The organism is uncultured Mailhella sp., from assembly GCF_963931295.1.
Classification (GTDB): Bacteria; Desulfobacterota; Desulfovibrionia; order Desulfovibrionales; family Desulfovibrionaceae; genus Mailhella.
Map to the genome: position 1 here is coordinate 2067956 of NZ_OZ007001.1, position 54545 is coordinate 2122500.

Genomic DNA, 54545 nt, shown 5'->3' on the forward strand with positions numbered 1-54545 from the left:
TTTGACCACGGACGTGTACGTTGAACAAGTTCCACAGGAACCGGAAGTCAACCGGTATCATCATATCTGATGAACACTTTGGGCAGTACATGACAGCTCCTTTCTAAAAGTGATTTTGGTATAGTCGTAAATAATATTTTTATATGTAATACCAGTGTTAATATACCTTAGGTTCAGGACTCATTAAATATAAAAGATGACAATGGCAGCGAGACAAATGGCCGAAAAGAACGTGTGTGCACAACGGTCATAACGCATGGCTATTCTGCGCCAATCCTTGAGTCGGCCGAACATGATTTCTATCTTGTGCCGCTGCTTATAAACCTCCTTGTCATAGACCACCGGAGTTTTTCGGCTGTGTCTGCCAGGAATACACGGCGTGATTCCTTTACGGGACAAGGCATGACGAAACCAGTCGGCATCATAGCCTCTATCCGCCAGAAGCTCCCTGGCCTGCGGCAGAGTATCAAGCAGGACAGCAGCGCCTTTGTAGTCGCTCACCTGACCGCCGGACAGATGGAAGGCCAACGGTTGACCGAAGGCATTGCAGACAGCGTGGAGTTTTGAATTCAGGCCGCCTTTTGTGCGTCCGATACATCGGGAAAGGCCCCTTTTTTCAGCAAACTTGCTGCTGTCCTGTGTGCCTTGAGATGTGTGGTATCAATCATCAAGCGTGTTGTGGAGCCGTTTTGTTCAACAAGCTCCGCAAAAATCCTGTTAAAGACACCCAATCGGCTCCAGCGGATAAAACGATTGTAGAGAGTTTTGTATGGTCCATACTCGCGCGGGGCATCTTTCCATTGCAGGCCATGCTTGATGACATAGATAATGCCGCTGACGACACGCCTGTCATCGACTCTCGGAATGCCGTGGGAACGAGGAAAGTAGCGTTTGATACGAGCAATCTGTTCATGAGAAAGATAAAAAAGTTCCTTCATGGCATCCTCCCTATACCGACAATAAGAACTTTTTATCCTTTTGGCAATTAATGAGTCCTGAGTCTAGGACAGCCCCTTTTATTTTCATGAGGACTGAGACTTCGTTACTGATCAGAACTTGGCAGAAATACTGTGCTTATGTTTTGAAAAAAATTTTTTGGAGATTTTTATCCGACCTTTCAAGGCATGGTGCAATGGTTTGACTTTATGATATGATGTTTGTTAAGCATGCTATAGTATCTCGGCACGCATCGGATTTGTTTATGTCTATGAATAAAAAAAGAGGTCGATATGAGTGAACTCATAACGGCCTCTTTTATGAAAATGGATAATGTTACAGGTTACCCTCTGTCACGCCAGGATGTTTTTATGGAACCGTCGTCCATCTTTGTCACGTCGATCATCTTGTCGGCAAGGAGCGGGTTGGTGAACGTGAAATCCGAGCGTTTGTGATTACCTCGGGTTTCCTTACGTTCCAGAGCGGAGCGCATGATGCATTCAGCGCAGTCGAACAAATCGAGTACTTCTGCCGCACGCATGAGAGTATGGGAACAGGATGCCTTCATGCCGGCGTTCGTTTCCTCACGCAGCTGAGCGAGATAGCCGAGACCGGCCTTGAGCAGCGATTCCGAGCGTACATGGTAAGGCCCCACATTGGCGTAGTCGCTCATGATCTGGGTAAGGGCGATGTTGGCTTCCTGCCAGTCGGCACCGATCTTTCTGTCCATAAAGGAGGAAAGAAGTTCCATCTTGGCCTGGATGGCAGGATTGGAGGCGAGATCCGCGCTGCCCTTGGCCGTGGCGGCGTCGGCAGCAGCGGCATGGCCGGCTCTCCAGCCCATCCAGGCGGCAAGACCGAGACCGCAGCCCGCGTTGCCTACCATGTCGCCGGCGGCGTAGAGGCCGGGAACGGTAGTCCGGCCGTTCTTGTCCACGTCAAGTCCGCGCCCGTGCAGAATGGGTTCGAAGCGGGTGAATTCCACGGCATGCTTGGCGGGATCTATGCCCTTATCGTCCATGTAGCCGATAAGCGCGGACAGTCCTTCGTCGAACATGGCCTTGCGCATGTAGGCCAGTGTTTCGGGCGTGTTTTCCGAACAGTCGAGATAGGCGGGGCCGCGACCGTTATGCATGACATCGAGGAAGGCGGAGTTCCAGATATCGGAGGTCACGTCGCCGTACTCAGGATCGGGTTTGGTCACGAAGGGACCGAGAGGTTTGCCGTCCGGATAGCGGTATACACCTATCCATGTGGCCTTGCCTGCACGCTGAATATACTTGGTACCGGCATGCGTGTAGGGGATTTCCATGTTCACCATGCTGGCGCCGATACGCCATCCGAGAGCCTGACCTCCGGCATTGTTGGGGCAATGGGCAGTGTTGAACATATAATTGGGCGTGGTGCCGTTCACATACAGGCGGTGAGTCAGACCGGTGGACAGAATGACGCACGGAGCACTGACCAGCACAAAGGAGGGGGCAGGTGTGCTGGTATCAATAGCGAGAGCACCGCATACCCGGCCGTTTTCCTTGGCGAGTTCCACAACAGGATGGTGATTGAGCACCGTAACGCCGTGTTTCTTCATCTGTTCGACGAGCACGGACTTCTGCTTGCGGCCGTCGAATTTCAGGAAGGCGCGGGGTTTGCCGGGCAGGGCGTGCCCCTGGAAGTTCCAGCGGCCGAGAGGACGCATGTTGATGCCCCATTCCTCCCACTTCTTCACGATGTCGAAGCTTTCCAGAAGATGCAGGCGCATAAGCTCCACGTCCTTGGCCTGGCCGACAAGGCTTCCCAAGAGTTCCTTAAGAACAGGTTCGACGTCATCACCATGAACTTCAGGGCAGTAGCAGGTGAAATGGTCGTTGCCCGTGGCTCCAGAGCCGGATCGCTTCACATTGCATTTTTCGAGAACCACGACTCTCTTGGCCCCGGCTTCCGCCGCAGCTATGGCCGCCATGGGGCCGCCAATGCCTCCGCCTACGATGACCACATCGGCTTCAATGGTTTTGGAAACAGGAATCATGATTTCGCCTCCTGGGGGTTAAGGGCGTCGGCATTGATGTGAAGGAGAGTGAAGGCAAGAGGGATGCGGAGCTGTATGGCCCCCTTGGGGCAGTCGATCACGCAGGAATCGCAGTGCCAGCATTCATCGGGGAACTTTACCTGAGGAGTTTTGTCCTTGGTGCGGTCGAAGACAAAAATATTTGAGTTGCATATGTCGGCACAGGTGCCGCAGCCTACGCATTTATCGGGATCAATGATGGGGGGCATGAGCGTACTCCTTTTGAGAAAAGGGGCTGCCTTGCGGCAGCTCCGATAAAATCAGTTCCAGCACTGACGCCATTCCTTGTGAACAACGCCGTTTTCCTGCCATACATCCAGGAATTTGTCGGAAAGCAGGGGGTTGGTGAACGTGTAATCGGAACGCATGTGCATGCCGCGTGTTTCCTTGCGTTCCAGTGCCGCGTGCATGATGATTTCGCCGTTGTCCATGAGATCGAGCGTTTCGATGGCCCGCATGAGACTGTGGGCGTCGGGCACGGATATTTCTTCAATGGCGTTCTTGCGCAGGTCGGCCATGTACTTCAGACCGGCGGCAAGAAGCGTTTCGGAGCGCAGACGGTGCGGGCCTGCGGCGGCGTAGGAGTCCATGATCTGCTGAACGGCAAGGTTGGCTTCCTTCCATGCGGCGCCGCCCTCGCGCTCCATAAAGCTGCTGTAGAGCGCAGCGCGTTCCGCAACCCAAGGAGACTTTTCAGCATCCTTAAGTTCGCTCGCGGCAGCAGTAGAACCGGCGTGGCGTCCGGCGATCCAGCCGTAAACGGCAGCACCTGCGATATCGGCACGGAAGTTACCAACCATATCACCGGCAGCATAAAGACCGGGAATAGAGGTCTGGCCGTCGATGTCGATTTCAAGGCCGCGGCCGATAATGTGAGGTTCGTACTGCATGAATTCCACGGCGTGCTTGGACACGTCGAGTCCGGTGCGGTCCATGTAGTCCACCAGCGTGGTCAGGCCTTCGCTGATCATGCCTTCGCGCATGAAGGCGAGGTCATCGGGCTTCGTCTGGGAACAGTCGATGTAGGCAGGGCCGCTGCCGTTCAGGAGCACATCGGTATATGCGGAGTTCCATACGTCGCAGGTGATGTCGCCGACATAGCGCGTAGCTCTGTCTACGAAGGGGCCAAGCAGTTTGCCGTTGGGATACTTGTATACACCGATCCAGGTGGACTTGCCGGCACGGGCGAAGAACTTGGGGCCGGCGTGTCTGTTGGGCATTTCCATGTTTACGAGCTTGGCACCGATACGCCAGGACTGAGCCTGGGCTGCACCTGCGCAGGCAGGGCAGAATGCCGTATTGAAGGGCCAGCCGGGAGTACCGGCAGCAGGATACAGACGGTTCGCGGTACCGGTGGCAAGAACAACCTTCTTGGCACGAATGACGGTGAAGCTGGGGATATCTCTGGAAACATCCAGCGCAAGAGCACCTGCTATTTCACCGTCGACTTTGATAAGCTCGACGACAGGCATGTGGTTGACAATGTCCACGCCTTCCTTCCTGGCCTGGCGGGTCAGAACCTGCTTCTGATTATGACCGTCGTACTTCAGCCAGATACGGGGACGATCGGGATAGGCGTGTCCCATAAACTCATAGTCGTCGCTGAAGGGCTTCATATTGATGCCCCATTCATACCAACGGTTCACCATGGGAAGGGATTCTTCCAGAAAACGCAAAGACAGCTTTTCATCATGGAAAGCACCCACCATGCTCTGACGCAGTTCCTTGAGAATGACTTTTATATCGTCGCCGTGCGCTTTCGGATAGTAGCAGGCAAAATGATCGTTACCAGTGGCGCCCGAACCGGAACGACGTGTATCGGCCTTTTCGGCCACCAGAGTTTTGGCGCCGGACTGCGCAGACGCTATGGCCGCGCAAAGTCCACCTATGCCGCCGCCGATAACCAGAACATCAGTAGAAATGGGAGCATTGAATTCAAGCATGGCGGTCTCCTAAGCGTGAAGGGTATCTGCATCAACATGCAGAACCATGTAGTTAAGGGGCAGACGCAGTTCAACGGCCTTGGACGGGCAGTCCAGCACGCAGGCGTTGCAGTGCCAGCATTCTTCCGGGTAAGCCACGCGGGGTACCTGCCCTTTTTCGTGCTTGAATATGTTCATGGGGCAGATGGTTGCGCACATGCCGCAGTGGGTGCAGCGGTCAGCATGGATGACGGGAGGCATAGGAAACTCCTTGATGCGGTTGGCCTACATGAGGCTGGGGATAAAGAGGGAAATCTGAGGGAAGGCGATAATGAGCGCGAGGCAGATGAACAGAGCAAGCACGAAGGGGATGGCCGCCTTGAAGATCAACCCGAGGGGAACGTCCGCCACGCCTTTCATGACGAACAGGTTAATGCCGGCCATCTGTCCGCGCAGTACGCAGGTTCTTTTATCAGCGTTATTTCATTTCGCTTACAGGAAATAAAACCTGAATTTTTTAAGACAGATAACGCAGTTGCAACAGTTACACGGTGCATTCCAAGAGCGTCAGCTATGGTTTGCTGTGACGTTTTTATACATTTTGTGTCATCTTTTTCTTTTATATGTTCTATTTGATCAATTATATAGTGTAGTACCCGCTCTTCCGGCTTATGTATCAATAATGAAACAAGCTCTCCTGTCATGCACCTGATTTTCTGAGCTTGAGCATTGATAAAAAGAGTACGAAATTCAGGCGAAGTATCGATAAGATTCCTCGCAGTACGCAGGGGAATTTTTATATATGTAGTTGGAACTTCTGCAACGACTCTGAATATTGTTGGAAAATTATCGTACAAATGCGCTTCACCATAAAACATATTTCTAATAATAAACATACATTTCTTTTCTTTACCATCGGAAGACATCGCATTTAATGATAGTTTGCCATTTATAATATAGTAAATACATTTAAGAATATCTCCGGTGTTTGCCAACTGATTCCCAGCCATAATGCTTTCCCGTTCTCCCATTTTTAAAATAAAATCAGGAAATACTATATCATCCTGATGTATAAAATAAGAGAAATTGAAATCTACCGGCATAGTGATCTCCGTATAGTTGAAAGACTCCGGACTTTATTATCATGCTAAATTAAAGTCCGGAGCCACGTCAATTATGCTAGGTATTTCATCGGTGCACCAAGCGTGGCAGGCAGAGGCAGCCTGAATGAAATGGCGCTGCTGGGGCAGTCAAGCATACAGGAGGAGCAGTGAATGCACTCGTCAGGATACTTGACATACGGCTTGCCATCCTTCATGGCAAGCACGTCGCCGGGGCAGATGTTGACGCAGGTACCGCAGCCTGTGCATTTACCGCAATGGTAGCATTCCATAGCCTGCTCTTCCAGAGAATCCAGAGGAGCCAGTCGATCTCTGAAGGTAAGCTGGTCATTGTAGAAGGTCTTATTCTTCAGATCTTCATAGTGAACGGTGGTGACAGGCTTGGCATCCTCAGGAAAATCCAAGGGCATACGCTTGCGCTCTACTCCATCAGCAAGGATACGAATCCATGCAATGTCCTTGAGCTGGCATCCATGCAGACGACAGTCCACTTCGCAGGCCGCGAGTCGGACTTCCTGAACCCAGGCCACGGTGTTGTTCTTCTTTTGAGGGATAACACAGACTTTCTGGCACGCAATAGATTCGGCTTCATTTTCCACCATAATGATATCGTACTGACACTCAATGGTCGATATCTCAGGAGTCTCGGGGCAAAAAGCTACACCGTGGTCGGCCAGGTACTGCTTTACGCCTCGTTCAGGCAATCCAGATCCGCCATCAACAGAAGCATCCCCCATAACCGTAATAGTATGTCCGAGACGATACAGGAAATACGCCATGGTAAGAGCTTCGACATTTGTACCTATGACGGCAACCGTATAGCCTGTAGGTTCTCCACAGGGAGGATTTGCATCGGGAAGACAGGAGGCTGCCAACTGAGCCAGACGGGCAATGGGAACAGGCTTGGAAGTATGCTGTCTTTTATTACAGGCCGATTCGCAGGGCTTTGCGCAGCTTTCACACATAGAACCGGGGAACGGGGTAATATCCAGAAGGACAGCCAGGGCTTCTTCCTTCCTGTCGTCAGCCAGAAGTTTATTCATCAGAGAAATAGGCGTTCCGGCAGGACAGGCTGCCTGACAGGGCGGACGACGAAGCGTCATCGCAGGGTGGATATACAGATATGCAGAGGTATCCTCATAGCTAAACTTGGGAGGCATGATATTTCTCCTTATGTAAAAAGTATTGGCAGCAAAGCCTAGTCGTCCAGCGTATGGGGAGCACGCCAGCGGAAGTTAGGCTTCCCGTCAGCAATGGAATAAAGAAGGAACTTGGCCATGTCCGGATTTTCAGTGTCATAATCTACACGCTTGAAGGGATCGTATCTATCCAAACGGGTTTCCTTTCTTTCCTTCGAGGTCCTGAGAGCTGCTTCAGCGATATCCATAAGGTTGAAGGCCTCAAGGCAACGACCAAGCTCATGCTGATTCGCCGCCGCCAGAGTGAGTTCAGCGCGACGACGTACACGGGCAAGCTGTTCGAGGCCAGCGTCGAGAAGGTCCTCATATTTATATTCGCAGCAGTAATGTGACATGATGTCCTGACATGCGCCGGAAGCCTCCTGCCAGCTTGCTCCCTGCGTTCTTTCTCTCATGCAGGTCAGTCTGTCCTTCTGGAATGCAATAAGATCACTGAATATGGACATGTCGGCATTGTCTTCATTCTTGGCAAGAATAGCAGCGTGTTCGCCGACGAGCTTACCAAAGACGTAAGAGCCGGGAGAAACGGAGCGCTTCATGCTGCCGACCACTTCACCGCCCGCAGCAAGCAGACCGGGAATATTAGTTTCGCCCTGAACGGTGGGAGCATAGCCGCCGGTGATTTCAGGCTCGTAGGCAGAGTACTCAATACGGGTCTTCATGGGGTCAAGGCCACATTCCTTGAACTGCTGGAGCAAAATCTGGTTTCCTTCATTGGAAAGAGCCCAGCACATGTAATCAAAGTCTTCCTTGGAAGTATTGAGACAGCTCATGTACATGGGGCCACGGCCTGCCCGGTATGCATTGATGATATCACCATAGGACTCAACGGCGGAGTCGATCTGCGTACGGGTACTGGTGGCTTTCTTGCCAGAGAGAGCGTTACCAGCGGAGTCTTCCACGACACCAATCCAAGTACCGCGGCCAGGCTTACAGAAGTGATGCAGACCGGCCCAGCGGGTGAAAAATTCCATACGTACGACTTCGGCACCCGCACGGATACCCATGGCAATGCCGTCACCCGTACCGAACGGATGCCGCTGACGGTTGAAGTCAAGACAAGTCGCCGCAGGGAATACTCTTGAAATGCCGCCGGTAGCAATGACGACAATCTTTGCCGAAATTACGTAGATAACCGGTTCGCGTAAACCTATGCCCCAGGCTCCGACAACCTTGCCGTTGTCTTTGAGCAGGTCAACGATCATGACTCGGTTGAGAATGTCGGTGCCGCATTCTCTGGCCTTCTTTTCAAACATGACCTTCTGATCCCGCCCGGCCCAGTGCATAAAGCTGGGAACACGGTGGATTTTCTTAACAAAGCGGTACGTTCCATCCGTTTTGAACGGGAATCCCCAGCTTTCAAGCTCCTTGATGCGGTCGCCGATATTTTCCGCAATGGTAAGGATCATATCCTGATCCTGCATAGGACCAAGTTTCGCAATATGATCTTCCACCAGCTGACGCGGAGTGAATCCCAGTGGATCATGAAATTCGGGCAGATAGCACCATGTATGGTCAACGCCTGATGTAGCATTACCACTACGTCGTACATGACCCTTATCAACAAGAATGACAGAAGGGCCGAGTTCTCGTGCCCTGATGGCAGCGGAACAACCGGCAAGCCCTCCACCAATCACAAGGACATCAGTGTGCATGCTTCTTGTACTGAACATAGAATTTTTCATTGTGACCTCCTAAGTTGAGGTTGAACATAAAACTACGCGCCCCATGCAGGAAGCAAAACAGGGCCGAGGTAATAGCAGAGAAGGAAGGAAATGATGGAAATCGAGATGGTGGTTATGAGGCCTGTGATAAGGAAGTCTCTGGAGTGGACATATTCTCCGCCGCCTACCATTGCAGCAGCCACTGTCAGAGAGGAGAAGGGGAAGCATGTAGCGATGTTGCAGGCAAAACCGACAGAAAGACAAGCGGCTATGGGATGGAATCCGTAACCGATGGCCAAGTTAGCCATGATGGGGATAAGAAGAGCAGCCAGAGCAAGGTTCGTCACAACCTGAGAAGCCAGCCCGGTAATGACAACAAAGATGAACCACACCCAAGCTCCGGACAGATCACCGGCAAGAACCTGTATTTGGTTTGCAGCCCATTTATCCAATCCGCCCATGAGAAGAACGTTACCAAAGGAAAGAGTACCGATCTGAATGACCAGAATACCCCAGCCGATGTGCTTCAGAGCCTGCTCCCAGTTCATGGAAAAGATAATCTTACCGCTTTTTTCATCCTTACGAAGCGGAATAAGAAAAGTCATCGCCCCCATAAACACGGCAACAACCGGGGCTGAAAGCATTTTGACGCCAGCCTTCCAGCCGATGAGATTGGCAAGCTGGGGGCCGAAGCACCAGAGGATGAAAGCGAATACCATAACGAAGATGGCGATATGCTCGTACCTAGTTATCGGACCGAGATCCTCAAGCTTCTTGCGCAGATATTCTTCAGGCACAGGAAGATTGGCCTCTTTACCTTTTAAAGGCAGTGCAAAACCGGAAATGAAGAAAATGACGAAAAGCGCGATCAGAACAAGTGGAATACCAAGAGCAGACCATTCCCAGAAGGTTATAGAATACTGCAAAGAGGTCGCGATGAGCGCGATAACAACCATGTTCGGAGCACCGCCGATAGGCGTTGCTGCGCCGCCGACCGCAGGCGCGATTGCGGAGAACACGCATAGGGAGCGCATTAGATTGGACTTTTTGTCCAGTTGGCAGGCACGTCCGATCATAACAGCGATGGAGACAAAGAGAATAGCCAAGGGTACGTTCGGAGCAATGGCTGACATAAGTCCGACGCCAAAAATGAAAACAAACAGAAGCCGTTTTGAACTCCCTTTGACAAATGGAAAATTAAAGCACCAGTAGGCATATCTCTCGATGAAGTTGCTCTCTTTCCACAGACCGACGATAATGGTCGCGCCGAAAATAAGCATCATCGAAGGGTCACCGAGAACAGAAAACACTTTGGCAGGAGTGAGGACTCCGAGGAAGCCAAAAATGGGGATACTCATGATGGATGTAACAGGCATGGAGAAAATGTCCGTCAGCCACCACAACATCAGCCATACGCAGCCGGCAAGACAGGTCATGCCCTGTGGAGCCATACCGTCCATCGGCGGAAGATCCTTGATAAACACACATGCGATAGGTCCTGACAGAAAACAGAGAAGCTGTTTGACAGAGGGAGAAATCCGTACGGCCATAAAAGTCCTCCTGGTGTGAGAGACGATTTTCGTGGTGCCTCATGCTTGGATCTTTGATCTAAAAAATACAAAAGGCTGAAATCGCCAACGATTAAGATCTGATTATCTGAAACGTACGTGAAAAATATATTTTTTTCTGTCAGATTAACTACATTCAGCTAAAAATTTCTCTTTTTTTGAGACAAAATGTCTTTCCCTGAAAATATTTTTAATTTTAATTAGGTTCAGGACTCATTAAATATAAAAGATGACAATGGCAGCGAGACAAATGGCCGAAAAGAACGTGTGTGCACAACGGTCATAACGCATGGCTATTCTGCGCCAATCCTTGAGTCGGCCGAACATGATTTCTATCTTGTGCCGCTGCTTATAAACCTCCTTGTCATAGACCACCGGAGTTTTTCGGCTGTGTCTGCCAGGAATACACGGCGTGATTCCTTTACGGGACAAGGCATGACGAAACCAGTCGGCATCATAGCCTCTATCCGCCAGAAGCTCCCTGGCCTGCGGCAGAGTATCAAGCAGGACAGCAGCGCCTTTGTAGTCGCTCACCTGACCGCCGGACAGATGGAAGGCCAACGGTTGACCGAAGGCATTGCAGACAGCGTGGAGTTTTGAATTCAGGCCGCCTTTTGTGCGTCCGATACATCGGGAAAGGCCCCTTTTTTCAGCAAACTTGCTGCTGTCCTGTGTGCCTTGAGATGTGTGGTATCAATCATCAAGCGTGTTGTGGAGCCGTTTTGTTCAACAAGCTCCGCAAAAATCCTGTTAAAGACACCCAATCGGCTCCAGCGGATAAAACGATTGTAGAGAGTTTTGTATGGTCCATACTCGCGCGGGGCATCTTTCCATTGCAGGCCGTGCTTGATGACATAGATAATGCCGCTGACGACACGCCTGTCATCGACTCTCGGAATGCCGTGGGAACGAGGAAAGTAGCGTTTGATACGAGCAATCTGTTCATGAGAAAGATAAAAAAGTTCCTTCACGGCATCCTCCCTATGCCGACAATAAGAACTTTTTACCCTTTTGGCAATTAATGAGTCCTGAGCCTAAGGTCATGATGGCACCGTCGGCAACATCAAGCCCCATATTTCCGCTGTTGTTGATGATATCACCGAAAATTTTAGCTTCATCACTGACGGAAATGGTAGCGGTACCTGCATCGGCAATGACGTTGCCGTTGATTGTTCCACCGTTCAGCTCGATCTTCAGGTTCTCCGTCGTTCCGCCGGTCGCTTCCTTGTAGATGGCATTCCCCTGGTATCCCGCAATATTACCACCGTTGATGAAGATGGTGGCGTTTTCTACCTGGGAATTATGAGAGCCATTGGTAATGATATTATGAACAGTGGCACCGTCTCCGACCGTAATGGTCACGTTCTCTACAGTGTCGTTGTCACCGCCCGCAAAGATGGTTTCAACCTCGCTGTTTCCCGAGACGGTGATGGTGGACGTTCCGACATGACCGCTGTCACTGCCGCCGTATACGGTAACGTCAGAAGCGTCTGTATTATTAATGGTGATGGTAGATTCATTTGTGATGGAGGTACCGTTAATCGTTCCATCTTCTTCGGCCACCGCCACACCTCCAGCCCAGATCAGCGTATTCCCTACCTTAGCTCCGTCAATGCTGATAGCGGATTTCTCTACAATGGATGTGCCACCGTTGGCAGCTATGCCGCCGCCACGGATGGGGCAGGGCTCTTCTTCTCCTTCTTCCATAAGACCGGTGAAGGAACCTCCATTAATGGAAATGGAGGCATCCTTAACCGTAGCTGTCACATCTTTACCGAAGGCAAGGCTGCCGGCATTGAGCTCGCCTGTAAAGGGTTTGTTAGTCAGGGAAATCGAGGTGGTATCAAGAGTGCTGTCGTCAGAAGTGACTTTGCTGCCCGCAGCATATTTTCCACTGTCAGGGTCTACTGTTGCGGCCCCGTCCTTAAAAATGACTCCATCCGTCAGGTCGCTTAAATCAACGGCATTCGCGCAGGACGTTCCTCCCATGACCAGCATGGACGCAACGGCCAGCGAACCAAATACATTGATCAGCGTGCATTTTTTCAAAACTGCCCTATACCTGTTGATAAGGTTTCCTATGGCACCTTTGGTAAGCATTCCGACTCCTCCTGAATACTTATAATACTTTGAAATCCTTTTAAGAAAAAGAAGAGCGTATTTCTCCGGTATTTGTTGGGAGAAGTACATCCGAAGTTTTTCAAAGGTTAAAAATGTATACTATCATATACTTTTCAGGTCAAGTTACCCACTACTTGTGAGGTATGGAAAGCAACCCTTCCCTTCAGGTAGCCACAGGCACCGTCATTCTTCGAGAACGGCGAAAGAGGCACTTAACTCAGCAGGCTCTCGCAGATCAGGCAGGTCTTCAGAGAGTCTACATTGTCGGGATTGAAGCGGGGAAAAGATCCGCTAGCCTCGCTGTTATTTTTGCTCTGGCTCAGGCTATGGGAATGACTGCCGCCGAACTCGTCAGGAAAATACAGGACGAGTTAGCAAAATACTAACCAGCTTATTTTTCAAAGAAAAATATTTCATCAAGCCCTGTATTTAATACAGGGCTTTTTCATATAGAAATAGTATCAGATAGGAGGTTTTATTATGATTACTGACTATCTGAAAGCCGGTTTTCCCGCCATCCTGTTACAGACTCAGGAACCGCATCGAGCGGATGAACTCATGAGGAAGATTCCCGAATGGCAGATATGCCGTTGGGATTGTGTCTCCGGTGTTCACGGCATGGCCCCGTCATCCTTCACTCTCAACGAAATCCAAAACCCTGTCGAAGCTGTCCAATGGCTTTCCACCGTGAAGGATACGGTGCTCATCGCCCATGGACTCCAGCACTTTCTTGATGATCCCGTCGTCTGCCAGTCCATCCTCAATGGAATTCTTCGCTGGAAGAGCGTCGGCAACTGTCTGGTCATGGTCTCTCCATTACCTGCGCTGCCGATTCAACTCCAACCATTCTTTCATCTCATCGAGATGAAGCTGCCCGATGAAGAGGCGTTGATGCGCCTGCAGGCCGAGATCGGCGAAACCACCAACATCAGGACAAACCGCAAAGCCTCAAGGCTCGCCACAGGTTTGACTGAATTTCAGGCAGAAACTGCCTTCAGCTTATCGCTGGTGAAGAAAGGCTATTTCAGTTCCAAGGTCATCACTGAAGCCAAAGCGCAGATGATTAAGAAGTCTGGTCTGCTGGAGCTTTATCCCTCTGTCGACATGCAGAACGTAGGGGGCCTGAAAAGACTGAAAAGCTACATCCAGAACCGCGCACAGGCCTACGCTCCTGATTCGTCGCTTCCCAAGCCCAAAGGAATCCTTCTTGTGGGTATTCCGGGAACAGGCAAATCACTGTCCGCCCGTGCCGTCGCTTCCATGCTGGATTTCCCTCTGCTTCGTCTGGATATAGGGCAGCTCAAAAATTCCCTTGTCGGCGAGTCGGAACGGAGAATTCGAGAAGCGACCAAGGTGATAGACGCCTTCGGCAACTGTGTCCTTTTCCTCGATGAACTCGAAAAAATGTTCGGAGGAGTCAAAGGCAACGGAAGCAGCGACGGCGGAACCACCAGCGGCATGTTCTCTCATTTCCTCACATGGATGAATGATCAGAACAAGGCGTTCATTGTGGCTACGGCAAACAACATCAGGGAATTGCCTGCGGAGTTTTTGCGCTCCGGCAGATTTGATTCCATCTGGTTTGTCGACCTTCCTGCTCTTGAGGAGCGCAGGGAGATTATTGCCATCATGAACAGAAAATACGGAACTGCCATGCCCCTTGAATGGGCGGAGCAGCTGAACGGATACACCGGTTCCGAACTGGAGCAGATTATCAGGGATTCCCTCTTTGACGGTCTGGAAGAAGCCAGAAAGAACCTGATTCCGCTTTCCCGAACCATGAAGGAAGAAATTGACGCCTTGCGTTCCTGGGCCATGTCCAGAGCAAGAATAGCCAATACTCCCGACGAGGCTCCACAGGAAGTGAGAAAAATCCGTTCCGTAGCCAGAAAAACTCTTACCCCAGCCAAGTGAGGCAACCATGTCACACATCGCTAAAATCAAACTTCAGATTAAGGACCTGAACATTCTCAAGAGAACCTGCGAACGGCTCAATCTTCGCTTCGTGGAAAACCAGAAAACCTATACGTGGTATGGGCGAGTGGTGCATCCCGAAGATTTGAAGATTCACACGGATATTACCGAGGAACAACTCGGCAAATGTGACCATGCCATACAGGTTCCCACGGCCAAACTCGGCTATGAGATCGGCGTCATCAGACGTGGAGATGAATACATCCTGCTCTTTGACGACTGGGATCAGGGACTCAGAAAGGCTGTCGGCCATCATGGCGAACTGCTCAAGCAGGCATACACGGCGGAAGTCGTGAAGGCCCAGGCAAAACGCCATAACTATTTCTACTCGGAAAAGAAGGTCGACAATACCCTGAAAATAACCCTGACCGCAGTGTAGGAGAACAGCATGAAGACCATCACCATTTCCATCGACGCCACAGGCGAAGTCACTTTGGAAACTTCCGGTTTCAAGGGCAAATCGTGCCTGGAAGCTTCGGAATTCATCAAGCAGGTTCTCGGGGAGGAAATCTCCCGTGAACTGACACCTCTTTCCTATATTAATAAGGAAGGGAAAGAAGTGACCCGTCATGTTCCCGTGTGCAGGAACGGCGGTTATTCCATCCATTAGGAGTCCGACGTGTCGTATTCTGATATCTTCAAGGATGCGGCGCTTCTTCAGCTCACGGCAACCTGCTGGAGCATTGACAGAAAACTGCCGCCCGCACTTCTGGCTGAGGTCGGGAACGTGGACTACCTGAAAGGACGAAAACTTCTCCTTGATCCGGAATCCACGGCTCCCATCAAACAAATAACCGGCAAGGCCCGAAACTACATCCGAAAGCTGGCCTTGCCATTTCCCATTCGAGGCTGTGTCCTCGTGCCACGGAAGCTGATCCCGACAATACAGGATCAGCTTTCAACATTTAAGAACGATTACGATTGTTCCGTGGAAAGTTTTCTCTACTGGTATCCTTCCGCCATCACGGAAGCAGCGGAGAAGCTGGGAGAGCTTTTTGATCAATTGGACTATCCTTCTGCCGATCAGCTGAAGGGCCGCTTTCGCTTTGAATGGCGTTACCTCACGGTCGGCCCGTCCACATCACGAATACTCCCTGCCTCTCTGTATCAGGAGGAAATGACCAAGTTCAAGGAACTCATGGCGCAGGCACGTCAGGAAGCCGAAGAGGCACTGAGAATGGAATTTGTCGATCTGGTATCCAATCTGACCGACAAGCTGAACGGAACCGACGGAATGCCAAAACGCCTCCGGTCTTCCGCTGTGGAAAACCTGCATGAGTTTTTGTCTCACTTCGATGACAGGAACATCTTTCAGGATGAATAGCTGGAGTCACTGGTGCAGCAATGCAAAAGCATTGTGGACGGTGTATCTCCCGCACGGCTTCGTACTGACGTTTCCTTCAAAACGGAAATGCACGGAAAAATGAGCGAGCTGCTTGCTGCCATTGATCAGTCGCTGGAGAATCTTCCCCGAAGAAAAATCCGCATGAGCGATTAAGGCACAGGCTTGTTCCCGTCACAATTCAAAAGGGTGGCGGGATCTCTCGCCGCCCTCCTTTTCGGAGGAATCATGACCACTCTGAGACTCTCCAAGTCCAAAATCGGCACATTTACCCTGTGCCCTCAGAAGTACCAGTATACATACGTCGATAAGATCATTCCTGAAAAAACGCCGAAGGCCATGCTGGAAGGCTCTGCCCTTCATCATGTCATCGAGAACACCATCGTGTACGGTGACAAGATTGCAGAAATTTCCAGAGTGGCATCCGACGAATTCTGGAAGGACATCGAGCTGACGGGCACAGAATATGAAAGCCCGGAAGCCATGAAAAAAGCTCAGGACAGCGTACTCAAAGAAGCTGAAACATTTCTTTCGCAGATTGACCCTCTCAATCCCGTGGATATGGAAACGTACTTTGAGTATCCGTTGTTCAATCCTGAGACAGGTGAGGTCCATGAGAACATACTGCTTCGCGGATACATGGATCTCATAGACTGCACAGATGACGGAATTTACCGAGTCATAGATATCAAGACTTCGGCACGAACTCCGTTTGACTGGCAGGCAGATCGTTCCCTGGAACTCAGTACCTATGCGTACCTTCTGGCCAGTCGTTTCGGCTGGAACAGCTGTATTCCGGTTTCTTATCTGTACCTTGTCAGAACTAAGAATCCCAAAGTCGTATGGCTCAACTCTGCACGGAGCCGAAAGGATTTCCAGCAGACATATTCCATGCTGCTGTCTATATCCCAAGCCATCCTGCAGGGTAATTTTTATAAAAATATCGGAATGCACTGCTCCTGGTGTCAACATCAGGACATATGCTTCCATTCAAATCCATAATGTGAGGTTGTCACATGGAATTTTCCTATGCATCAGATGATATACGTGAATTGGCAAAAGCGCTTCTGAATGTGCAGAGGCAGCTTCAGCCTGCTGTTAAAGATGCCGTCAATCCTTTTGTCAAAAACAAATACGCGACACTGAACAGTGTTATGGACTGCTGTCGTTCCGTACTGATTGAAAACGGCATTTTGCTGACTCAGTACCCGGTTCCAGCCGAGCCCGGATACTTCGGCCTTGTCACCAAGCTTGTTCATGCGGAGACTGGCCAGTATCAGGCAGGTCTGGCCATGATCCCGCTGGCAAAAAATGATGCTCAGGGGCTTGGTTCAGCCTGTACCTATGGACGACGCTATGCACTTTCCGCCATGCTCGGCATAGTCACGGGAGAAGATGATGACGGCAATGCCGCATCGTTTCGGCAGGAAAAGTGTCCGTCACGGCGGACTTCCCGGCCGCAGTCTTCGACCGCACAGAAGAAGATACCGCTGAGTCAGATGCTTTCCGCCTTGAATTTGGCCGATTACATTCCCCATTACCGGCAATACCTGGAGCAGACCTATGGCTGTCCGGTGGAGAGAATGAATAGTGAACAGTATCAAGAACAGGCTGAAATTCTTAGAGAATGCGAGTCAAACCCCATAGTTTTGCGGGGATTGCTCAAAACCCTCAACACCTACAGAAAACCACAACCCATCAGGCAATAGCTTCGACAGTCTAAAACAAAAGCCCTCTTTTGCATAAGAAGAGGGCTTCTTTTTTTGCATCATAATTTTTTTATATTTTTATATAGAAATAGTATGAGTAGATTATTTTTTTTGTTTAACATTTAACAATGGAGTTTATTATGGATTCTTTTAAAGATCAAATTAGTGAACTTAGCAATCAAGTTTTCGAAAATCTCAACATCAATACGTTCCCACTTGTTCCAGTGGATAAGAGCAGAAGGGAATATGAGGAGAATAAGGAATACGAAATTCCCGTTGACCTTATTTTCGACAACCCGTGTGAAATTCGCAAACACATGGATCAGGAAGATCTTGAGGCTCTGAAGAACAGCATCAGGGCTTCCGGTCAGAACAGCAGCATTATCCTCACGGAAGCGACAGTCGACGATGAAGCGAAGCCGGAGAAGCGGATATACCTCATTTCCGGTCAGCGTCGGTTGCGTGCCTGTCGGGAACTTGGCTTTCAAACCATCCGGGCCAGATTCATTTATTGTAATCTCAGGAATGTCTGCCTGGAAGATAATATCGTCAGATCTGACATTCATTACATCGACATGGCTGAGTATATAGATAAGTATAAACTGACGACAAAATATCTTATAGAAACGCTTAATATATCAAAGCAAACCGTATCAGATTATAGAACATTGATGAATATCGATGAAAAAATACGTAATGAAGTCAGAAAAAGAGACGATATTCCAAAGCGAGACATGTTGATTATCGCAAGAAAGAAAGCGGATAAGCAAATGGAAGCGTTCAGTAACTATATAAATAAAAAGGAGCATAAGCCCATGAAAAAGACTGTAGATCCGAAAAGTAAGTCCTATCGTGACATCTGTAATCTCCGCGATTATCTAAGGAAAAATCCGAATCTGGCGGATGAAGATCTGAGTGATGTGTATGAAGTGGCAGAAGAAATTATTGAATTGATAAAAATGTATAATGAAAACGAATATCAAACATTAGTATATAATAATGACAACTTTAATAAATAGTATAGTGTAATTCAAGAAAAAGGCGGCATACATTGCGCCGCCTTTTTATTTAAAAAATAAAATAAGTTAATTTGAAATTGTTTAGAAAAAACTATTAAGATTTTGTATTAAAATGCAAATAGAGGAAGATATGAGTTTTTTTATTCGTAGAAATAAAGAAAAGTTTGTTAATAGGCTGAAAAGAGGTTGCTTTGAAAGATATGAAAATGTATCAAATTGCTCATCACTTCTTTATGTTATTGAACATATAAACAAATTAACAGGTGAAACTTTAATAAAGCCATCTGGATTTTACAGATGTAAAGAATGCGTATGTCCAATATGCAATGATTTAAAAATGTATAATATGAGAAAAGAAGCAATAGGTATAGTAAAAAATATGGAAAAAATTAATGCTGTATTTATTACTTTGTCTCCTTGTAGAATTAAAGTAGAATATATTAAGGATATGATAAGATTTCTACGAGAACTTTTTACAAGAATAAAAAATAGTAAATTTTTCTCAAAAAGAATTAAAGGTTATATTACAAGTATAGAATTTGGAAGTGTAACTTCAGAAAAATATATACATGTTCATCTTCATGCCATTATATCAGTATCTGGAAGCGTGAAAGGTAGAAATTTTATCTCTAATAATGAGTTTAGTGAATTCGCTTGTGATATATTTTACAATATCCTTGAAGAAGAAAAATTCTTACCATATTCAATAGATAAATTACTAAGTAAAAATAGCGATTATAAGAAGGACTATGAAATACAAACTAATATACAATCAATAACAAACAAATCAACTCTTGAAAAAAAGATAAATTATATAACAAAATCTAAAAATCTAGAATACATTATTTTATCACTTGATATTCAATCACTAAAAACATTTATAAATAAAATTTCAAACATTAAGTATATTACACGTGGTGGAATATTCAGCAAGAAAAATTCCAAACAAAAATTATCTACTGCTGACTTCGCAGCAGAGGATAAAAATTGTTATCTTCTTTCTCGTGAAGAAACACAAAAATATATTAAAAATAATAAAGATCAATTTAGTTTATGGGGGCGTGCGGATACTTTTTATTCATAATATTATAGAAAAAATACATGATATATATGATGGACTAATGTCCATAAAAAGTCTCCGTCAATCCTTCGGTTACATGAAACGCATTGAATATATGCGATAATATATTGAAATTACAAGAATTTACTACACTTTATATAAAGTGTTTCTTTTCAAGAAGTTTCTATATTATTAAATATGTAAGACTTGGCTTTTGATATGTATTTCTTCCCCATGCCGTACGGTGTGGGGAATTTTTTAGCTCAAAGGTATGCAGCTGACTTTTAATTGGAGGTAAGGTATAAAGAGAACGCGCAGGGTATTGAGATTCGTCAGGGGGTATATTTGGGGGTATAGTAGTCCATTGACTTTGACGAAACTCAATTATACTAATGGGATAATATACAGTATCTAATCCCACCCTTTCCGCCAGGATAGATGCTGAAAAGTCCCATAAGGTACATAAACCCTTGTGGGACTTATTTTTTTAAAAATCATAGTCCCGCATAATTCAGCAAGCAACATGGACGTACCCCCAAAATTGGGGGTACATTTGGGGGTACGATATGCGATGTTTAACGGAGTGCGGCTGAAATTTTCGAGGGGGAGACGGCGGAGTGGGCTTATGATCCGGCAAGACGAGATGGTGCGTGCGGTTCTGATGTATGGATCGCTAGGCGGTGCAGGCTGCCCGGTCTGCACTGCCGCGGCTCGGCTCTTGCAGTCTTTGCGCGAGCGTTCAAAATGCCTCCGATCCGTCCGTTCCCGGAAGGCGTGCGTCTGGAAAATCACCTCGGAAACTTCCGGCGAAATCTGGAAGAAAAAAGGAATGTTCGGCGCTGCCCGGGGGGGGCGATCCGCCTGCCCTGACGGCGGAAAATCTTTGGGAGACAGGGAAACAGGGCATTGACAGCTCTTTGGCGGTGAGTAATCCTAGAACAAACCCCTTAGGAAGGAGTCGCCCCCATGAAAGTCACCACGAGGAATATCTTGGAAGGTGTGGTTACGTCTGTAAAAAGAGGCGTTGTCAACGATGAGGTCGATATCGACCTCAAGGGCGGTTTGAAGGTTGCCGCCGTCGTGACCTGCCAAAGCACCGAAACGCTCAAGCTGGAACCCGGCCGCGAAGTGCTGGCCATGGTGAAGGGCGTGAACGTTCTGCTTGTGCGCGAGAGCGACGGCTATATTCTTTCTTCGCGCAACATGCTGCCCGGCAAGGTCGTGAGCGTAAAAAAAGGGCAGATCATGGCCAGCGTGGCCGTGGAGCTGGAAAACGGAGAGCGTCTGACCTCCGTATGCACGGTGGACAGCGCGGATGACGCCGGCATTGCCGAAGGCGTGCATGTGCTGGCCGCCATCAAGGCTCCGCATGTGATTCTTGCCGCCAGGCAGTAGTCCCTTCGACAGGGGCGCTGCTCCTGCAAAACGAGTTGTCCGGAATATGGTCGGGTTCGACGATATTCCGGCTTTTTTTGCCCATCGACGTTCGGAGGCCTCAGGGCGATGCGGCGCGTGTCGATGCCGAAGGAGCGGCACGCCTGTCGCGATATCGCCGGTCGATATTCGTCTTCTGGTCGGATTCGACGTGTCTTCGCGGACTTTCCCGGCCAGGCTCGGAGACTGCCGCGCGTCTTTTTGCGCTTTGAAGCGGCCCGGTTGCCTGATCGGCGTGCGCGTCATATTTCTTTTTCGTTCGAAGCGGCGTTTTTTGCGAAAAATGCTTCCCGGGCTGGGGCGGTCGGTGCAGCTTTTCGGGCAATTGCAAGAATTTGTCACGAAAAAGGGGCGGAAAAATTATGGCGGAAAAACAAGGACTGTGCCACAGCTAGAAAGACGCCGCGGCGGGAAGCGGGCCGCGGACGCGTTGAGGACGGCACGGCGTTGTCATCGACGCCGAACGAACATCGCGCGGAAGCGCTGAACTGTTCCGGCCGACGGCCGGGTGAGCATACGAGGTGACTATGCGTTTTTTTAAATGGTGCGCCAACGTGGCGCTGGCGGTATGCCTGGCGCTGGGCGGCACGGGAGCGGCGCAGGCCGTTTCCGACATACAGATATTCCGTCTGGAAAACGGTCTGACCGTGCTTGTGCGGGAAGACAATCGTTTTCCGCTGGTTTCAGTGCGTCTTTTCGTGAAGGCCGGCTCGGCCTGGGAAAAGCCGGAAGAGGCGGGCATGAGCCATCTTCTGGAACACATGGTGTTCAAGGGCTCCAAGACCAGCGGCCCGGGAGTGGACAAGCGCGTGGAAAACGCCGGCGGTTCCATGAACGCCTACACGTCCTACGACATGACCACCTATCTGACCGACCTGCCTGCCGCAAAGTGGAAGGACGCCATGACCGCGGTGCGCGATCTGGCCTTTGATCCGCTGCTGCGTCAGGCTGATCTGGACGCGGAACGGGAAGTGGTCATTGCGGAAAAGAAGCAGCGCGGCGACAGCCCCATGACGAAGCTCTTCCAGACGGCGCTTGCGCACACGCTGAAGGGCACGCCCTACGAAACGCCGGTCATCGGCACGGAAAAGGCACTGCGCGGCGTGACGCCCGAGATGATGCGCGACTACATTCGGCGGCGCTACGATCCGCGGGACATGGTGCTCTCGGTGGCGGGCGACGTGAAGGCGTCCGACATTCTGGCCGAGGCGAAAACGCTGTTCGGCGGCTACCGGAACAACAACGTGCTCAAGGTGGAGCCGTCCTTTGATCCTGCCGATCTGGCGCAGGGGCTGGTGGTCGATGTGGAGGTCGGCCCCTGGGACAAGGCGTTCGTGTCGCTGTCCTTCCCGCTGCCGGGCATGAAGGATGAGCTTCTGCCTGCGGCCGACGTGCTGGCGCATCTTCTCTCCGGCGACGACACTGCGCTGCTGCCCGTGTCGTTCCGCATTCAGAAGCCCGTGGTGGACAGCATAAGCGCTTCGGCCATGAGCTTTGAGCGGGCGGGCGCTTTCATGATTCTGGCGCAGCTCGACGCCGACAACACGCCCGAATATCTGCGCGACTTGGGCAAAACGCTGGACTCGCTCAAGGCGACGGATTTCACCGACGAGCAGATTGCCCGTGCCCGTCTGAACCTTGAGGACAATTATCTGCGCGGCCTTGAGAACATTGCCGACGTCGCGGAGACCATGGGCTCGGAATATTTTTATGATCCGTCCAGCGTGGGCGGCGAGCGTTATCTTTCTGCGGTGCGCAGCGTGGGACGCACGCAGATTCAGGAAGTCATCGACCGCTGGCTGCGCCCCGACGCGCTGACCGTGGCCGCGTTGGTTCCGCAGGGTGAAAAGGGCGGAGCTGCGGCGCTGGACGGCGCCGCGGCAAAGGCTGCGCTCGTGCAGGGCTGGCCGGAAGCGGGCAAGGCCGCGCCCGCCGAAGCGAAGAAGGACAAGGCCGACACGGCGCTTCGCCCCGAAGTGATTTCCCTCGGCGAGGGCCGCACGCTCGTGCTTCTTCCCGACAGGTCGCTGCCGTACGTGTCCGCCGCGCTGAGCTTTTCCGGCGGCGAGCTTCTGGCAGGCGACAATGAGGAAGGTCTGGCCTCGCTCACTGCGGCCGCGCTGCCTACGGGCACGAAGAACCGCAGTCTGAGCGACATCAACGTGTACCTTTCCGGTCGCGCGGCGGGACTTTCCGCAGGCAGCGGTCTGCGTTCGTTCAGCGTGCAGATGGACGCCCCCGCAAAGTTTGCGCCCGAGGTGTTCGCGCTCATGAAGGAAGTGCTGGAACAGCCCGCCTTCCGCGACGAAGACGTGGAGCGCGTGAAGCGCGAACAGATAGCCTCCATCGTGAGCAGCGAGCAGAGCGCCATGGGCCTGCTCGGCAGGAATTTGCGTCATTTTCTCTTCGGCAAGGGTTCCTACGCGCACAGAAACGACGGCGATCCCGCCGTGGTGGCCAAGTACACGGCAAAGGACGTTGCGGCGTTCTGGAACCGGCAGAAGGCGCGTCCGTGGGTGCTTTCCGTGGCGGGCGACTTCGACCGCGCGCAGGTGGAAGCGTTTGTGAAGTCGCTGCCCGCGCCCTCGGAAAAGGCGCTTGAGAGCGAGGCCCCCGCGTGGACGAAGGAAAAGACGTGGAGCATGAAGCTGCCCGGACGCAATCAGGCCGTGTACCTCATGCTCTTCCCCACGGCGGGCGCTGAGGACTCCGACAGGCCGGCGCTGCGCCTGCTTTCGGAATCGCTCGGCGGATTCACCGGCAAGCTTTATCAGGATCTGCGGGAAAAGCAGAGCCTCGGCTACTCGGTGTTCCCTGTGGACTGGGCCGGAAAGGATACCGGTTTTCTTGCCTTCGGCATTATCGCCTCGCCGGAAAATCTGGACAAGGCCAGGGCGTCCTTTGAAGCCATCGTGCGCGATCTGCACGAAAATCTGCTCTCTGAAGAAACGCTGGAGCGGGCCAAGGCCGTGGCTGAGGCCAACTACTACCGCGCAAGGCAGAGCCGCGCCATGCGCGCCGGAGAGGGCGCGGCCAACATTCTGAACGGGCACGGCCTCGACTACGGCCGCGAATGCCTTGAGGCCATGAAGGCCGTGGATGCGAAGACGCTGCGCGAAACGGCGCGCAAGTATCTGGATCTGAACCGCGCCTATGATCTTCGCGTGACGCCGTAGCGGCGCGAAGGCTGCGGAACGCGGTTCCGCCGTTTTGGCGGATAAGTGAAAACATGAAAGGGGCGACGGAATATTCCGTCGCCCCTTTCATGTTTTCAGGAGATTGAGGAGCGGAAGCGATTAAAAAAGAGCCCGCCGACCCGGCGAGGGGAGCGCAAAACGGCCGGAGCCGGAGCGCGCCGCCCGGCGCAGGGGGGAGAGCGACGAAGGATCAGTGCGTCCAGTCGATGACGGGAACCGCGTCGCCCAGCTTCTTTTCTATGGCGGCCTTCATGGCTTCGGCGTTCGGGCAGGGCATGCCTATGGGACTGCCCTTGCGTATGCAGGAGGCGAGAAACACGGCTTCGGCTCCGCGATCGACCAGCATTTTCGCCCGGGTGACGGCGTGCTTGCCCGGACAGCCGCCGCAGCTCACGAAGCCCACGATTTCACAGGGCGCAAAGGATTCAAAGGCCATGGTTCCCGCGCCTGCGCATTTGAAGTCCGTGGTGCCGGGGCACATGTCTTCGGTCTGCTGGCAGCGTATGATGCCTATTTTCTTCATGATGTCCTCCTTGCCGCAGGGGCGGCTTCTGCTCAGCTTACGCCAGGGGCCCGGGATCGCGCAAGAGCGGCGGCAAAAAACGCAGGCAGGGGAGGCTACATTGCAAAATATTGCACGACGAGAAAGAGTTTGAAACGTGACTTTCCTGCCGGCTCATGTACAAGGGAGCTGTCGAAGGTTGTCAGCTCCCCTGGATAACCAGAGATTTTCATACTCTTCTCCTCCATACCCCCTTTCCATGCCGGCCGGTTCCCAGCTCCACGAACCGGCCGGTTTCTTTTTGCGTGAGCGGCAGGCTTTCGGGCGTGCCGCTGCACGCAGGGCGATGCACGAAAAAAAGGCCGGACGATGACTCGTCCGGCCGCGGCGTCGTCGGTGCAGGATTCCGTAAAAGGGGCTGCTTCGCGCCGAGGTCTGCGAAGCGTACGGAAGTCTGCGCCGCCGCCGGCTGCTTTTTCCCGGCGATTGGCTCCGCCGGAACGGGTTATTCCTTCTCCTCGGCCTTGGCCTCCCCGGGCAGCTTTTCCGCAAGAATCTTGTCTATCATGTTGCCGTCCATGTCCACCACCTCGAAGCGCCAGCCCTGACAGACAACGTGATCGCCCTCGCGGGGAATGCGGCCCGTCAGGTACATGAACATGCCGCTCAGAATGGTGTAGTATCCCTTGTCCTCGGCGGGAAGCGTCTGAATGCCGAGTCTGTCCTTGAGTTCCGGCACGGGAATGCCGCCGTCCATGAGCCAGCTGCCGTCCTCGCGCTGCACGGCCCAGGAATCCTCGTGCGGGGTGTCGATCTGTCCGGCCAGGGCCGTGAGAATGTCGCGGGGCGTGACGATGCCCTGCAGCGTGCCGTATTCATCGACAATGAATACAACGTGCAGACGCTGTTCCTGAAAGCGTTTCAGCAGCTCCAGACTGGTGAGCGTTTCCGGCACGAACACGGGCGGCAGACACTGGGCGGTCAGCTCGCGGGAAAAGGTTTCGGCGTCGTTTGCGGATTCCGCGCACAGCAGCAGCGCCTGATTGGTGCGTATGACGCCGAGCAGATTGCCGAGACCGCCGTTGCACACCGGCAGCCAGGAATGCTCGAATTCCTTCAGCACGTTCAGATTTTCCTGCGGGGAGAGCTGCGCGTCCAGAAAAAGCACGTCGGCGCGGGGCACCATGATGGAGTTTGCCGGACGGTCGTCGAGGCGGAAAATGTTGCGCAGCATGTCGCGCTGACGGCTTTCGATGGCTCCCGCTTCCGAGCTTTCGTCGATCATGGCCTGAATTTCCTCTTCGGTGACGGTCTGACTTTCGTCGGGCCGCGCGCCCAGAATGCGCAGAATGAGGCTGGTGGACCAGGAAAGAAGCAGCACGAAGGGCGCGCTTATTTTGGCAAGGGCCGTCATGGGCCGGGCCACGAGACAGGCCATGCGCTCGGGCGCGAGCTGTCCGAGGCGTTTGGGCACGAGTTCGCCCACCACGATGGACAGATAGGTGACCGCCATGACCACGACCACGGTGGCCAGCATGCCTGCCGTGGCCGCAGGAACGCCGAGGGATTCGTGCATCCACACGGAGAGCGGCCCGGCCAGGGCCGATTCGCCGAAAATGCCGCTCAGAAGCCCGATGGACGTGATGCCTATCTGGATGGCGGAAAGAAAGCGGGTGGGGTTTTCGCCGAGATGTATGGCGGCCTGGGCGGCCTTGTCGCCGGCGGAGGCCCTCGGCGAGAGCCGCGCCTTGCGGGCGGTCACGAGGGCGATTTCAGACATGGCAAAAATGCCGTTCAGCACGATGAGCACTATAAGAATAATTATTTCCATGTATTGATTGTCATAATTATCGCAAAAGTGTCAATGCCTTTTTTGAATATGCAATCAAATCTTCTTCTTTTGGTTGAAATGACCATAAATCGAGATGTTTTTATTTTTTTATGCGTGCATATTATTGAAAATATCCGTGAATGATAATGCTCCATGATGTGCGGTTGTGGAGCATAGTAAAGATGTTGATTTGTGCGGAACAAAAAAAGAGATGCGGAGAATAAGACAGCGGTGCCGTTTTTTGTGATTTTTGAAGAGAATTTTGCAGAGGTCGGCGTGGGCGCGGAGCCTGCGTCAGTGGCTTGCTGAGGAGGTTTTCACTTTTTTTCGCATGGTTGCAGGAGCGGAGCTTTTGCGGCTATGGTTTGAAAAGTATTTGGAAACGCCCGCGTCGGCGGGCGAGCGCCTTTCGGACAGGACCATGAAACGTATTCTTGTTTTTCTCAAGCAGTGGGCTCTGGTGGTGGCCATCATCGCCGGAGCGCTGGGGCACTCCGTCTTTTCCCATTTGTCCTTTCTCTCTCCGTATCTGCTCATAGCCATGCTGCTGTTCACCTTCTGCGGCATGTCGCTGCGAACGGTGCGCATTCATCGTCTGCACGTCATGCTGCTCGCGCTGCAGATGGCGGGAAGTCTGGTCCTGTACTGGATTCTTCTCGGATGGAACGATCTTGCAGCGCAGACGGTGGGGCTTATCATGCTCGTGCCCACGGCTACGGCCGCCGCCACCATTACCGGCATGCTCGGGGGCAGCGTCGGCTTTCTGGCGACCTATGTGTTTCTCGGCACGTTTTCCTCCATCGTGGCCGCGCCGCTGCTCGTGCCCATGATGGCTCCCGGGCACGTGGACATGCCGTTCTTCGCTTCCATGCTGTCGGTGTTCTTCAAGGTCGGCCCCATTCTCTTCGTGCCGTTTTTCTGCGCGCTTGCGCTTCAGTCCTTTGCGCCGCGCGTGTGTGAGAGCATAGTTCGCAAAAATTTCGTCTCCTATTATCTCTGGGTGGCCATGATTCTCATTCTCATGGGCAGCACCTTCGACATGCTGCTGTCGCCCGGACGCAAGGACGTCGGCGCGGAAATCGTGGTGGCCGCGTGCGGCGTGGTGGTGTGCATGCTGCAGTTTCTGGTGGGCAAGCTGCTCGGCTCCCTGTATCATCGGCGCATTTCGGCCGGTCAGGCGCTGGCGCAGAAGAATCTCATGCTGGCCATGTGGCTGGCCTTCCAGTATTTCGATCCCATGGTGGTGGTCGGACTTGCGGCCTATTCCGTCACGCAGAACGTGTTCAACGCCACGCAGCTCTGGCTCAAGGGCCGGATGGACGGGCGGGTGCAGGAGCGGCTGCACGCGTACCACGAGCAGAAGCATCACGGCGCGGACGGAGGCGTGAAGTAATACGGCGGCGACGCCGGAGCGCGCGAACAGAAAAGGCATGGAGGTGCGGCGTGAAGATAGGCGTGTTGCAGATGGACGTGATCAAGGGCGACCGGCAGGCCAACCTGGAAAAGGCGCAGCGTCTTGCGGCAGAGGCCGCGGCTCTGGCGGTTCCGCCGGATGCGCTGGTGCTGCCGGAACTGTGGTCCACGGGCTACGCGCTGGAGCGGGCCGGGGAACTCGCCTCGCCTTTGGGCCGGGAGGACGCCGATTTTCTCGGAGAGCTTGCGCGGCGGCATCATGCGGCATTCATCGGTGGTTCCGTGCTTTCGGCGCAGGACGGCAAGGTGTTCAACCGCGCGCAGGTCATTGACGCGGAAGGCCGGTACGTGACCGGCTACGACAAAATTCATCTGTTCCGCCTGATGGACGAGCACAGGTTTCTGGCCAGGGGCCGGGAGACGCGCTTGTTTTCGTTTTCGGGCATGCGCTGCGCGCTGGCCATATGCTACGACATCCGCTTCTGCGAGCTCATCCGCAAGCTGGCCGTGGCCGGTGCGGAGGCGCTGTTCGTCAGCGCCGAGTGGCCCATGGTCAGGCGCGATCACTGGGAAACGCTGCTGCGCGCCCGCGCCATTGAAAATCAGATGTACGTGGTGGCCTGCAACCGCTGCGGCGGCGAGGACGGGGAACGCTTTGCGGGGAATTCCATGATCGTTGCGCCGGACGGCGAGGTGCTGGCCTGCGCAGGAGACGGCGAAGAGGTCATTGCGGCGGAACTGGATGCGGAACGCGTCCGCCGCGTGCGGGAGAGCATTCCCGTGTTTCTCGACAGAGAGCCCGAGCTCTACTGAGCGCAGGGTGAGAACATTTCGGCAGCCAGACGTCGGAGAGGTTCGCAGGTACTGAGATGGCCCGCGCCTCGGGCATGTTTCGTTTCCGGCGGGTTATCCGCTGCTTTGCAGCGACGGCAACGTTTGCAGATTGCCGGAAAACGACAAGGGGAAAACAAAAAGCGCCTTCCTTCGGGAAGGCGCTTTTTGTTCAGGTCAGAGATGCGCGCGTTGCGCTGCGGAGCGGCAACGCCCGGCGCGACGCCGAGATCAGATTTTGATGATGCCGAGGGCTGCAGCCACGGAGGAGACGAGCACCACGAGCAGCAGCAGGGGGGCGAGCCAGGAAATGCAGATGCGGAAGATCTTTTCGCCGTGGAAGGCGGAGGAGAGCTTCACTTCGGAAATGAGGTTTTCGATGCCCACGATGCGGCCGATGAGCAGGCAGGTAAGCATGGCGGCCAGCGGGCAGAGAATGAGGCTGGCGAGGAAGTCCATCATGTCGAGGATGCTGAGTCCGGCAATGGAGATGAAGTCCCACACGCCGAAGCCGAGGGAGCAGGGCACGCCGAGGGCGATGGCTTCAAAGGTCATGAACAGGGCGCTCTTTCTGCGCGACCAGTGAAGTTCGTCGGTGAGCGTGGACACGCAGGTTTCCATGATGGAAATGCTGGAGGTGAGGGCGGCGAAGAACACCATGAGGAAGAACACGGCGCCGATGACGCCGCCGAAGCCCATGCTCTCGAAGATTTTGGGAATGGTGATGAACATGAGCGAGGGGCCGGCGTTCAGCGCTTCGGCGGTGCCGCCGGAGAAGGCGAACACGGCGGGAATGATCATGAAGCCGGCGAGCGTGGCGACGAGGGTGTCCATGAGACCGATGCTGTAGGTGGCCTCTTCGACGTTGACTTCCTTCTTCATGTAGGAGCCGTAGGTGATGAGGATGCCCATGCCTATGGACAGGGAGAAGAAGAGCTGTCCGCAGGCGGCCACCACGGTCATGATGGAGAACTTGGAGAAGTCGGGCACAAGGTAGTAGTAGATGCCCGCGCCCGCGCCGGGACGGGTCATGGAATAGACGGCCACAATGACGGCGAGCACGAGCAGCAGGGGCATCATGACGCGCGAGGCGCGTTCCACGCCGCCTTCCACGCCCTTGAGAATGATGCCGAGAGTGCAGCCGAGGAAGATGAGATTCCAGAGAATGGGTTCAAGCGGCGAGGAGATGAAGCTGCCGAAGTAGCCGTCTCCGGCCACGAGGCTGACGTCGCCCACGACGTACTCGAACAGATATTTTACGATCCAGCCGCCGATGAGGCAGTAGTAGGGCAGAATGAGCATGGGCACGACGGCGTTGACCCAGCCGCCGAACACCAGGAAGGGATTGCGCTGCATCTGGCCGAAGGCGCGATAGGCTCCCACGGGGCTGAGTCTTGTCTTTCTGCCGAGGCTGGTTTCGGCCACGATGAGCGAGTAGCCGAAGGTGAGCATGAGAATGAGATAGACCAGCAGGAAGATGCCTCCCCCGTACTTGGCGGCGAGATAAGGAAAGCGCCAGATGTTGCCGAGGCCCACGGCAGAGCCGGCCACGGCGAGAATGAAACCTATGTTGCCGGAAAAGAGGCCGCGGGCACTGCCTTTGCCAGGATCGGATGAGGCCTGCTGGGACATGTGTGACTCCTGAAGGAAAAAGTGTTCGCAACAGGATATAAGAAGGATGAGAAAATGACAAGCCGGAAATGTGTTTTGGTTCGGCAGGCTCGCCGGAGAGAGACGGCGCGGCGGTTTTGCATGCGCTTTTCGCGTGTTTGCGCCGCCATCATATCTTCATGAAAACGTCATCGCGGCGTGACGTTTTTTCCCGGGATGCGTGGTAGAGTGATTCCTGATGTTTTCCGGCGCGCGGCATGCGTGATAATGTTGTCCGCTTTGCCGGTGTATCATCGTTTTTCCCGCGGCGGTCTGCTAGGGTTTGATCGAAACCGGGCGGAGCCGCGATGCCGGTCGCGCGGTCTGTGCGGCGAACCGGTTCCGAATCTGTCATCCGGAGGTCTTTATGATGGAAGCGGGAACTCTTGAACGTCTGAACGCCGAACTTGAGGAGGAACAGGAACGTCTGCGGTATCTGCGGGGCCTGTTTCAGGGCGAATCCATGCCGGACAAGCTCGACGACGCCCTGCACATGGAGTCCGTGCGCTTTGCGGGCACCCTTGCCGACAGAAGCGCCAGACGACTGAGCGCCCTGCGCAGACTGGCGCTCGGCGGCGCGGGGGAAGAACGCTTCTGCGAAGACTGCGGGGAACCCATTCCGCTCTCCCGCATACTGGCCGCGCCGGAATGCGTGTGCTGCCGCCGCTGCCAGGCCGTACGCGAAGGCGATCCCGCCGCGCTCGCCGAGCTTGAGGACTGATTGTGTCCCGGGATGTCATAAGACTGTAATACTCACGTCACATGAGTTTGGCATGCTGCTCCGAAATCACAGGACAGTTGATAACGGAGTGAGAGTATGTCGTTTTTTACAGCCATGCAGCTTTTAGGCGGCGTGGGAATTTTTCTCTACGCCATCAAGCTCATCAGCGAATCCCTGCAGATGGTGGCCGGCGAGAGACTGCGCAACATCATAGGCATGTTTACGAAAACGCCCGTTCTGGGCGTTTTTTTGGGTACGGCTGTCACCATGGTCATTCAGAGCAGCAGCGCGACCACCGTCATGACGGTGAGCTTCGTGGACGCCGGTCTCATGAATCTTACCCAGGCCATCGGCGTCATCATGGGCGCCAACATCGGCACCACGGTCACGGGACAGATTCTGGCCTTCCGGGTCAAGGATCTGGCGTATCTGTTCGTCATCGTGGGCGTGCTGCTCATCTTCGTCTGCCCGTCAAGGAAGCTCAAGCATCTGGGCGAAGGCCTGCTCGGCTTCGGACTGCTCTTCATAGGCATGCAGACCATGGAAAGTTCCATGGCCTTTCTGCGCGACAGGCAGGATCTTTTCCTCGCCTTCAGCAACAATCCGCTGCTCGGCCTTGCCGCAGGCACGCTGCTCACGCTGCTTGTGCAGTCGAGTTCCGCCACGGTGGGCCTGACCATCGCCCTCGGCACGCAGGGACTCATTCCCCTGGAAGCGGCCATTCCCATCATTTTCGGCGACAACATCGGCACCACGGTCACGGCGGTGCTCGCGGCGCTCGGCACGGGACGCGCCGCGCGTCAGGCCTGCGCGGCCCACGTGCTGTTCAACGTCATCGGCGTGTGCATCTGGATGCCGCTCATGCCTCTGTGGATCGGCTTCATCGAAGCGTCGTCCTCGTCCATCGGGCATCAGATAGCCAACGCCCACACCATGTTCAACATCTGCAACACCATTCTTTTCCTGCCCTTTGTCAAGCCCTTTGCGGCGCTCATCCGCAAGATCATTCCCGACGCGGACCGCATCGACCGCCGCGACGCCGCCTATCTCGATCCTCATCTCATCCAGCGCACGCCCGTGGTGGCCGTGAGCGCCGTGAAGCATGAATGCCGTCACATGGGCGAAATCGTGCTCGAACTTCTGGATCGCACGGAAAAGGTGTTCTTCGAGGAGAAGGACGACGAGAAGGAAGAAGTGCTGCGTCTGGAAGAAAAAATCGACCGGCTGGAAACGGCGATCCGCAGCTATGCTTCGGACATCATGCAGACCGGTCTTGACGGAAAGGACGCCGACATGCTGGAAGCCTGCGTGGTGAGCGCGGGCGATCTCGAACGCATAGGCGACAAGGGCAAGAGACTCATCGACTTTTACGAATACCGCAGAAAGAGGGGCGACGACTTTTCTTCTGCGGCCATGAACGAAGTACGTTCGCTCTTTTTTGAAACGCGTCGGGCCGTGCGGCTGGCGCTGGACGTGTTCGGCTCCGAACCGTTCACCGCCAGAGAGAAGGAAACGCTGGACGCCCTGGCCGATCATATCCGCGAGCTGGAATCCTCGCTGCGGGCAAGCCACGCTTCCCGCCTGAGCGCCGGACACTGCTCTCCCGAATCCGGTCTGGTCTTCATTGACGTGCTTGGAGCCATCGAGCAAATAGCGTATCGTTCAAGAAAGATCGCCGATCACATGGCGGGTCGGCAGAGTGCGGAGGCGTAACCGTGGCCGAAAACAAAGAGCATATGACGGAGCCGCAGGAAGCGGGTCAGAAGAAAATAGACCTCACGGCGCAGGACTACTACCTCAACAGAGAACTGAGCTGGCTGGACTTCAACGCCCGCGTGCTTCAGACGGCGCTCGACGAGCGCCTGCCTCTTCTGGAGCAGACCAAGTTCCTGTCCATATTCTACAACAATCTCGACGAGTTCTTCATGGTGCGCGTGGCCAAGGTGCTGCGTCAGTACCGCGAGGGCGCGGCAAGCTGCGAGGCCGACCGCATGACCCCCTCGCGTCAGCTTGCCGAGATTCGCCGCAAGGCTTCGTCACTGCTGTCTCTGGCAAGCGAGCACTGGCAGAAGAAGCTCGTGCCCCTGCTCCGCGAACGGGACGTTCATCTCGTCCACTACGACGAACTCACGGAAAAGCAGCGGCGTTTTCTGCTGGCCTACTTCCGCGACGAAATTTATCCCGTGCTCACGCCGCAGGCCATTGATCCGGGGCATCCCTTTCCCACCATTTCCAATCTCAGCCTGAATTTCATCATCCGGCTCCAGGGCAGGGACGGCATTGCCCGCTTCGCCAGGCTGCGCTGTCCGAGCAACGTGTCGCGCTTCATCTTCATTCCGCGCAACAAGGAGGCCAAAACCTACGCCTCCCTCGGCCTGAAGGCCAACGTGCGCGACGCCGACATTCTGCTGCTTGAGGAACTCATCGGCGAGCATCTCGGGCTGCTGTTCCCGGGCTATACCGTGGTGGACTACGGCCTCTTCCGCATCACCCGCAACACCGACGTGGACATCGACGAGGACGAGAGCGAAGATCTGCTCGAAGCCGTGCAGGACATGGTGGAGCAGCGGCGCTTCGGCGGCGTGGTGCGCCTTGAGACCGCGCGCGGAATGTCGTCCGATCTTTCGGAATTTCTCATCAAGCGCCTGGGACTCAAGCCCTTTCAGGTATACCGCGTGAAGGGCCCGCTGGCCTTTGCGCAGTTCATGTCCCTTTACGGTCTGGACAGGCCCGGCCTCAAGATTCCGGGGCACAGTCCCGCGATTCCCCCGGTGCTGCAGACGGACAGCCTGTTCCGCATCATCCGCAAGCAGGACGTGTTTCTGCACCATCCCTACGACAGCTTCTCGCCGGTGCTGGACTTCGTGCAGACGGCCGCCGAAGATCCGGACGTCATTTCCATCAAGCAGACGCTCTACCGCGTGGGCAACGATTCGCCCATCGTGCGGTCGCTCATCGAGGCGCGCCGTCGCGGCAAGCAGGTGACGGCCGTGGTGGAACTCAAGGCCCGCTTCGACGAAGAGCGGAACATCACCTGGGCCGAGGAGCTGGAGCGCGAAGGCGTGAACGTGGTGTACGGCTTCGTGGGCATGAAGATTCACGCCAAGCTCTGCCTTGTGGTGCGCCGCGAGGCGGAAGGCGTGGTGAGCTACGCCCACATAGGCACGGGCAACTACAACGCCTCCACGGCGAGACTCTACACCGACATGGGCATTCTGACCTGCCAGCCCGACATCTGCGCCGACATGGCCGATCTTTTCAACGTCATGACCGGCTATGCGGAAAAGGACAACTATCGCGAACTTCTCGTTTCGCCCAATTCCATGCGCCGCCGTCTCATCGAGCAGATTCAGAACGAAATCGCCGTGTGCGCCCGCGGAGGCGAAGGCGAGATCATCATGAAGTGCAATCAGCTCGTGGACAGAAAGATCATCCGCGCGCTGTACATGGCGTCCATGGCGGGCGTGAAGGTGCGGCTCATCGTGCGCGGCATCTGCTGCCTGCTGCCCGGACTGCCCGGCGTGAGCGAGAACATCACGGTGCACTCCATCGTGGGGCGCTTTCTGGAACACGCCCGCGTGTACTGGTTCCGCAACGGCGGCAGCTCGTGCATGTTCATGGGCAGCGCGGACATGATGTCCCGCAATCTGGACAGACGCATCGAAGTGCTCACGCCCGTGCTCGACGAAAACATACGCCGCACGCTGCTTGAGGTGCTCAGGCTCCAGCTTGCCGACAACATGCAGGCCTGGGAGCTGCGCGGCAACGGCGAATACGTGCGCCTTTCCCCTGCGGAAGGAAGCGAGCCCGTCAATTCGCAGGAAATTCTTCTCAAGCGCTGAAGAAGCATTCTTCAGGGAGGAACTATGGTCAGATCGGCAGGAAAGAACGGCGGAACGCGCAGATCCGGCGGCGGACGCCGAGCCGGACGCGGCAGAGCGGTCGAAGCGGCGGCTGTGGAGACGACTCTTTCCGTTGACGAGAAGAGAAGAGCGATCGAAGAGACGCCTGCGGAGGCGTCCGCGGAAAAAGATCCGGGGGCCGGAAGCGATTCCGGGATCATGGAAGCTGCGGTCGCGAATGCCGACGATGCGCAGGCCGAGACTCGGGAGAGCTCGCCGGAGGTTGCCTCGGATGTGGTCTCGGACGCTGCGCCGAACGCCGTCTCGGACTCAGCCTCGGAAGGGGACGCGGCAAACGCCGTGCCGGACGCTGCGCCGAAGGTTGCGCCGTGCGAAGACGCCGTCGAAGCAGCAGCCTTGCCCGAAGGCACGGAACGCGCGTCGGAAGAGGCTGCGCTGCCGGATGCGGAAAAGGCTTTGGAAGAAACTTCCGAACAGCCTTCCACGGCATGCCGTCCTGAGCCTTCCGCCGGGGAACGCGTTCCCGGCGAGCTCGACATGCTGCGCGGGGCGCTTTTTTCGGAAGATCTGGAACAGGCCGCCGTGGAGCAGATGTTTCAGTGGAAGAAGGAGCGCCCGCAGAGCGGCGCGGACGGCGAGGAAGAAACGGAGCTCTCCGGCGCGGCGCTGCTTGAAGCCGTGCATCACGGCCGTCATGTGGCGGCGCTTGCGCTGGCGCTGTTCGAGCCTCTTGCCCCGCGCTTTGCTCTGGACATGCGCTGGGCAAGAATGCTGGCGCAGGCCGCGCTGTGGCACGACCTCGGCTTTGCCGCGGGCGGACGCCGCCGCCATCACAAGCGCAGCATGGAAATCATCGAGGAAAACGTTTTTCTGTCGCTTTCCTTCGGGCTGACGGAGAATGAACGCCCGCTGGTCGCTCTGCTGGCCCGCTACCATCGCCGCGCCTGGCCGAGCATGAGGCATCGGCGTTTTGCCGCGCTCTGCCGCGAGGATCGCAAGGCGCTTCGCGCGGCATCCGCCATCCTCAGAATCGCCGACGCTCTGGATTACCGTCACAAGGGCGCGGTGGAAGAGGTGCGGGTGAGTCTTCGCCGTCACGCGGCGCGTCTGGTCTGCTTCGGCTCGGAACCCTGCAGCCGCGAATGCCGCCGCGCGCTGAAGAAGGGAGATCTTTTTGAAGACCTGTACGGCGGACGTCTGGAGGTCGCGCAGGGAAAGGAAGGAGACAGGGATGCCGGTTGAGAATCCTGCGGGCAGAGGGCGCACCGTCGCCATCATGGATCTGGGGTCGAACTCCCTGCGCATGATGATCGTCCGCATCGGTGAAAACCGCGTGACCAGCGTGCTCAATCAGGTGAAGCAGATGGTCAGGCTCGGCGAGGGCGCGTTCGGGGAACACAGGCTTCAGCCCGAACCCATGCGCCGCACCATTGCCGCGCTGCGCGGCTTTGCGGGCATGTGCCGTTCCTACGGCGTGGACGAGATTGTGGCGCTGGCCACCGCCGCCGTGCGCGACGCCGCCAACGGTCAGGAATTCATGGACGAGGTGCGCCGGGAAACCGGCGTGGACTTCACGGTGATCTCCGGCAGGGAAGAGGCCCGTCTCATCTGCCGCGGGGTGTCGGTGGCGCTGGAACCCTTTGCCGGAAAGCGCATGTTCATCGACATCGGCGGCGGCAGCACCGAGCTTTCCGTGGCGGAAGGCTCGAACATTCTGGAACTGGAGTCGCTCAAGCTCGGCGCGGTGCGTCTGGCCGGGCTTTTCCCCGGTTCCGGCCCGGTGAGCTCCCAGTGCTACGCGGAAATGCAGAAGTACGTGCGCGATCACGCGGTGCTGCCCCTCCAGCGCATGGAGGCGCAGGCTCCGGGCGAGCTGGTGGGCAGTTCCGGCACCATTCAGAGCCTTGCGGAAATGGCCGTGGCCATGGCCCGGGACAGCGGGAAAAAAACGGGCGACACCGCGGAAATACTCAGCTACAGCTCGCTTAGGCGCGTGGTGAAGGCGCTTTGCGAACGCAACGAGGAAGAGCGCATGTCGCTGCCCGGCATGAATCCCCGCCGAACGGGCATACTTATTCAGGGCGCGGCCATTCTTCAGACCATCATGGAGGAGCTGGACTTCGATTCCGTGCGGGTGTCCGGCCGCGGACTGCGCGACGGCGCGCTGGCCGACTATCTGGAGCGGCTGTTTCCCGAAAAGGGGCGGCTTTCCGTGCGCGACGAGAGCGTGCTGCGTCTGGCGCGGCTGTGCCGCTTTGAAGAAACGCATTCCAGACACGTGGCAAAGCTTGCCCTCATGCTTTTCGATTCCGCCCGGGAACTCGGTCTGTACCGCGGCCCCGCGCGCATGCGCGAGCTGCTGCACTACGCGGGACTGCTGCACGATATCGGCATCTTCATTTCCTTTACTAAGCACAACGTTCACAGCCACTACCTCATCCAGAACAGCGAGATGCTCGGCTTTACGCAGAAGGAAGTGTCGCTCATGGCCGCGCTGGCGCTGTTTCACCGCTACGGCTATTCCCGCAAGGACAAGGTCTGCGCCGCACTTGCCGAAGACTGGCAGGAGCACGCGAGATATCTTTCGCTGTTTCTGTCCCTGGCGGAAGCCATGGACAAGAGTCACCGGCAGGCCGTGGTGTCCGCATCGTTCGTCCGGCGCGCTCAGGGGCTTGCGCTCGTCATGCGCGCCACGGCGCCCTGTCCCGTGGAGCAGGAGCGGATCAAGCGCTGCCTCAAGGCGCTGGAAAAGTGCTTCGGCAAAACGGACATGGTGTGGGAAGCCTCATCGTAGCGGAAAAATTTTTTCGCTGTGGGGCGGAGTCGTCGAAAGGCGGCTCCGCCCTTTCTCGTCCGGCGTTCCGGCACGGGAAGGGCGCGGAAGATTTTCGGAACTTGTGACGGCGATTCTGGACATTGCCCGGAAAGTGATTAACCTTGCTGGGAAACCAGACGAAAACGCGAAGACGACCGTTGCCGACTTCGCATTATCAGGAGTACAACCATGTGGGAATATACCGAGACTGTCCGTGACCACTTCCTGCATCCCCGCAACGCGGGCGTGCTTGAAGACGCCAATGTCATCGGCGAGGCTGGCAGCCTTGCCTGCGGCGACGCTCTGAAGCTCATGCTCAAGGTCAACGATCAGGGCATCATCGAAGACGTCAAGTTCCAGACCTTCGGCTGCGCGAGCGCCATTGCTTCGAGCTCCGCGCTGACCGAGCTCATCAAGGGCAAGCACATGGACGAGGCCGCCAAGCTCACGAACAAGGAAATCGCCGCGTATCTCGGCGGTCTTCCCAAGGAAAAGATGCACTGCTCCGTCATGGGCGAAGAGGCCCTGGAAGACGCCGTCCGTCACTGGAAGGGACTTCCCTCCAAGGCGAAGGAGGAAGAAGGCCGTCTCGTGTGCAAGTGCTTCGGCGTGACGGATCTGCAGATCATCAAGGTGGCCAGGGAAAACAACCTCACCACGGTGGAGGAAGTCACCGACTTCATCAAGGCCGGCGGCGCCTGCGGCAGCTGCAAGGACGACATTCAGTCCATTCTCGACAAGCTGCACGCCATGGAAAAGCCGCTTGAGGAAATCCGCCCCGTGCCCCGCATGACCAACGTGCAGCGCATGCAGAAGGTCATGACCATTATTAATGAAGACATTGCTCCGCGCCTCGCCCTTGACGGCGGCACCATCGAGCTTGTGGATGTGGACGGAACCACCGTTGTGGTGGCTCTGCGCGGCGCCTGTTCCGGTTGCTCTGCCAGCCAGCTGACGCTGAAGAACCTGGTGGAAAAGACGCTGCGCGAGCAGGTGGATCCCGCCATCAATGTTGTGGAGGCGTAACATGGCCGACCGTACTGATGTGATTTATCTTGACAACAACGCCACCACGCGGGTTGCTCCCGAAGTGGTGGAAGCCATGATGCCCGCCTTCGGCCCGCTTTACGGCAACGCTTCCAGCATGCACACCTTCGGCGGCCAGATGGGCCACTACATCCAGAAGGCCCGCGAGCAGGTGGCCGGCATTCTCAATGCGGATCCGGAAGAGATCGTCTTCACTTCCTGCGGTTCCGAGTCCGACAACTCCGCCTGGTATTCCGCCACGGAAACCCAGCCGGAAAAGCGGCACGTCATCACCACCAAGGTGGAACATTCCGCGGTGCTGGCCTACGGTCACTACCTTGAGGACAAGGGCTACGAAGTGACCTGGCTCGGTGTGGACGACAAGGGCCGTCTCGACCTTGAGGAACTCGACCGCGCCATCCGTCCGGACACGGCGCTCGTGTCCATGATGTTCGCCAACAACGAAACCGGCACCGTCTTCCCCATCGCGGACGTGGCCAGAATCGTGAAGTCTCACGGCGTGCAGCTTCATGTGGACGCCGTGCAGGCCGTGGGCAAGGAAATCATCGACCTCAAGAAGCTGCCCATCGACTATCTGGCGCTTTCCGGCCACAAGCTGCATGCCCCCAAGGGCATCGGCGCGCTGTACATCCGTCGCGGCACGCGCTTCCGTCCCTACCTCAAGGGCGGTCATCAGGAACGCGGCCGTCGCGCAGGCACGGAAAACGTGCCCTACATCATCGGTCTCGGCAAGGCCTGCGAGCTCGCCGCGGCCAATATGGAAAAGGAACGCACCCAGGTCGCCGCGCTGCGCGATCGCCTGCAGGCCGGACTTCTGGCCGCCATTCCGCACTGCAAGATCAACGGCGATCAGGAACACCGCCTGCCCAACACGCTGAACATCTCCTTTGAAGGCGTGGAAGGCGAGGCCCTGCTGCTCCAGCTCGATCAGTACGGCATCTGCGCAAGCTCCGGTTCCGCCTGCACCTCCGGCAGCCTCGAACCTTCCCACGTGCTGCGCGCCATGGGCGTTCCGTTCAACTACGCCCACGGCTCCGTGCGCTTCAGCCTGAGCCGCTACAACACCGAAGCCGAAATCGACCGCGTGATCGAAGTGATGCCCAACATCGTGAGCGAACTGCGCAAGATTTCGCCCTTTGCGAGCTTTCTGAAGAACTAGAAAACGAAGTCTGCCTTGCAGGCCTCGCTTTTGAATGACAAAGACCCGTTTCCTCTCGTGGGAAGCGGGTCTTTTTTTTCGATGAGGCGAAGAAGAAAAGGGCCGGGAGTCTTCCCGGCCCTTCAATGTTCGTCGCTGGTTCAGATCACCGGACTCAGTGGCCGCCCATGTTCCGATGCAGCAGCTCGTGCTCCCTGCCCTTGAGCAGCGTGGCGTAGAGCGTGTCGAGCAGGGGGTTCTCGTTGGTTTTCTTGATCTGCATGTTGATGTCCGTTTCGTACAGGGAATCGCGACGGGCCCGGAACATGCTGCCCGAGGAGGAAACCGGCTGGCCGCCGCCCATGATGCAGCCGCCGGGGCAGGCCATGAATTCCACGAAGTCGTAGCTTTTTTCGCCGTTGCGGATGGCGTTCAGCACCGTGTCGGCGTTGCGCAGACCGCTCACCACGGCCGCGCGGATGTCCCTGCCGTTGTGATGGAAGGAAAATTCCCGTATGCCCCGCTCTTCGCGCACGCCCACGCGCTTGAGCTCGTCGAGCTTCTGACGGTTGTGCCCCGCAATGAAGTTGCGCAGCACGGCCTCGGTGACGCCGCCGCTCGCGCCGAAAATGAGGCCCGCGCCCGAGGTGATGCCGAAGGGCATGTCGGCGGCGTCCTTGTCCGCGCCGTTCAGGTTGAGCCCGTAGCTCTGAATCATGCCGATGAGCTCTTCCGTGGTGAGCACGAAGTCCACGTCCTGGCGGCCGTTGGTGCGCGATTCTGGCCGGAGAATTTCGTCCTTCTTGGCCGTGCAGGGCATGATGGCCACGGAAACGAGACGGCGCCCCTGTTCGTCGGGCTTTTCGTCGTCCCAGGCGCGCAGCACTGCGCCGAACATCTGCATGGGCGAGCGGCAGGTGGACAGATTGGGAATGAAGTCCGGATGCCGTTTTTCGCAGAAGCGCACCCAGGCGGGGCAGCAGCTCGTGAAGAGCGGCAGCTTTTCTCCCGAGGCGAGGCGTTTTTCGAGTTCGCGGCTTTCCTCGGTCACGGTGAGATCCGCGCCGAAGGCGGTGTCGTACACTTCCTCGAAGCCGAGGCGGTGCATCACCGTGACGAGGCGGTTCATGACGTTCTTGCCGGCGGGAAAGCCGAATCTGTCGCCGATGGCCGTGCGCACGGCCGGAGCCACCTGCGCGACCACCTTGTTTTTCGGATCGGCAAGGGCCGCCCACACCTGATCCACGGTGCTCTTGATGGAAATGGCTCCCGTGGGGCAGACCACGCGGCACTGACCGCAGCCTACGCAGTCGGTTTCGGCGAGGCGGCGGTTGTAGGCGGGAGTGACCAGAGTGGCCACGCCCTTGCCGGCGAAGTCGAGGGCGTCCACGGACTGAATGTTGTCGCACATGCGCACGCAGTCGCCGCAGAGTATGCACTTGCTCGGCGTGCGCACGATGCAGTTGGAACTGTTGTCCACCTCGTGATGTTCCTGCGCGCTCTTGAAGCGTATGTTGCGCACGCCCATGCGTTCGGCGAGGTTCTGGAGGTGGCAGTCGCCGTTCTTGTTGCACACGGTGCAGTCGCGGTCGTGGGAGGCGAGCAGCAGTTCGAGCAGGGTGCGGCGATACTGTCTCAGTTCCGGCGTGTTGGTCTGAATGTTCATGCCGTCGCGCGGGCGCACCGTGCAGGAAGCGAAATAGCGGCCTTCGTCGTCCTTGACCGTGCAGAGACGGCAGGCGCCGTACACGGAAAGTTCCGAAACGTAGCAGAGCGTGGGCAGATCGATGCCCGCGTTGCGTATGACCGTCAGCACATTGGTTTCATCGGTGAATTCGACGCGGATGCCGTCGATGATCATGCTGCCCATGGTTAGTCCTTGATGGAAATGGCGCCGAACTTGCAGTTCATCATGCAGGTGCCGCACTTGATGCAGATTTCATGGTTGATGACGAAGGGCTGCTTCACCACGCCGGTGATGGCGTGTACGGGGCAGATGCGCGCGCAGCGGGAACAGCCCTTGCAGCGTTTGGGATCGATGTCGAAAAAGATCAGTTCCTGATAGGGGCCGGGCAGGTACTCTTCGATGACGCGTTCCTCGCCGCCCTGATGCTCCAGTACGGAGAGCACCTGCCGCGCGATGCTCTTGCCGAGACCGCAGCGGGCGGTGTGATCGATGAGCGTTCCGAGCTCCGTGAGCAGGGCCAGGTCTTCCGGGGAGGGGGAGGGAAGAGGAGAATCGGAGAGAATCTGCTGCATCTGCCTTGTGCCTTCCCGGCAGGAAATGCATTTGCCGCAGCACTGATCGCTGGTGAATTTTTCAAGAACGGCCAGAGCCTTCTGAGTTTCCGGTGACTTTTCCATGATGCGTCCGAAAGAAGTGAAAGAATGATGACGGCGGAGCCGCTTCGGCGCGGAAACGGCCGGCAGTGTCGCCGGCGTTCCTGAATGTTTCTGCCGTCGTGCGGCGTCCGATATCCTCAGGGTGTAGCCGGGCGAGGCGGGCCTTGTAAAGCCTGCGCCCATTGTTCCGGAATGGAACAAGATGATTTTTCTCCTCGCGGCGCAAAAAACGTGCGCTCGTGTGCGCCGTTCCCGCTTGACGCAGGAATTCCCTGTCGTTACAGATGGATATTATGTGGACTGTCAGCCGCGCGTTTGTCGCGGCATCCTTCGGGAGAAGAGCATATGGACATCACGGTGGACGCTGTACTTGCCCTGGCTCCGGACGACGCATCCGTCAAGGCTGCGCGCTCTCTGGCCTCGCCCGGCAAATGGCAGACGCTCGGCTTTGACGAGGCTTCCGCATGGGGGCTCTGTCAGGGAAGCGGATCAAAACCCTATCAGACGAAGGTGGACCTTTCGGGGCCTGCGTGTTCGTGTTCCTGCCCGAGCCGCAAGATTCCCTGCAAGCACGCGCTGGCGCTGCTTCTGCTTCTGGCGCAGCAGAAGGGCGCGTTTGCGGAGGGCGGCCGTCCCGACTGGGTGAGCGAGTGGCTGGAAGGCAGGCAGCAGCGGGCCGCGAAAAAGGAAGCGGGAGCGAGCGCCAAAAAGAGCGCCGCGCCTTCTGCCAAAAAGGAAGCCGCGAGGCTTGAGCGCATGCGCGCGGGACTCGACGAGCTTGTCCGCTGGATGAACGATCAGGTGCGTCAGGGCCTGTCGTCTCTTTCCGGGCGCTACGACGAGTGGAACCGGCTGGCCGCCCGCATGGTGGACGCGCAGATGCCCGGCGTGGCCGCGAGGGTGAGGGAGCTTTCCGCACTGACGGACGCAGGCGACGACTGGCCCGCCGAAATGCTCGGCCGCATGGGCGAGCTTCAGCTGCTGGCGGAGGCGTTTTCCCGCATGGACAGCCTTTCTCCGGCCGAGCAGGCCGACGTGCGCGCCGCGCTGGGCCTTCTTCCCGACAAGGGGGCCGTGCTTGCCGGAAACGATGCGGTTGCCGACGTGTGGAGCGTCATGGGCGTGAGCGTGGCCGAAGAGGACAGGCTGTGGCGTCGCCGGGTGTGGCTTTACGGGAAGCAGAGCGGGCGCACGGCGCTGGTTCTGGATTTTTCTCACGGCTCCCGTTCGTTTGAGCCGGTCTTTCTGCCGGGTGATCATGTGCGCATGACGCTTGCCTTCTATCCCGGAGCGTCTCCGCTTCGGGCCGTGGCGGCAGGCGATCTTGTGCCCGAGCCCGGCGGAGCGCTGCCGCAGCGCACGCTCGACGAGGCGCTTTCCGACATGGCCGCGCGCGTGGCGGCCAATCCGTGGCAGAGGCCGCTGCCGCTGTTTTTCGGCGGCGCGAAACTGACGCGTTCAGAGAGCGGCTGGCAGCTTGCGTGCGAGGGCAATCGGCTGATTCCTCTGGTTCTCGACGACGCCGCGGCCTGGAACATGCTGGCCGCATGCGGTGGACGCCCGCTTTTTGTCTGCGGCGAGTGGAGCGGCGGCGCGCTGGTTCCGGCGGGTGTTTTTCCTCAGACGGCATCGTAGGGGAGGCATCATGGACCCCAGACTTCGTTTGTTCGGCTCCCTGGCCCTCATCGGAGCGTCGCGGCGCCTGCCGTCGTTTCCCGAGAGCGAGTTTCCCGCAGGCTCGCTGATCCGGGAACTTGCCGACGCCTCGGACTCCTCGCCGGAAGCTCTTTCCCGCGTGCTGCTCTGCGGCGCGGGAGCGCTCTTTGTGTGCAGTCTGGCGGGGCATCGCCCCGCATCCGTGGAAAGCGCGCCGGAGACGCCCCGGCCGTGCCCGGAGGAAACGCGCGCATCTCTGCCGGAAGGCGTTCCGGTGACGGACGTGATGGGAGAAATTTTTCGGAACGGGCCGCTGCGGCTGCAGTGGGAGGCGCTTGCGCATCTTGAGAAGAAAAACATGGTGCTGCCTCATTCGCTGCTCGTGCCTGCGCTGGTCATGGGGCGCGGCGCGCCTGCGCTGCGTCCGCTGCTTGCGCGCACGGCGGGCGAGCGCGGATTGTGGCTTGCCTCGCTGAATCCCGACTGGCGCATGTTCGCCGCCTCATCCGACGGAGAGCCGGATCAGGACGCCTGGGAACACGGCCGTCCCATGCAGCGGCAGGCCTTTTTTCTTGCCGCGCGCACGAAGGATCCCGCGCAGGCGAGGGCGCTCTTTGAAAAGGACATGGCTTCCATGGACGCTTCGGAGCGCGCCGCGCTGCTGGGGCTTTTTTCGCACGGCCTGTCCGGCGGGGACGAAGAGCTGCTGGAGCGCCTGCTCAAAAAGGACCGCAGCCGCGAGGTGAAGAAAACGGCGGCCCTTCTGCTTTCCCGCCTGCCGAAGAGCGCGTATCTCTCGCGCATGGGCGAACGCCTTTCCGTCTGCATGGAAGGCTTGCTGTCCGCGCCGAAGCCGTCGGCGCTCACCGGTCTTTTCCGCGCGGCGGCGGCCGCCGTGGGCATGGCGGACAAGGCAGACTTTATTGCGCCGCCCGAGAGCTACGACAAGAGCTGGGCGGAGGATCTCATCACGGAAAAGCCGCCGATTCCGCAGCTCGGGCCGCGCGCCGGATGGCTGTATCAGATGGCCTGCGTCATGCCGCCGTCGTGGTGGACGGAGCGCACCGGAAGAGAGCCGGAAGAGCTGATTGCGCTTTCCGCCCGTTCGGAGTGGAAGAAGCCCCTGCAGACGGCCTGGGGCGACGCGGAGCTTCGCTTCGGCGACGAAGACTGGGCGCGCGCCATGCTGAAGTTCATGAAGAAGGGCGACGTGTGGCCGTCTTCGTCCGGCAGGCTCGACGTTTTTTACCTGGCCGGTCTGCTGAACAGGGAGGAGCGCGAAAGGACGTGGGAATCCCTGCTTTCCGGGGAAACGCTGACGGCGTTTCTGGAGGACGTGCTCAGCCGTCAGGAGCTCGACTACCGCATGTCTTCCGCGCTGGCGGACAGGGCCGTTCAGGCGCTCGGCGCGCGGCTGGCGTCGGCCTCTCGCCGGGACTACGCCCTGTCCTATGTTGTCGCCGAGCTCGCCATGACGCTGCCGTCGGATCGTCTGGACAAGGCGCTTCAGGTTCTGGCCGCGCTGCCGGAGGATTCCCCGAACCGCGAAATTTTCGATCGTTTTTCCGCCATCGCCCTGCAGCGCAGGACGATGGATGAGTATTTTTCCTGACCGTCAACCATTGAGGGCATTGCATGAGCACCGTAGATTCCAAAGACTCCGCCCGCGTGCTGCGTCAGCACGCCGAACAGCAGTTTGCCGAAGAGCTGGAAGAACTGAAGAAGGCCGACTCGCATCCGCGCCCGGAGAACTGGCAGATGTCGCCCTGGGCCGTGTGTACCTATCTCATGGGCGGCCGGCTCGACAACGGCTTTGAGGTCACGCCCAAGTACATCGGCAGTCGCCGGCTCATGGAAATCGCCGTGGCCACGCTGGCCACCGATCGCGCGCTGCTTCTGTACGGCGTGCCGGGCACGGCCAAGTCGTGGGTGTCGGAGCATCTGGCCGCGGCCGTGAGCGGCGATTCCACGCGCATCATTCAGGGCACGGCGGGCACGAGCGAGGAACAGATGCGCTACGGCTGGAACTACGCCGAGCTGCTGGCCAAGGGGCCGTCGCGGCAGGCACTGGTGGAAAGTCCGCTCATGCGCGCCATGGAAGACGGCCGCATCGCCCGCGTGGAGGAACTGACCCGCATCCCCGCCGACGTGCAGGACACGCTCATCACCATTCTTTCGGAAAAGTCGCTGCCCGTGCCCGAGCTCGGCGAGGAAGTGCAGGCCGTGCGCGGCTTCAACGTGATCGCCACGGCGAACAACCGCGACAAGGGCGTGAACGAGCTCTCCTCCGCGCTCAAGCGTCGCTTCAACACGGTGGTGCTGCCTGTTCCGGCCACGGAAGACGAGGAAGTGGCCATTGTGGAAAAGCGCGTGCGGGAGATGGGGCGGAGCCTGGAACTGCCCGCCGAGCCGCCTGCGCTTGCCGAAGTGCGCCGCGTGGTGCGCATTTTTCGCGAGCTTCGCAACGGCAGAACCGAAGACGGCAAGCTCAAGGTGAAAACGCCTTCCGGCACGCTGAGCACGGCGGAGGCCATTTCCGTGGTCAACAGCGGCATGGCGCTGGCCGCCCATTTCGGCGACGGCTGCCTGCGCGCGGCCGACGTGGCGGCCAGTCTTGTGGGCGCGGTGGTCAAGGATCCGGTGCAGGACCGCGTGATCTGGCATGAATATCTTGAAACCGTCATGAAGGAACGGAGCGACTGGAAAGACCTTTACCGCGCCTGCCGCGACGTGGAATGACCATGGACGAATCCTTGCAGATACGCATATTCGGCATCAGACATCATGGGCCGGGATGCGCCCGCAGCCTTGTGCGGGCGTTTGAGCAGTGGCGGCCGGACGCGATTCTGGTGGAAGGCCCGCCCGAGGGCGAGAGCGTGCTGCCTCTGGCCGCAGACGAAGCCATGACGCCGCCGGTGGCGCTGCTCGTGTATGCGGAGGACGAGGCCCGGCGCGCGGCGTTTTATCCTTTTGCGGAATTTTCTCCCGAATGGCAGGCGCTGCGCTATGCGCTTGCCGAAGGCGTTCCGGTCCGCTTCATGGATCTGCCGGCTGCCGTGCGCTTTGCGCTGGAAAAGAGGGAGGAAGAGGCAGAGAGGGCCGCGGCTGAAACGGCTGAAAACGCTTCTGCTCAGGCGGACGGCGAATCGCCGGAGCTGGCGCAGGAGGGCGAAACGCGGACGGCACAGCTTGAAGCGCCGGACGAAACCGGGGCGGAGAAAACGGCGTCGCATGAAGCGGGAGCGGAGCAACCCGGGAGCGACGGAGAGCCGGACGCGGGGCAGGAGGAGAGCGTTCCGTTCGACGCGGACGATCCGCTGGACTGGCTGGGACGCGCCGCAGGCTACGAAAGCGGGGAGAGCTGGTGGAATCACATGGTGGAGGAGCGGCTCGACGGGCTTGAACTGTTCGAGGCCATCCGCGAGGCCATGACGGCCGTTCGTCAGGAACGCGAGCAGCGCGACGGAGCCGTTTCGGGTCTGGAGGCGCTGCGCGAGGCGCACATGCGTTCGTGCCTGCGCAAGGCGAAGAAGGAAGGATTTTCCCGCATTGCGGTGGTGTGCGGCGCGTGGCATGTGCCTGCGCTGGAAGCGAAGGTGGCCGCCAGGGACGACAACGCGCTTTTGAAGGGACTGCCGAAAATGAAGGCGGTCGCCACCTGGGCGCCGTGGACCTACGCGGGACTCAGCGTGCGGAGCGGCTACGGCGCAGGGGTGGAGTCTCCGGCGTGGTACGAGCATCTGTGGCGCGGAAAAACGGCGGAATCCCGGACTGTGAGCTGGCTTGCGTCGGCGGCGCGGCTCTTTCGCGAGGAGGGGCTGGACTGCTCGCCCGCGCACGTCATTGAATCCGCGAGGCTGGCCGAGTCTCTGGCGGCGCTGCGCAACCGTCCGGGCGCGGGGCTTCGCGAGCTGTGCGAGGCGCTGCAGACCGTGGTCTGCATGGGCGAGGAAGCGCCCATGCGTCTCATTGCGCGGCGTCTCATCACCGGCGAGAAACTGGGGCGCGTGCCGGAAGGCGTGCCTGCGGTGCCGCTTCAGCGGGACATCGAACGTTTGCAGAAAAAGCTCCGACTCAAGCCGGAAGCCTCGCAGAAAACGCTGGATCTCGATCTGCGTAAGGAAGTGGATCTGGAGCGCAGCCGCATGCTGCATCGCATGAATCTGCTGGACATTCCCTGGGGAACGGACAGACGCGAAGGCGGGGGCAAGGGCACGTTCCACGAAGTGTGGCAGCTTCAGTGGGAGCCGAAGCTTGTTGTGGACATCATTCAGGCGGGCGTGTGGGGCGGCACGCTGCTCGACGCTGCGGTGCGCCGCACGCTGGATCGCGCTTCCCGGGCGAATCTGCCCGAGCTTGCCGCCCTGATGGACGCGGCGCTGCTGGCGGATCTCGGGGAAGCGGTGGAAGGACTGGTGCGCACGCTGGAAAATCTGGCCGCGCTCACCACGGACACGCTCCAGCTTCTCCGCACGCTGCCGGAGCTTGTGCGCGTGGCTCGTTACGGCGACGTGCGCGGCACGGACACGGGCATGGTTCTTGCGCTGGTGGACGGCATGGTTCCGCGCGTGACCGTGGGGCTTCATGCGGCGCTCTCCGGGCTCAACGCCGAAAGTTCGGCGGAACTGTCCGCACCGCTGCGCGCGGCGCATGAGGCCATACGCCTGTCCGGACGGGAGGAGCTTGCGCTCATGTGGCGTCAGGCGCTGCGCCGGCTGCTTGCGGAAGAGAGCGGCGTGCATGCCGTGCTTCGCGGTCTGGCCGCCCGGCTTCTTTTCGACGACGAGTTTCTTTCGCTCGACGAGGTGGCGTCGCTCATGAGTCTTGCGCTTTCTCCCGCGTCGGAGCCGGAAGAGTCGGCGGGGTGGCTGTCGTCGTTTCTCGGCGAGAGCGCCATGGTGCTGCTGCACGACGACATGCTGTGGACCCTTGTGGATCAGTGGCTGACGACGCTTCCTGCGGAACGGTTCAAGTCGGTGCTGCCCATGCTTCGCCGCACGTTCACGGAATTTTCCGCGCCGGAACGGCGGCAGCTTGCGGAGCGGGCCCGGCGGGCTCCGGGAAGCGGAGGGGCGGGCGCGGCGCAGTCTTTCGACCGGGACGAGGCGCGCGCGGCGTTTCCGCTGCCTTTTTTGCGGAAGATTCTCGGACTTGCCGCGCCTCACGCGGGGGAAAACGAGCGAGGTGCTCATGAATAACGACCTTGAAAAGGAACGCATGCGGCGCTGGGTGCTGGCGCTCGGCGACGAGGCCAGAAGCGCTTGCCCGGAGGTGACGCTCAGCGAGGAAGACGCGGGCATGAGCGACGCGCTTTCTCTGCTCTACGATCACGGCGGCGACGGAAAAGGGCTTCGCGGAGGCAGCGGCGCGTCGTCTCCCCGCGTGGCGCGCTGGCTCGGCGACATACGCAAATACTTTCCGTCCACGGTGGTGCGGGCCATGCAGAAGGACGCCTTCGACCGCCTTTATCTTAAAGATATGCTTCTGCAGCCGGAAATGCTGGAGTCCGTGCAGCCGGACGTGAATCTGGTTTCCACGCTCATGTCGTTGAACGGCGTCATTCCGCCGGAAACCCGGGAAACGGCAAGGCTGGTGGTGCGCAAGGTCGTGGACGAGCTTTTGAAACAGCTTGAGGAACCCATGCGCACGGCGGTGAGCGGAGCGCTTAACCGGGCGGTGCGCAGTCGCCGTCCCCGCTATGCGGAAATAGACTGGAACCGCACCATTCAGGCCAATCTCCGTCACTGGCAGAAGGAATATCACACGCTGGTTCCGGAATCGCTCATCGGTTACGGACGCAAGGCGCGCCGTCCGCAGAGGGAGGTCATACTCTGCATCGATCAGAGCGGCTCCATGGCGAGTTCCATCGTGTACTCCAGCATTTTCGGCGCGGTCATGGCGTCGCTGCCTGCCGTGAAGACGCGCCTTGTGGTGTTCGACACCTCGGTGGTCGATCTTACCGACGAAATGCGCGATCCCGTGGACGTGCTCTTCGGCGTGCAGCTCGGCGGCGGCACGGACATCAACCGGGCCGTGGGGTACTGTCAGTCGCTCATCAGCGATCCGCGCAACACCGTCATGGTGCTGATTTCCGACTTGTACGAAGGCGGCGTGGAACGGAATCTGCTCCAGCGGGCCAGCGAGCTTGTGCAGTCGGGGGTGCAGTTCATCACGCTGCTGGCGCTGAGCAATGAGGGCAGTCCCTTTTACGACAGGGCGCTGGCCGGAAAGTTGTCGGCCCTGGGCATTCCCTGTTTTGCCTGCACGCCGGACATCTTTCCGGGCATGATGGCGGCCGCCATCCGTAAGGAAGACGTCTGCCTCTGGGCGGCGGAGCAGGGCGTGGTCACGGCTCCTGCGGTCCGTGATGGAGCGTGACGTCGGAAAGGGCAGAGCCTTGAAACTGCGGGTGAGGGTCGCAAAGGGCGGGAAAAAAGCCGGAACAACGCGCTTGCTCCGTTTTTCAGCTCGAAAAAACCGAAAAATGGGCCTTTGAGGGAGAAAACGCCGGGAAAAGGTCAAAAAATGGGGCGGAGAGTGATCTTTGCCTCATTTTTTTATGCTGTATTCTCGATATGTTACGAAGGAAAATGCAAAAAGAATAAAAAAACTGCAAAAAAAGTGTTTGACAAGTCGGGGGTAAATGGGCATAACTCGAAAACGCGCTGAGGCACAGCGGCTCAAACGAGCGCCCCGCCGAAAGCGCCGCCTGAAAAAACTTGAAAAAAGTTGTTGACAGGTGAAACGAAAAGTTGCATAAAGCAACACCGCAGCGAGTGAGCGGCACGGTTCTTTGACAAGTGAAGAGCGAGTTGGGAAATAGAGCTTTGAGTTCGATTTGAGAACTTCGGTTCTCTGAATCAAATACTTTTCAACTGGAGAGTTTGATTCTGGCTCAGATTGAACGCTGGCGGCGTGCCTAACACATGCAAGTCGTACGTGAAAGGGTCTTCGGGCCCGAGTAAAGTGGCGCACGGGTGAGTAACACGTGGATAATCTACCGGGAAGTGAGGAATAACAGCTGGAAACGGCTGCTAATACCGCATACGCTTCATATTTGTCTATGAAGGAAAGGGGGCCTCTGCATATGCTTCCGCTTTTCGATGAGTCCGCGTCCCATTAGCTAGTTGGTGAGGTAACGGCCCACCAAGGCGACGATGGGTAGCTGGTCTAAGAGGATGATCAGCCACATTGGAACTGGAACACGGTCCAAACTCCTACGGGAGGCAGCAGTGGGGAATATTGCGCAATGGGCGAAAGCCTGACGCAGCGACGCCGCGTGAGGGATGAAGGTCTTCGGATCGTAAACCTCTGTCAGAAGGGAAGAATAAGCACTGTGCTAATCAGCAGTGCCCTGACGGTACCTTCAAAGGAAGCACCGGCTAACTCCGTGCCAGCAGCCGCGGTAATACGGAGGGTGCAAGCGTTAATCGGAATTACTGGGCGTAAAGCGCGTGTAGGCTGTATGGCAAGTTGGAGGTGAAATCCCACGGCTCAACCGTGGAACTGCCTTCAAAACTACCAAACTGGAGTGCGAGAGAGGATAGCGGAATTCCAGGTGTAGGAGTGAAATCCGTAGATATCTGGAAGAACATCAGTGGCGAAGGCGGCTATCTGGCTCGTAACTGACGCTGAGATGCGAAAGCGTGGGTAGCAAACAGGATTAGATACCCTGGTAGTCCACGCTGTAAACGATGGATACTAGTTGTCGGGTTGTATGACTCGGTGACGCAGCTAACGCAATAAGTATCCCGCCTGGGGAGTACGGTCGCAAGGCTGAAACTCAAAGAAATTGACGGGGGCCCGCACAAGCGGTGGAGTATGTGGTTTAATTCGATGCAACGCGAAGAACCTTACCCAGGCTTGACATCTAGGGAGCCTCTATGAAAGTAGAGGGTGCTCTTCGGAGAACCCTAAGACAGGTGCTGCATGGCTGTCGTCAGCTCGTGCCGTGAGGTGTTGGGTTAAGTCCCGCAACGAGCGCAACCCCTGTCCTTAGTTGCCATCAGGTAAAGCTGGGCACTCTAAGGAGACCGCTTCGGTTAACGGAGAGGAAGGTGGGGACGACGTCAAGTCATCATGGCCCTTACGCCTGGGGCTACACACGTACTACAATGGCGCATACAAAGGGAAGCGAGACCGTGAGGTGGAGCCAATCTCAAAAAATGCGTCCCAGTCCGGACAGGAGTCTGCAACTCGACTCCTCGAAGTCGGAATCGCTAGTAATTCTGGATCAGCATGCCAGGGTGAATGCGTTCCCGGGCCTTGTACACACCGCCCGTCACACCACGAAAGTCGGTTTTACCCGAAGCCGGTGAGCTAACTAGCAATAGGAGCAGCCGTCTACGGTAGGCCCGATAATTGGGGTGAAGTCGTAACAAGGCAGCCGTAGGGGAACCTGCGGCTGGATCACCTCCTTTTAGAGAAATCCCAACTCGCTCTTTACTTGCAAGGAACCGAGAGTTCTTTGAAAGTGAGTATGTCAGGGCCTGTAGCTCAGGTGGTTAGAGCGCACGCCTGATAAGCGTGAGGTCGAAAGTTCAAGTCTTTCCAGGCCCACCATTATCGGGGGCGTAGCTCAGTTGGGAGAGCATCTGCTTTGCAAGCAGAGGGTCGTCAGTTCGATTCTGTCCGCCTCCACCAGACATATGTAAGGTTGAATCTTGAGAGAAGGCTTCAGCGACGCTGAAGATTTCGAACCGGGATTCAGCCCGGCTGCTGCCGCGAAAGGCAGTAAGTTCTTTGACAATTGAACAGGGAAATGATGAGAGTTTTTTTTCGAGAAAAACAAGTTAGTAAGAGCAACGGGCGGATGCCTTGGCGCTGAAGGCGATGAAAGACGTGATAAGCTGCGATAAGCCTCGGGGAGGAGCTAAATATCCTTTGATCCGTGGATCTCTGAATGGGGCAACCCACTGGAAGCAGTTCCAGTACCTCTATTGAGGAGCTAACCTGGGGAAGTGAAACATCTCAGTACCCAGAGGAAAAGAAATCAAACGAGACTCCCAAAGTAGCGGCGAGCGAAATGGGAAGAGGCCAAACCGTGCAGTTTCGACTGTGCGGGGTTGTAGGGCCGCCGTACGCGATCTCGGAGTAGGCAGGAGAAGCTGGCTGGAAAGCCACACCACAGCGGGTGACAGTCCCGTATCCGAAACCGAAAAGAGCGCAGGCGGTACCTGAGTACTGCGAGGCACGTGAAACCTCGTGGGAATCCGGGAGGACCATCTTCCAAGCCTAAGTACGATCCAGCGACCGATAGTGAACCAGTACCGTGAGGGAAAGGTGAAAAGAACCCCTGTCAGGGGAGTGAAATAGAATCTGAAACCTGTTGCTTACAAGCTGTGGGAGCAGTTTTAACGACTGTGACCATGTGCCTTTTGCATAATGAGTCAGCGAGTTAATCTGTTGTGCAAGGTTAAGCGAGAGCGGAGCCGAAGCGAAAGCGAGTCTGAACAGGGCGCACAGTACAGCGGATTAGACCCGAAACCGGGTGATCTATCCATGAGCAGGTTGAAGCAAGGGTAAAGCCTTGTGGAGGACCGAACCAGTATCGGCTGAAAACGATTTGGATGACTTGTGGATAGGGGTGAAAGGCCAATCAAACCCGGTGATAGCTGGTTCTCCCCGAAATATATTGAGGTATAGCCTCAGGGATTGTTTATCGGAGGTAAAGCACTGACAAGGCTAGGGGTCCTACCAGATTACCAAACCTTATCAAACTCTGAATGCCGAATAAATGTACCCTGGGAGTCAGACGGCGGGTGCTAAGGTCCGTCGTCAAAAGGGTAAGAGCCCAGATCGACAGCTAAGGCCTCCAATTCCATACTCAGTGGTGAAGGTGGTGGAGTTGTTTAGACAGCCAGGACGTTGGCTTAGAAGCAGCCATCGTTTAAAGAAAGCGTAATAGCTCACTGGTCTAATGATTCTGCGCCGAAAATGTAACGGGGCTAAGTATGGAGCCGAAGCTTCGGATTTGCCTTTATGGCATCTGGTAGGGGAGCGTTCTCAACGGGCTGAAGCTGTGGTGAAAACCATGGTGGACTGTTGAGAAGTGATTATGCTGACATGAGTAACGATAAAACAGGTGAAAAACCTGTTCGCCGAAAACCCAAGGTTTCCTGGGTAAAGTTAATCTTCCCAGGGTTAGTCGGTCCCTAAGGAGAGGGCGAAAGCCGTATCTGATGGAAAACGGGTTAATATTCCCGTACTTGCATGGATGTGCGATGGAGGGACGCAGCAAGATAGGTGATCCGGGTGTTGGATATCCCGGTGCAAGCGTGTAGGAGTGCGAAGCAGGCAAATCCGTTTCGCTTATCCGAGACGCGAGTCCGAGCCGCAAGGCGGAAGTCATTGAGTCTACACTGCCAAGAAAAGCTTCTAAGTTTAGTCCATGTGAACCGTACT

The 54545-nt window shown here is 56.4% G+C and carries 42 protein-coding genes, 2 tRNA genes and 2 rRNA genes (1 of these 46 cut by a window edge); 29 read left to right on the plus strand and 17 right to left on the minus strand.

Features of this window, described 5'->3' with window-relative positions; genetic code table 11:
- Positions 1 to 183: 183 nt before the first annotated feature.
- From ABGT79_RS08655 to ABGT79_RS08710, 12 genes are all read right to left on the minus strand, one after another.
- Positions 184 to 938, minus strand: a protein-coding gene (locus tag ABGT79_RS08655) for an IS5 family transposase (RefSeq protein ID WP_346664755.1) whose coding sequence is annotated in 2 segments (ribosomal slippage) — positions 184 to 605 and positions 605 to 938 — 756 coding nt in all. Because the reading frame shifts where the segments join, the coding sequence is not laid out codon by codon here.
- Between the two features lie 341 nt (positions 939 to 1279).
- Positions 1280 to 2962 carry an FAD-binding protein gene (locus ABGT79_RS08660; protein ID WP_346665845.1) on the minus strand — a complete coding sequence of 561 codons (1683 nt, stop codon included), beginning with the start codon at positions 2960 to 2962 and terminating at the stop codon, positions 1280 to 1282.
- The gene (locus ABGT79_RS08665) at positions 2959 to 3210 is read right to left on the minus strand and encodes a ferredoxin family protein (protein WP_346665846.1); all 252 of its coding nucleotides are present in this window, start codon (positions 3208 to 3210) and stop codon (positions 2959 to 2961) included. Before ABGT79_RS08665 ends, ABGT79_RS08660 begins: the two co-directional genes overlap by 4 nt.
- Positions 3211 to 3261: 51 nt before the next feature.
- Positions 3262 to 4944 (minus strand): FAD-dependent oxidoreductase, encoded by a 1683-nt coding sequence (locus ABGT79_RS08670; RefSeq protein ID WP_346665847.1) that lies wholly within the window; start codon positions 4942 to 4944, stop codon positions 3262 to 3264.
- Between the two features lie 9 nt (positions 4945 to 4953).
- The gene (locus ABGT79_RS08675; RefSeq protein ID WP_346665848.1) at positions 4954 to 5184 is read right to left on the minus strand and encodes a ferredoxin family protein; all 231 of its coding nucleotides are present in this window, start codon (positions 5182 to 5184) and stop codon (positions 4954 to 4956) included.
- A 24-nt stretch (positions 5185 to 5208) separates the two neighbouring features.
- Complete coding sequence (locus tag ABGT79_RS08680) at positions 5209 to 5367, minus strand: TRAP transporter large permease subunit (protein WP_346665849.1); 159 nt, start codon at positions 5365 to 5367, stop codon at positions 5209 to 5211.
- Entirely contained in the window at positions 5340 to 6026 is a 687-nt protein-coding gene (locus ABGT79_RS08685; protein WP_346665850.1) for a Crp/Fnr family transcriptional regulator, read from the minus strand. Before ABGT79_RS08685 ends, ABGT79_RS08680 begins: the two co-directional genes overlap by 28 nt.
- Positions 6027 to 6097: 71 nt before the next feature.
- Positions 6098 to 7204 (minus strand): 4Fe-4S dicluster domain-containing protein, encoded by a 1107-nt coding sequence (locus ABGT79_RS08690; RefSeq protein ID WP_346665851.1) that lies wholly within the window; start codon positions 7202 to 7204, stop codon positions 6098 to 6100.
- A gap of 38 nt (positions 7205 to 7242) precedes the next feature.
- The gene (locus tag ABGT79_RS08695; RefSeq protein ID WP_346665852.1) at positions 7243 to 8928 is read right to left on the minus strand and encodes an FAD-dependent oxidoreductase; all 1686 of its coding nucleotides are present in this window, start codon (positions 8926 to 8928) and stop codon (positions 7243 to 7245) included.
- A 32-nt stretch (positions 8929 to 8960) separates the two neighbouring features.
- Positions 8961 to 10457, minus strand: a complete 1497-nt coding sequence (locus ABGT79_RS08700) for an SLC13 family permease (protein ID WP_346665853.1) — start codon at positions 10455 to 10457, stop codon at positions 8961 to 8963.
- Positions 10458 to 10691: 234 nt separating this feature from the next.
- Positions 10692 to 11446, minus strand: a protein-coding gene (locus ABGT79_RS08705; protein ID WP_346664755.1) for an IS5 family transposase whose coding sequence is annotated in 2 segments (ribosomal slippage) — positions 10692 to 11113 and positions 11113 to 11446 — 756 coding nt in all. Because the reading frame shifts where the segments join, the coding sequence is not laid out codon by codon here.
- 10 nt (positions 11447 to 11456) lie between these two features.
- Positions 11457 to 12575: a hypothetical protein gene (locus tag ABGT79_RS08710; protein ID WP_346665854.1), complete on the minus strand. Its 1119-nt coding sequence runs from the start codon at positions 12573 to 12575 to the stop codon at positions 11457 to 11459.
- A 501-nt stretch (positions 12576 to 13076) separates the two neighbouring features.
- On the opposite strand from ABGT79_RS08710, the gene ABGT79_RS08715 reads away from it, so the two are divergent.
- The 11 genes from ABGT79_RS08715 (at position 13077) to ABGT79_RS08765 (ending at position 24310) form a co-directional block, all read left to right on the plus strand.
- A complete protein-coding gene (locus tag ABGT79_RS08715; RefSeq protein ID WP_346665855.1) occupies positions 13077 to 14510 on the plus strand; it encodes an AAA family ATPase in 1434 nt (477 codons plus the stop codon).
- Positions 14511 to 14517: 7 nt separating this feature from the next.
- Positions 14518 to 14949, plus strand: coding sequence for a hypothetical protein (locus tag ABGT79_RS08720; protein ID WP_273524240.1), 432 nt, complete (start codon positions 14518 to 14520; stop codon positions 14947 to 14949).
- A gap of 9 nt (positions 14950 to 14958) precedes the next feature.
- Entirely contained in the window at positions 14959 to 15180 is a 222-nt protein-coding gene (locus tag ABGT79_RS08725) for a DUF2997 domain-containing protein (RefSeq protein ID WP_346665856.1), read from the plus strand.
- Between the two features lie 9 nt (positions 15181 to 15189).
- Complete coding sequence (locus tag ABGT79_RS08730) at positions 15190 to 15894, plus strand: DUF3150 domain-containing protein (protein WP_346665857.1); 705 nt, start codon at positions 15190 to 15192, stop codon at positions 15892 to 15894.
- Between the two features lie 12 nt (positions 15895 to 15906).
- A complete protein-coding gene (locus ABGT79_RS08735; protein ID WP_346665858.1) occupies positions 15907 to 16068 on the plus strand; it encodes a hypothetical protein in 162 nt (53 codons plus the stop codon).
- 72 nt (positions 16069 to 16140) lie between these two features.
- Positions 16141 to 16914, plus strand: coding sequence for a PD-(D/E)XK nuclease family protein (locus ABGT79_RS08740; RefSeq protein ID WP_346665859.1), 774 nt, complete (start codon positions 16141 to 16143; stop codon positions 16912 to 16914).
- Between the two features lie 14 nt (positions 16915 to 16928).
- A complete protein-coding gene (locus ABGT79_RS08745) occupies positions 16929 to 17621 on the plus strand; it encodes an ERF family protein (protein ID WP_346665860.1) in 693 nt (230 codons plus the stop codon).
- Positions 17622 to 17761: 140 nt separating this feature from the next.
- Positions 17762 to 18640: a ParB/RepB/Spo0J family partition protein gene (locus ABGT79_RS08750; RefSeq protein WP_346665861.1), complete on the plus strand. Its 879-nt coding sequence runs from the start codon at positions 17762 to 17764 to the stop codon at positions 18638 to 18640.
- Positions 18641 to 18770: 130 nt separating this feature from the next.
- On the plus strand, positions 18771 to 19724 hold the full coding sequence (locus ABGT79_RS08755) for a protein rep (protein WP_346665862.1): 954 nt from the start codon (positions 18771 to 18773) through the stop codon (positions 19722 to 19724).
- 942 nt (positions 19725 to 20666) lie between these two features.
- Positions 20667 to 21095 (plus strand): TOBE domain-containing protein, encoded by a 429-nt coding sequence (locus tag ABGT79_RS08760; protein ID WP_346665863.1) that lies wholly within the window; start codon positions 20667 to 20669, stop codon positions 21093 to 21095.
- A 566-nt stretch (positions 21096 to 21661) separates the two neighbouring features.
- Positions 21662 to 24310 (plus strand): pitrilysin family protein, encoded by a 2649-nt coding sequence (locus tag ABGT79_RS08765; protein ID WP_346665864.1) that lies wholly within the window; start codon positions 21662 to 21664, stop codon positions 24308 to 24310.
- Between the two features lie 211 nt (positions 24311 to 24521).
- On the opposite strand, the gene ABGT79_RS08770 is transcribed toward ABGT79_RS08765, so the two are convergent.
- Positions 24522 to 24854 carry a CGGC domain-containing protein gene (locus tag ABGT79_RS08770; protein ID WP_294484849.1) on the minus strand — a complete coding sequence of 111 codons (333 nt, stop codon included), beginning with the start codon at positions 24852 to 24854 and terminating at the stop codon, positions 24522 to 24524.
- Between the two features lie 484 nt (positions 24855 to 25338).
- Entirely contained in the window at positions 25339 to 26664 is a 1326-nt protein-coding gene (locus ABGT79_RS08775) for a hemolysin family protein (RefSeq protein WP_346665865.1), read from the minus strand.
- Positions 26665 to 27085: 421 nt separating this feature from the next.
- On the opposite strand from ABGT79_RS08775, the gene ABGT79_RS08780 reads away from it, so the two are divergent.
- Both ABGT79_RS08780 and ABGT79_RS08785 read left to right on the plus strand, forming a co-directional pair.
- Complete coding sequence (locus tag ABGT79_RS08780) at positions 27086 to 28057, plus strand: symporter (protein ID WP_346665866.1); 972 nt, start codon at positions 27086 to 27088, stop codon at positions 28055 to 28057.
- 50 nt (positions 28058 to 28107) lie between these two features.
- Positions 28108 to 28890 (plus strand): carbon-nitrogen family hydrolase, encoded by a 783-nt coding sequence (locus ABGT79_RS08785; protein ID WP_346665867.1) that lies wholly within the window; start codon positions 28108 to 28110, stop codon positions 28888 to 28890.
- A gap of 249 nt (positions 28891 to 29139) precedes the next feature.
- On the opposite strand, the gene ABGT79_RS08790 is transcribed toward ABGT79_RS08785, so the two are convergent.
- Positions 29140 to 30540: a sodium-dependent transporter gene (locus tag ABGT79_RS08790; protein ID WP_346665868.1), complete on the minus strand. Its 1401-nt coding sequence runs from the start codon at positions 30538 to 30540 to the stop codon at positions 29140 to 29142.
- Positions 30541 to 30925: 385 nt separating this feature from the next.
- On the opposite strand from ABGT79_RS08790, the gene ABGT79_RS08795 reads away from it, so the two are divergent.
- From ABGT79_RS08795 to nifS, 7 genes are all read left to right on the plus strand, one after another.
- Positions 30926 to 31279 (plus strand): TraR/DksA C4-type zinc finger protein, encoded by a 354-nt coding sequence (locus ABGT79_RS08795; protein ID WP_346665869.1) that lies wholly within the window; start codon positions 30926 to 30928, stop codon positions 31277 to 31279.
- A 96-nt stretch (positions 31280 to 31375) separates the two neighbouring features.
- Positions 31376 to 32992 carry a Na/Pi cotransporter family protein gene (locus ABGT79_RS08800; protein ID WP_346665870.1) on the plus strand — a complete coding sequence of 539 codons (1617 nt, stop codon included), beginning with the start codon at positions 31376 to 31378 and terminating at the stop codon, positions 32990 to 32992.
- A gap of 2 nt (positions 32993 to 32994) precedes the next feature.
- On the plus strand, positions 32995 to 35121 hold the full coding sequence (gene ppk1, locus ABGT79_RS08805; RefSeq protein ID WP_346665871.1) for a polyphosphate kinase 1: 2127 nt from the start codon (positions 32995 to 32997) through the stop codon (positions 35119 to 35121).
- 219 nt (positions 35122 to 35340) lie between these two features.
- Positions 35341 to 36384, plus strand: a complete 1044-nt coding sequence (locus ABGT79_RS08810; protein ID WP_346665872.1) for a hypothetical protein — start codon at positions 35341 to 35343, stop codon at positions 36382 to 36384.
- Complete coding sequence (locus ABGT79_RS08815; protein WP_346665873.1) at positions 36374 to 37936, plus strand: Ppx/GppA phosphatase family protein; 1563 nt, start codon at positions 36374 to 36376, stop codon at positions 37934 to 37936. The genes ABGT79_RS08810 and ABGT79_RS08815 overlap by 11 nt, the downstream gene beginning before the upstream one ends.
- A gap of 210 nt (positions 37937 to 38146) precedes the next feature.
- Entirely contained in the window at positions 38147 to 38983 is an 837-nt protein-coding gene (nifU, locus tag ABGT79_RS08820) for a Fe-S cluster assembly protein NifU (RefSeq protein WP_294484839.1), read from the plus strand.
- Between the two features lies 1 nt (position 38984).
- On the plus strand, positions 38985 to 40163 hold the full coding sequence (gene nifS, locus ABGT79_RS08825) for a cysteine desulfurase NifS (RefSeq protein WP_346665874.1): 1179 nt from the start codon (positions 38985 to 38987) through the stop codon (positions 40161 to 40163).
- A 154-nt stretch (positions 40164 to 40317) separates the two neighbouring features.
- On the opposite strand, the gene ABGT79_RS08830 is transcribed toward nifS, so the two are convergent.
- Together ABGT79_RS08830 and ABGT79_RS08835 are read right to left on the minus strand one after the other, a co-directional pair.
- Positions 40318 to 42012, minus strand: a complete 1695-nt coding sequence (locus tag ABGT79_RS08830) for a [FeFe] hydrogenase, group A (RefSeq protein ID WP_346665875.1) — start codon at positions 42010 to 42012, stop codon at positions 40318 to 40320.
- A gap of 2 nt (positions 42013 to 42014) precedes the next feature.
- On the minus strand, positions 42015 to 42506 hold the full coding sequence (locus tag ABGT79_RS08835) for an NADH-ubiquinone oxidoreductase-F iron-sulfur binding region domain-containing protein (RefSeq protein WP_346665876.1): 492 nt from the start codon (positions 42504 to 42506) through the stop codon (positions 42015 to 42017).
- A 324-nt stretch (positions 42507 to 42830) separates the two neighbouring features.
- Here ABGT79_RS08835 and ABGT79_RS08840 point away from each other — a divergent pair, with 324 nt between their 5' ends.
- The 9 genes from ABGT79_RS08840 to ABGT79_RS08880 form a co-directional block, all read left to right on the plus strand.
- Positions 42831 to 44120 (plus strand): SWIM zinc finger family protein, encoded by a 1290-nt coding sequence (locus ABGT79_RS08840; protein WP_346665877.1) that lies wholly within the window; start codon positions 42831 to 42833, stop codon positions 44118 to 44120.
- A gap of 10 nt (positions 44121 to 44130) precedes the next feature.
- On the plus strand, positions 44131 to 45753 hold the full coding sequence (locus tag ABGT79_RS08845) for a DUF5691 domain-containing protein (protein ID WP_346665878.1): 1623 nt from the start codon (positions 44131 to 44133) through the stop codon (positions 45751 to 45753).
- 23 nt (positions 45754 to 45776) lie between these two features.
- A complete protein-coding gene (locus ABGT79_RS08850; RefSeq protein ID WP_294484827.1) occupies positions 45777 to 46880 on the plus strand; it encodes an AAA family ATPase in 1104 nt (367 codons plus the stop codon).
- A 2-nt stretch (positions 46881 to 46882) separates the two neighbouring features.
- Positions 46883 to 49339 (plus strand): DUF5682 family protein, encoded by a 2457-nt coding sequence (locus ABGT79_RS08855; RefSeq protein WP_346665879.1) that lies wholly within the window; start codon positions 46883 to 46885, stop codon positions 49337 to 49339.
- Entirely contained in the window at positions 49332 to 50519 is a 1188-nt protein-coding gene (locus ABGT79_RS08860; RefSeq protein WP_346665880.1) for a VWA domain-containing protein, read from the plus strand. Before ABGT79_RS08855 ends, ABGT79_RS08860 begins: the two co-directional genes overlap by 8 nt.
- A gap of 494 nt (positions 50520 to 51013) precedes the next feature.
- Positions 51014 to 52561, plus strand: a 16S ribosomal RNA gene (locus ABGT79_RS08865).
- A gap of 65 nt (positions 52562 to 52626) precedes the next feature.
- A tRNA-Ile gene (locus ABGT79_RS08870) sits at positions 52627 to 52703 on the plus strand.
- A gap of 5 nt (positions 52704 to 52708) precedes the next feature.
- Positions 52709 to 52784 (plus strand) — tRNA-Ala (locus ABGT79_RS08875).
- 142 nt (positions 52785 to 52926) lie between these two features.
- Positions 52927 to 54545: ribosomal RNA gene (locus tag ABGT79_RS08880) — 23S ribosomal RNA — on the plus strand; it runs 1292 nt beyond the window's last position.
- Together the 16S and 23S rRNA genes with 2 tRNA genes alongside form the textbook arrangement of a ribosomal RNA operon.

Bases quoted from the DNA above. Each gene is read 5' to 3' on its own strand.
- ABGT79_RS08660 (WP_346665845.1), bottom strand. From the start codon at position 2,962: ATGATTCCTGTTTCCAAAACCATTGAAGCCGATGTGGTCATCGTAGGC.
- ABGT79_RS08665 (WP_346665846.1), bottom strand. From the start codon at position 3,210: ATGCCCCCCATCATTGATCCCGATAAATGCGTAGGCTGCGGCACCTGT.
- ABGT79_RS08670 (WP_346665847.1), bottom strand. From the start codon at position 4,944: ATGCTTGAATTCAATGCTCCCATTTCTACTGATGTTCTGGTTATCGGC.
- ABGT79_RS08675 (WP_346665848.1), bottom strand. From the start codon at position 5,184: ATGCCTCCCGTCATCCATGCTGACCGCTGCACCCACTGCGGCATGTGC.
- ABGT79_RS08680 (WP_346665849.1), bottom strand. From the start codon at position 5,367: ATGGCCGGCATTAACCTGTTCGTCATGAAAGGCGTGGCGGACGTTCCC.
- ABGT79_RS08685 (WP_346665850.1), bottom strand. From the start codon at position 6,026: ATGCCGGTAGATTTCAATTTCTCTTATTTTATACATCAGGATGATATA.
- ABGT79_RS08690 (WP_346665851.1), bottom strand. From the start codon at position 7,204: ATGCCTCCCAAGTTTAGCTATGAGGATACCTCTGCATATCTGTATATC.
- ABGT79_RS08695 (WP_346665852.1), bottom strand. From the start codon at position 8,928: ATGAAAAATTCTATGTTCAGTACAAGAAGCATGCACACTGATGTCCTT.
- ABGT79_RS08700 (WP_346665853.1), bottom strand. From the start codon at position 10,457: ATGGCCGTACGGATTTCTCCCTCTGTCAAACAGCTTCTCTGTTTTCTG.
- ABGT79_RS08710 (WP_346665854.1), bottom strand. From the start codon at position 12,575: ATGCTTACCAAAGGTGCCATAGGAAACCTTATCAACAGGTATAGGGCA.
- ABGT79_RS08715 (WP_346665855.1), top strand. From the start codon at position 13,077: ATGATTACTGACTATCTGAAAGCCGGTTTTCCCGCCATCCTGTTACAG.
- ABGT79_RS08720 (WP_273524240.1), top strand. From the start codon at position 14,518: ATGTCACACATCGCTAAAATCAAACTTCAGATTAAGGACCTGAACATT.
- ABGT79_RS08725 (WP_346665856.1), top strand. From the start codon at position 14,959: ATGAAGACCATCACCATTTCCATCGACGCCACAGGCGAAGTCACTTTG.
- ABGT79_RS08740 (WP_346665859.1), top strand. From the start codon at position 16,141: ATGACCACTCTGAGACTCTCCAAGTCCAAAATCGGCACATTTACCCTG.
- ABGT79_RS08745 (WP_346665860.1), top strand. From the start codon at position 16,929: ATGGAATTTTCCTATGCATCAGATGATATACGTGAATTGGCAAAAGCG.
- ABGT79_RS08750 (WP_346665861.1), top strand. From the start codon at position 17,762: ATGGATTCTTTTAAAGATCAAATTAGTGAACTTAGCAATCAAGTTTTC.
- ABGT79_RS08755 (WP_346665862.1), top strand. From the start codon at position 18,771: ATGAGTTTTTTTATTCGTAGAAATAAAGAAAAGTTTGTTAATAGGCTG.
- ABGT79_RS08760 (WP_346665863.1), top strand. From the start codon at position 20,667: ATGAAAGTCACCACGAGGAATATCTTGGAAGGTGTGGTTACGTCTGTA.
- ABGT79_RS08765 (WP_346665864.1), top strand. From the start codon at position 21,662: ATGCGTTTTTTTAAATGGTGCGCCAACGTGGCGCTGGCGGTATGCCTG.
- ABGT79_RS08770 (WP_294484849.1), bottom strand. From the start codon at position 24,854: ATGAAGAAAATAGGCATCATACGCTGCCAGCAGACCGAAGACATGTGC.
- ABGT79_RS08775 (WP_346665865.1), bottom strand. From the start codon at position 26,664: ATGGAAATAATTATTCTTATAGTGCTCATCGTGCTGAACGGCATTTTT.
- ABGT79_RS08780 (WP_346665866.1), top strand. From the start codon at position 27,086: ATGAAACGTATTCTTGTTTTTCTCAAGCAGTGGGCTCTGGTGGTGGCC.
- ABGT79_RS08790 (WP_346665868.1), bottom strand. From the start codon at position 30,540: ATGTCCCAGCAGGCCTCATCCGATCCTGGCAAAGGCAGTGCCCGCGGC.
- ABGT79_RS08795 (WP_346665869.1), top strand. From the start codon at position 30,926: ATGATGGAAGCGGGAACTCTTGAACGTCTGAACGCCGAACTTGAGGAG.
- ABGT79_RS08800 (WP_346665870.1), top strand. From the start codon at position 31,376: ATGTCGTTTTTTACAGCCATGCAGCTTTTAGGCGGCGTGGGAATTTTT.
- ABGT79_RS08810 (WP_346665872.1), top strand. From the start codon at position 35,341: ATGGAAGCTGCGGTCGCGAATGCCGACGATGCGCAGGCCGAGACTCGG.
- ABGT79_RS08815 (WP_346665873.1), top strand. From the start codon at position 36,374: ATGCCGGTTGAGAATCCTGCGGGCAGAGGGCGCACCGTCGCCATCATG.
- nifU (WP_294484839.1), top strand. From the start codon at position 38,147: ATGTGGGAATATACCGAGACTGTCCGTGACCACTTCCTGCATCCCCGC.
- nifS (WP_346665874.1), top strand. From the start codon at position 38,985: ATGGCCGACCGTACTGATGTGATTTATCTTGACAACAACGCCACCACG.
- ABGT79_RS08830 (WP_346665875.1), bottom strand. From the start codon at position 42,012: ATGGGCAGCATGATCATCGACGGCATCCGCGTCGAATTCACCGATGAA.
- ABGT79_RS08835 (WP_346665876.1), bottom strand. From the start codon at position 42,506: ATGGAAAAGTCACCGGAAACTCAGAAGGCTCTGGCCGTTCTTGAAAAA.
- ABGT79_RS08840 (WP_346665877.1), top strand. From the start codon at position 42,831: ATGGACATCACGGTGGACGCTGTACTTGCCCTGGCTCCGGACGACGCA.
- ABGT79_RS08845 (WP_346665878.1), top strand. From the start codon at position 44,131: ATGGACCCCAGACTTCGTTTGTTCGGCTCCCTGGCCCTCATCGGAGCG.
- ABGT79_RS08850 (WP_294484827.1), top strand. From the start codon at position 45,777: ATGAGCACCGTAGATTCCAAAGACTCCGCCCGCGTGCTGCGTCAGCAC.
- ABGT79_RS08855 (WP_346665879.1), top strand. From the start codon at position 46,883: ATGGACGAATCCTTGCAGATACGCATATTCGGCATCAGACATCATGGG.
- ABGT79_RS08860 (WP_346665880.1), top strand. From the start codon at position 49,332: ATGAATAACGACCTTGAAAAGGAACGCATGCGGCGCTGGGTGCTGGCG.